Raw genomic sequence first — 57,671 nt, 5'->3', positions numbered from 1 at the left:
GAGTTCACACTTGCAGTCTCACGTGGAGCCTCTTCGCGCAGCTCGTAGCGGTGGCGCTCCGCACGACGCGAGTCGGCATAGGAGTCATCAAAACGCTCCTCGTCACGGCGGTCAAACTCGTCGTAGTGCTCGTCGTAAGCCGCGTCATCAGTCGGGGTAAGACCGAAGAAATTTGAAACCCCACGGAAGAAATCAGCCATCTTCTGCTACGTCCTTCTTAGTGTGCGAATTTAAGTCTGTGCTACCCACAACCTACCGGCTGGGTCAGCAATATCGCATAGACACGCGCAAATTTGGCGAGCCAAAATTACAACTTTGAAACTTAGCCCCGCTCAGGCAGGATCACGATGCCCGCCTGACGGCCAGTTTTCCCCTCCCGCCGGTAGGAAAAGTACTGCTCATTGTCAATAGTGCAGTTGGGCTCGACGTTGACATGCCGCACACCGAGGCTATAAAGCTGCCTCATCAAGCCGGCGCGCACGTCAACACCGGCAGTCCCCTGCTTCGTTCGCGTCTTCGCTCCGGGCAAGTGCTTATCGACGTCATCGGCCATCGACTCAGGCACCTCGTAATTGTGACCAGAAGCCGCTGCACCGAGAAGCGCATGGATATTCTCGGGCGTGGCACCGAGCTCAATCATCTTTTCGACAGATTTACGAACGATCCCGTTGCGGGCACCGGTCCGCCCCGCGTGTACCGCAGCGGCGACACCCGCATGATCGTCGGAAAGCAAGACCGGAACGCAATCGGCAACGAGCACTACCAGCGCGAGACCCGGCGTGGTCGTGACGATGGCGTCGGTAGCCGAGACAGGCTCAGTTTGTGGTTCGTTGACGACGGTGACCGTGTTGGTGTGAAGCTGCTCCATGTAGACGAAGCGGGCACGGTCGATTCCCAGAGAATCGGCCAAGCGCTGGCGGTTGCGTTCGACTGCGGACGGGTCATCGCCGACATGATCTCCAAGATTGAAGGAATCATATGGTGGCAGCGAAAACCCGCCGCGCCGATTCGTCAGAATTTTTCGGCTGCGGCGGGATTCAGTCATGATTTCTTAGAAGCCCCACTCCGGCAGGTCACTGGAAGCCTGGTAGCCGCCACGACGGTCGTCGCGGTCATCGCGGTGAGCACCACGGTAGTTGCGGTTTTCCTGCGTACGCGGTGTCGGGTTATCGGTGAACAGACCACCGCTGTTCGGGTTGGTGCGCGGGACAAAGCGGTCGCGATCCTCACGCTCGCGCGGCTGTGCGACCGGGCGCTCTTCCTCCACACGCGGGGCCGGAGCGCCGAGGTTGTCACCGCCCGGCAGTGCGCTGCCCTGTCGCGGTGCCTGCTCAGCGGCCGGACGCGCCTCGGCATCCTGTGTAGCCGGACGTGCAGCGGCACCTGCGGCTGGCTTGTCCAGCGGGTTTCCGTTACCCTGCTCAAAACCGGTAGCAATCACAGTGACGCGAACTTCGTCACCGAGGTTGTCGTCGATGATGGTACCGAAGATGATGTTGGCATCCGGGTCAGCCTTTTCCTCCACGATGGACGCGGCGGCATTGACCTCCATCAAGCCCAGGTCGGAGCCACCGGCGACGGAAATAAGCACACCCTGTGCACCATCCATGGTGGACTCCAGCAGCGGGGAGTTAATGGCCTGAGTAGCGGCGTTCATCACACGGTCGTCGCCGCGTGCGGAACCAACGCCCATCAGAGCCGAGCCAGCCTCAGCCATTACCGAGCGGACGTCGGCGAAGTCGACGTTAATCATGCCCGGAATGGTAATCAGGTCAGTAATACCCTGGACACCGTTGTAAAGAATCTCGTCGGCGAAGCGGAACGCGTCCATCATGGACAGATCCTGTTCACCAATCTGCAGCAGACGCTGGTTCGGAATGGTGATAAGGGTGTCACAGACCTCCTTGAGGGTTTCAATGCCCTCGGCGGCCTGGCGTGCACGGCGCTTGCCCTCGAAGTCGAACGGCTTGGTTACGACACCAACAGTCAGGGCACCGGACTTCTTGGCGATGCTCGCGACAACCGGAGCTGCACCGGTACCGGTTCCACCGCCCTCACCTGCGGTAACGAAGACCATGTCGGCGCCCTTGAGGGTCTCTTCAATCTCGTCCTTGTGGTCTTCCGCGGAAGTGCGGCCAACCTCGGGGTTAGCGCCAGCTCCCAGACCACGAGTTGCCTCACGCCCAATGTCGAGCTTGACATCAGCGTCGGAGAACATCAGGGCCTGCGAGTCGGTGTTGACTGCGATAAATTCGACACCCTTCAGCCCCTCCTCGATCATGCGGTTGACAGCATTGACGCCACCGCCGCCGACACCGACGACTTTGATAACGGCGAGGTAGTTATTCGGGGAGGTCATTGCGCGTTTCTCGCCCTTTCCTATAGGTCCTAAATAATTTCATCTAGCCACGTTGCACATGGGCCGCACGACAGCATTGGCACCGCCGGGCAGTACAGCTCTCCATGACACCGCACGGAAGAAGTGCATCATGGCCGAAAAGCTGTTGACCCCATTGTGGTCGAAAACTGCAAATAATTCAGCGACCTTTTAGCGCGTGTCGCTACCTTAAACCTGCACTTGAGGGATAGTGTTTAGCCACAGAAATCACTCCAGACACCACCATTCTCTACTCTCCCTTAGCAGCGGGTAGTCGAGGGTTGGAGACATTCCAAATCTTCTCGCCACGGTTCAGCACAATCTCCGTCGCGCGTGCCTTTTCTGCCGCATTATCCGAGGACCCGAAGTACACCTCGTATCCATCGGTCAGAAATAGCTTGATCTCTGCCTCGGAAGGAGCGCTAATCCGCTCCACACGGTGTGCAACGGGCTCTGGCAACGCCTTGACGACGTTCAAAACCGCCTTGATAACGCGCGGTTCGGGGTCAACTTTGCCGTCTGTTGGCTCATCCACACGAGGTGCATCAACAACCTCGATGACACCCGCCGGCGGGGCTGCCGTGACGAACTCCTGACCATTTGCGGAAAACAGATGCTCTCCGTCAGTGGCACGGACAAACACCACCGGGGTGAATTCCCGTACCGAAATAGTCACGCCCTGCGGCCACGAACGACTGACAGTCACGCTATCGACCCACGGCTGCCCCGCCACGGAGCGCGCTGAGGCATCCGTGTCCAAGCGAATGAGCTTTTGATTCTCGGAGATACCACTGGCCTCGACAATCGCGTCTTTATCCCCGTGGACGACGCCTTCAACATCGATGTTTTTCACAACCAGCCACGGCGAAAACCACACCACCGCTGCAACGATGGCGATAATCGCGACCAGGCCACCGCCGATGAGCCAGCCGCGTCGCGGGGCGCGCGCTGAACGCCGACGCCGCGACGCTGTTGTGCCCCGGTCTGCACCGTCGGTCTGCTGAGATTGCTTTCGGCTGGTTTTCACAGTGCTACGACTCCACCTGTTCGTCGTTGTCTCCGCTGAGCTCGCGCACGATTTCGTCGGCAAGCATCGTCACAGAGCCAGCGCCGATGGTCAGGATGACGTCGTGCGGTTCGGCGATTTCGCGAACGCGAGCCGGGACGCTGGTGAAATGCGGCTCATACGTCACAGGGATGGTCATTTTGTTGGCAATGAGCGCGCCGTCGACGCCCGGCAGTGGCTCCTCGCGGGCGCCGAAGACATCGAGCAATACGGCCTTGTCCGCCAGAGACAGGGCGGCAGCGAACTCGTCGGCAAAGTTGCGAGTACGCGAGTACAAGTGAGGCTGGAACACAGCGATGACCTTGCCACGACCGGCCTCGGTGACCAACTCCCGAGCTGCGCCGAGAACTGCGGAGACCTCGGTCGGGTGATGCGCGTAGTCGTCGTAGATACGAGCGCCAACAAATGGCCCCTCGCCGATACTGCCGTGGTAGTCAAAGCGGCGACGGACACCGGTGAATTCACCGAGACCGCGCGCCATACGCCCCAAATCTGCCCCGACGCAGTCGCCACCGACCATTGCAGCCAGCGCGTTGAGCGCCATGTGACGGCCGGGCTGATGAAGTTCAAACCTCACCGATGTCGAGCCAACAGTGGCCTCCACGCGGGCACCACCACCGACCGGAGTCCAGCCGTGCAAAACGGCACCGACCGGCAGCGTCGGGTGTTGAGCCAAGGCTTCTTCCCCACCATAAGCCAGCACGTTAATGCCGCGCTCCACCGCGCGCTCGCCCAATGCGGCCGCATGCGGATCCTCAGCACAGATGACCAGATGACCGCCATCCTTAATGCGCTCTGCAAAAGCGTCAAAGACGGCGTAGTAGGTCTCGTCGTCACCGAAAAAGTCAAGGTGATCGGGCTCGATGTTGGTAATTACGGCCACTTCCGGCTGGTAGGTCAACAACGAGGCATCCGACTCATCGGCCTCAGCAACAAAGACATCGCCACTGCCCTGGTGAGCATTGACACCGGCCTTGCTCATCAGACCGCCAACGGCAAAAGACGGATCCAAACCAGCTGCCTGCAAAGCGGCGACGGTCATCGATGTAGTCGAGGTTTTGCCGTGAGTACCGGCGATCAGGAGAGCCTTGGAGTCCTGCATCAACAGCGCTAACACATCGGAGCGTTTGAGCACCGGAATGTCCAGCTCATGTGCACCGGCCAGCTCCGGATTCGTCTTCGGGATAGCAGCGAAGGAAATGACCACTGCGTCCGGCAGCTCTCCCTCGCCAGCAAGCTCGAGATTCGCACGGTCATGCCCAATGGCGATGGTGGCTCCCATCGCACGTAGTCCCACCACCGCGCGGGACTCCTTGACATCGGAACCGGTAACACGAATGCCACGCGCCAACAGGATGCGAGCGATACCGGACATACCGGCACCGCCAATGCCAATCATGTGGACACTTGCGGGCAGCTCTCCCGTTACCGGCTGAAAGTCATCGAAATTAACGTTCATGTTTATGCTCGCTTTACTTCTTAGAGTTCACAGCCGCAGACAGCACCCGACGGGCGATGTTCTCCGCAGCGTTACCATGTCCAATGTTGGCCAGGGCGCGGCGCCCGTCGGCAAGCTTTTCTGGGGACGTGACCAGCGGAATCACGATATCCGAAACTGATGCCGCAGTCAGCGACTCGTCGGCGATGAGAATACCGCCACCAGCATCGATGACATCGGTGGCGTTGAGCGCCTGTTCCCCATTTCCGTGTGGCAGCGGAACGTACACCGCAGGCAAGCCGACAGCTGAGACTTCAGCCACCGTCATCGCACCGGAACGGCACAAAATCAGGTCGGCGGCGGAGTACGCCAGATCCATCCGGTCGATGTACGGCACAGCGACATAGGGGGCGTCCTCGCGGATAGCCTCGACCTCGACGTGATTCTTCTTGCCGTAGGCATGCAGTACAGATACACCGGCGTTGGCGAGCTCTGCGGCTGCACCGGTAACAGCTTCGTTGATGGAACGTGCCCCCTGCGAACCACCGGTGACAAAGAGCACCGGACCCTCCTGCGGTAAACCGAAGAACTCGCGGGCTTCGGCACGCTTGGCGTCGCGGTCCAACGCCGCGAGACTGGCACGCACGGGATTGCCAACAACCTCGGCCTTCAGGCCAGAGCCAGTCACGGCAGCCAAACCGACGCCCCCGAGTGCGACACCGAGCTTATTGGCCAGGCCCGCACGGGCGTTGGCCTCGTGAACCAGGAACGGAATCTTCTTCCCCGCACGGCACGCCATGTAGGCCGGTGCCGATACGTAGCCACCAAAGCCGATGACCGCATCAGCGTCAATGCGCTTGAAAACCTTGCGGGTCTCACGCACCGCACGAGCGACGTTGAGAGGCAGCTTGAACAAATCCGCAGTCGGCTTGCGCGGCACCGGCACTGGCGGAATCAGCTCTAGGTCATAGCCTCGCGCCGGTACGAGGGTTGACTCCAACCCCCGATTCGTACCGAGTGCAATGACGCGGGCATCCGGCTGCAGTTTCAAAATCGCATCCGCTACTGCCAGTGCAGGTTCGATATGGCCAGCCGTACCACCGCCGGCCACCACAATGGTCGGAGCAGAGCCATCTTCCTTGAGAAACTGCTCAGACTCCGAAGCGCCTTTCGCCCCAGCGGCTGCGCCCAGATTCTTGTCTGCCATGGTGTTATCGATTCCTCCTCCGCGGTGCTGAACCGCCGTTCCTATTGTTTCGGCCCGGGCGCTGGCGCGAACGCGACTGTCCACCACGACCTTCGCCCCGAATCCTACTGCCCCGGCCTGAGCTTGACGACGACCAGGAGCCCTGTGACCGTCCAGTCCGCGGCGACCTCGCTGTAAAACCCCGCGTCCGTCCGTCGTCACTACGAGGGGAATAATCCACTTCGCGGCCACGAACACTGCCCGAGTTTCCGGAGCTTCCGGACGCTCGGAAGCCACGCTGCGGGGTGGCACCTCGGCCACTGCGGCTGCCTCCACTACGGCCGGCCCGGTTGGGTCGGTCAGCTCGGCCACTGTAGGTTTCCCGCACCTGCGCCCCCTCGCCACGTGGAGTACGCGCTCCACTGGTCACCACGGGCGGACCAAAGCGTTGCGGATCGCGATGGGCACGCACCTTCGGCGCGTGGCGACGCGATTCGTCATACGGGATTGGTTCCGGAATACCCAGGAACCTGTCCAGCCCCGGACGTCCCGAAGTCTGCATTGCAGAGACTGCCTCCGATTCGTGGCGGGCACATGTGGCCAGCAGACCCATCGAGAACAACGTCACCATCGCCGATGTACCACCAGCGGAAATCAGCGGCAGCTGCAGACCAGTCACTGGCAACGCACCAACGACGTAGCCGATGTTGATGAAAGCCTGCACCACGGTTGCAGCAGTAATCGTGCCCGCGAGCAGACGGAGAAACGGATCGTTCTGACGACCGGCGATACGAAGTCCCACCCAGCCGAGCGCTGCGTAGAGCAAAATAACCATCAGCGCGCCGAGAAAACCAGTCTCCTCACCGATAATGGCGAAAATGAAGTCATTCTTCGCCTCCGGTAGGTATCCCCACTTCGCGCTCGACTGACCGAGACCGACACCGGTGAGAGATCCGTCGGCAAGCGAAAGAAAGCCCTGGTAGGACTGGTAGGCATCTCCCTGCACATCGTTGAAGTTACCGAGCAGCGAGTCCAAGTAGACCCTGATTCGCGCCGAACGGAAACCCGCGGTGACGGTAAAAATCACCAGGGCGAAAGCCGCAGCGGCAAGCAGCCCGGTGATGAATACTCGCGGCAGGCCAGCAAACCACGCCAACGCCACCACGACGAACGCCATGGAAGCAACCATGCCGAGGTCACGCTGCAGCATCACCAGTGCCAATACCACGAAGCTGACCGCACCGAACAGCCCGAACAAATCGGTATAGGACACAGCAGTGCGGACCTTTTCAGCCAGCAGCTTCGAACCCCACAGTGCCAGCGCGATCTTCGCGATTTCTGATGGCTGCATGGTGATACCACCAATACTCAGCCACGAACGCGCACCGGTTTCCTCCAGGCCGATGCCGATACCAGGGATAATCACCAAAACCAGCAGCACAAAGGACAAAATCAGCGCTGCTGTCGATAGCGAGCGAATCAATTCCACCCGCATTCGCAGCACGATCCACATGGAGATGAGACCCGCCACCACCATGACCAGCTGACGGATGAACACCGACCACACGCTGCCCGAGTCATTACCCGCGCTGGCCATGGATGCCGACAGCACCATCACCAGTCCGATTGACGTCAGCAGCGCGACGATAATCATCAGTAGGTGGTAGTCGAACAGCGGACGCGACTTCCAGTCGTTAAAACGCTCCACCCACGCCGGCCGCTCTCGAGCACTAGAGCTAGACGACGAGGGCCGCTGTGAACTGGTAGCCTTCGTCCCCTTTTGTGCCGTCGCGGCACTAGCGCTTAAATTACGAGCCTTGCGGGAGTTATCCATCAGTTGACGTCACCTTCTGCGCCCATTGCGCGAACAAGTCGCCACGTTCAGCCATTCCGGAGTACATGTCCAAGCTGGCGGCAGCTGGTGCCAACAGCACCACATCCCCAGGGTTGGCATATTCACTAGCTGCCATACAGGCCTTTGCCATGGCATCAACCTTGTCGGTGTCATCAATGACAACGACCGGCACAGCAGGTGCGATGCGGGAGAGCGCATCGCTGACTAGTTGCCTATCGACGCCCAGAACCACGGCGGCCTGCAGGCGATGAGCATGCTTCGCCACTAGCGGAGAGATTTCCGCGCCCTTGAGCTGACCACCGACGATCCAAACGACACGCTCATGACCGGACAGTGCAGCGTCGGCAGCGTGGGGGTTGGTGGCCTTGGAGTCATCAATCCACACGACATCATTTGCCTTATGGACAATCTGACCGCGGTGTGCGCGAACTTCGAAAGTCTCCAATGCCGCTGCAATTTGCTCCGGTGAGGTACCGATACTGCGCGCCATCGCAGTGGCGGCCACCGCGTCGAGAACACCTGCCCGGCCGGGAGGAGAAATTCCCGCTACCGGTGCGATGACAATGCCCGGACCAGAGTCGTCAGCTGCGGCATCGCCGCCGCCAAAAGCGCGGTCGACAATCATGCCGTCGCGAACTCCGACCTGGTGTGCCTCCGGGGGCCCATCGGTAAAGCCCACGACGGAGTTGCCGAGCTCGTCGTTTTTCAGCATCTTTTCCACGTGCTCGACGACATCTGCGTCATCCGCACCGTAGATTGCGACAGTACCGCGCAGCGCACGGGTCTTGTCCAGACCGTAGTTTTCGTAAGAACCGTGCCAGTCGATGTGGTCTTCCGCCAGGTTCAGCAGTACTCCCGCATCTGGGCGAATGTTTGGAGCCCAGTGCAGCTGGAAGCTGGACAGCTCTGCGGCCAAGACCTCGATACGAGGCTCAGCAGTCAGTGCGTCGTACAGAGCCACACCAATGTTGCCCACAGCTGCGCCCTGCTCCCCGAGCATGGCGGCCAGCATGGAGGTGGTTGTGGTCTTGCCGTTAGTGCCGGTGACTACCAGCCAGGTACGTTTCGGCCCCCACAGCTGGGCACAGTCGCCGGCGAAAGCCAGCGCCACATCGCCGAATACCGGGACACCGGCCTCAGCGGCGGCGTCGAACAGCGGACTGGTCGGACGCCACCCCGGGGAGGTCACGATCGCAACCGCGTCGGCAAGCTCGTCGCGAGCGTCTGCGGTTGTGACGTGCCGAACCGAAAAGTCGGCGGCAACCAGTGCGCCGAGCGCGGAGTCATCCACGACGACAATTTCCGGACAGCCGATGTCCTTGAGCATCGCAATGGCACCGCGACCGGAAACTCCGGCTCCTGCCACCAGAACTCGACCAGAGCGCACCGTAGCGACTAAGTCGAGATCTCGGATATCGGTGAGGTTGGTCGGGTCTGGTGAGTTAATCATTGAAATACGCCTACCTGAGAGAGCCAGTCACTGTAGAAGATGGCTGCGCCAATCATGTTGAAAATGCCTGCGAGTAGCCAGAAGCGAACGACAACAGTTGTCTCCGCCCAACCTCCGTTTTCGAAGTGGTGATGGAGAGGAGCCATGCGGAATACGCGCTTGCCAGTCGTTTGGAAAACCGCGATCTGGATTGCCACGGAAGCAACTTCCATCACGAAGATGAAGCCAATGATAACCATCAGCAGCTCAGTCTTGGTGACAAATGACAGACCCGCTACCAAACCGCCAAGAGCCAGCGAACCGGTATCTCCCATGAAGATCTTTGCCGGCGCTGCATTCCACCACAGGAAGCCCAAACAGGCGCCCAGACCCGCGACGGAAATAACGGCGATATCCAGCGGATCGCGGACGTTGTAGCAACCGCTGCCCAGCGAAGCCTCGCAAGAGTTACGGAACTGCCAGAAGGAAATCAGCGTGTAGGTGGCCAGTAGCAGCGCGGTGGCGCCAGCGGCCAGGCCGTCAAGGCCATCAGTGAGATTGACGGCATTCGTCCATGCGGCAATGACGATGAAGACAAATACCAGGAAGACAATCATGCCGAACCACACAGGCCCCGGTGCCAGATTCAGGAACGGAATATCTCGAATCAGCGACAAGCTCGTCGAACCGGGAGTCAAGCCAGACGCATCCGGGAACTGCAGCAGCAGCACGCCGAAAATCAGTGCTGCCGCCAGCTGCCCAACCAGCTTCGCTGTCTTGTTCAGCCCCAGGTTGCGTCCTTTGTAGAGTTTGATGAAGTCATCGGCAAAACCCAATGCGCCCATCGCCAGAACAAGGAACATCACCAACAGACCGGAGGCGGACGGCCCCACGCCAGTCTGGATATACGTAACGAGGTGTGAGAGGAAATAGCCAGCGACGATTGCGGCGATGATGGCGATGCCGCCCATAGTCGGAGTTCCCCGCTTGCGCAGGTGGCTCTTCGGCCCTTCTTCACGAATCTCCTGGCCAAGACCTTCAGCAGAGAATTTGCGAATAAGCACTGGTGTTAAAAAGACACTCACCAGGAATGCAATCGCACCACTGAGAATAAGTTGAATCACTTACTTTTCCTCTCCGCTTTCACCTTCGGGCGTAGTCCCAACCTTGGCAGCCAGCGAGTCCGCGACCCGCCACATACCGTCCGCATAGGAGGCCTTGACTAACACCACATCGTCCGGACGCACCTCGGCCGCCACCAAATCCGCGGCAGTGGATGTATCCGGCACCCTAGAAGTATTTAACCCCAACTCTTCCGCTTTGTCGGCCAGGGCATGCACATTAGAACTCTCTCCGACTGCAATTAGTCGATCGATGCCGCGGCCCACAAGGTACTCGCCAAGCGACGAGTGCTCATCTTCAGCGGAATCACCAAGCTCACCCATCTGTCCCAGCACGGCCCACGATGAGGCGTCCTGGTGCGTTGGGCTAGCTGCTGTACGTGCCAGAGCGTCAATCCCCGCACGCATCGAATCAGGGTTGGCATTATAGGAGTCGTTAATTACGACGATATTGCCAGTGAGCTGCTGGACATCCATGCGCCGCTCTGACGCTGCCACATGCGCGGCCATCGCCTTTGTGACCTGCTCAGCATCAATACCGGACTCCACTGCCACCGCAATCGCCGCCAGGGCATTGGCCACTTGGTGCGCACCATAGACCTGCAGTTGGATCGGGAATGTACGCCCATCCGGTACATGCAGGTCAAAAGATGCACGAGCAAAATCATCGAGCTGCACATTCGTGGCGCGGTAATCCGCGGTTGCGTGGCGTTCGGAGTTCTCATCGGCAGAGAAGAACACCACCTTCGCCTGGGTACGCGGAGCCATGCCAGTGACGTAGTCATCGTCGGCATTGAGTACGGCCACACCGCCCTGCTCCGCAGCCGGCAGCGCTTCCACGAGCTCGCCCTTAGCCTGCGCGATTGCCTCGCGCGAGCCAAACTCACCAAGGTGCGCCGTGCCAACATTGAGCACCGCACCGATCGTCGGTGGCGCGATGCGCGCCAGGTGGGCCACATGCCCAATTCCGCGTGCGCTCATCTCCGCAACCAGGTACTTCGTCTCCGGAGTGCACTGCAGCACCGTGTACGGATGCCCAATTTCGTTATTAAACGACCCCTTCGGCGCCACCGTCGGACCGTCGGTACGCAGCAGCGTCGCCATCATGTCCTTCGTCGACGTCTTTCCCGCCGAACCCGTGACACCGACAACATGCAGCTGATCCTTCTTCAGCTCGTCGACGACGTAACGCGCCAACTTACCAAGCGCTTCCAGCACCGCCGCCCCGGAACCATCCGGATCGTGTGCAAATGCGTCGGCATTGGAGTCCTGCTTACCAAGGGGCTTGACGACGACCGCAGGTTGCCCAACATCTCGTGCCGCCAGTGCCATCGTCGCTCCAGCGGCCACAGCCTGATCGATGAAGTCGTGGCCGTCGACACGCGCGCCCGGCAGGGCGAGGAAGAGCGAGCCTTCGCGAATTTTTCGGGAATCGAATTCTGCGGGCTGAGTCACTGTGGCGTCATCATCGACGTGGACGAGTTCACCTCCCACGATGTGAGCGATTTCCGCGGCGGTCAGGGCAATCATGATGTCTATAGTCCTTGTTGGTTAGAGTTCCAGGCGCCTAGTAAAGGATGATTTCTTGATTTTATTCGCCTACCGCGAATGGTTCGCGGTAGGCATGTCAGGTGGTGCGCTTCCTCAGCGATTTCAGCAATCTCAATCAGCGGATCCCTCCAGTCGCTGTGTGAGTGCTTCGGCCAGCTGTTCACGGTCATCGAACGGGTGAATTACGCCACCGATATTCTGGCCGGTTTCGTGTCCCTTGCCTGCCACCACGATGCTGTCGCCGCTGTGGGCGAGCTCGACGACACGGCGAATTGCCTGGCCGCGATCGCCGATTTCCTCAACAACCGTGTCAGAACTGGCCTTGCCGCTGGCAACCGCTTCCTTCGCACCGGCGACCACGGCCGCACGGATTTCAGAGGGCACCTCGGAGCGTGGATTGTCATCGGTGATGATGACGACATCGGCACCGTATGCAGCCTCAGCTCCCATAATTGGACGCTTGGCACTATCGCGGTCGCCACCGGCGCCGACGACAACCAGCACGCGACCTTCGGTCTGTGCACGCAAGGTGGCCAACACTTCAGCTACTGCGGCTGGCTTGTGGGCATAGTCCACCACAGCCAGGAAGTCCTGTCCGCGATCGATGCGCTCCATGCGGCCTGGCACACGCACCTGTGCCAGACCGCTCTTGGCCGCGTGATTGGCATGCCCAATCGCATCGAGCACAGCCCATGCGACTGCGGCATTGGCAACGTTGAAAGCACCCGGCAGAGGAACTTCCACCTCAACTGTGTCAGTGTTATTTCGCGTTAGCTCCACATGTTGGACACCGTTGGTGGCGACAGTGGCTGCAGCGGCGTGCCATTCTGCAAAGACCTCGGCAGCTGGCGTCTTGTCGGTTACGCGATGCTGAGTATGGACAGTGGTGACTTGGACATCCGGGTCGCCGGCAGCGATATCTGCCATGCGGACACCCCAGTCGTCGTCGATGCACACGACAGCCTTCGGTGCATGTGTCGGACCTGCGGGATCAAAGAGCTTGGCCTTGGCTTGGAAATACTCTTCCAAGGTCTTGTGGAAGTCCAGATGATCCTGCGAGAGGTTGAGGAAACACCCGACCTCGAAACTGACTCCGTCTACACGCCCCAACGACAGTGCGTGAGAAGAAACCTCCATGACAACGTGCGTCACCCCCTCGGAGAGCATCTGGTGGAACAGGCGCTGGAGGGCCGGAGCTTCTGGGGTAGTCAGGCTCGACGGAACGGCACGGCCATTGATGCGCGTGCCGGTAGTACCAATGATGCCTGTCGAGCATCCAGCTGCCAGGAGCGCGCCCTCCAGCATGTAGGTCGTGGTGGTCTTGCCAGAGGTGCCGGTAACCCCAATGATGGTCAGTGAATCCGAGGGGTGATCGTAGATTTCTGCAGCAACGTGCCCCATGACGGCCCGGACATCGTCGACAACCAGGACTGGTCGAGTCTCCCCTGCTTCCCGCAGGATTTTCAGACCTTCCTCATCAGTCAGGATCGCTGTAGCAGCCGACTGCTGCGCGTAGCGCGCACCATGCGTGCGAGTACCTGGGACGGCAGCAAACATTCCGCCTTCAGGCACTTCGGCAGCGTTGAGTTCGATTGCGGCGATATCCGCTCCTGCCGCCGCGGATTCGGTAATGCCGTCAAGTCGGCCATGCGCGAGGTTACACAATTTCGCAAGGGTGGCGGTCATTGGCTGTTCCCTCTTTCAAGTCAGTCGTTGGTGTACAACAGGTTGGAAAAATTCAAGAGATTCACTTTGCAGAAACCAAAGTAATAAAAGTCTGTGTATTAGTGCTGTCGCGGTAACTTCATTGTGGTGGTGACCTCGTTACGGCTGCAGCAACAACTTGCCCTCGCGGGGTGGCGACGGCGGTACGTTGTAGCGGTTAAGCGCCCAAGCGGCGATGTCCTTAAACAGTGGGGCTGCTGACTGACCGCCGTCACCATGGACACCACGCTGGGGTTCGTCAAGCATAATGCCAATGACAAAACGGGGATCGTCGGCAGGCGCGATGCCTGCAAACGTGATGTGGTACTTGGAATTCGAGTACGCGCCGGTGTCGGGGTCAAACTTCTGCGCCGTACCTGTCTTGCCTGTGAGCGAGTATCCCTCAATACTATTGCCGGCCGCGGTACCCGACTGCTGCCCCGTGGGATCAGACTGCATAACGCCTTCAAACATAGCGCGCACAGTTTGGGCGGTCTCCGGGCTAACCACACGCACTGTTTCCGGGCGCTCTGTTGCCGTCTTCGTGCCGTCCGGGGAAATTGTCGAACGAATCATACGCGGCGGGATGCGCTCGCCATCGTTGGCGATTGCCTGGAAAACTCCTGTCATCTGCAGCAGTGTCATGGCCATACCCTGACCAATGGGCAGGTTCGCAAATGTACCGCCGGACCACTGCGGACGCTGTGGCACAAAGCCGGACGATTCACTGGGCAACTCGATACCCGTGGACTGCCCCAGCCCGAAGAGATGCAGCATCTCAGCGAAGCGGTCCTGACCCAAACGCTCTGCCAGCATTAGGGTGCCGACATTGGAGGACTTGCCGAATACACCGGTCGTCGTGAAAGCTTCCGTGCCGTGCTCCCATGCATCGCGCACGGTGACACCCGCCATATCAATCGTGCCCGGGACCTGCAGAACCTCATCCGGTGTGGTCTTGCCATCTTCGATAGCGGCCGCGGCGGTAATGATCTTTGCTACAGAGCCCGGCTCAAATGGGTTCGATACAGCGGAGTTTCCGATAGTGCGCCCCTCTTCGAGCTCGGCCCCCATATCCTTATTCGGGTTAGCCGTGTCCGCCTGCGCCATTGCTAGCACTTCGCCGGTCTTCGCGTCGAGCACAACTGCCGACGCATCTTTCGCTCCCGAGTTGGCCTTCGCCTGGTTGACCTGCTGCTGGACAAAGTACTGCATGTCTAGGTCCAGGGTCAGCTCGTATGTCGTACCGTCCACAGCCGCGTGAACATCGCGCGTGGATCCCGGGATTGCCACGCCGTTGGAGGCGATATCAATGGTCTTGCCACCGTTAATACCCTGCAAAGTGGCATCACGAGAGGCTTCAAAGCCGAACTGGCCGACGCCATCCATGCCAATCTTGCCGATGACGTTAGCCGCCGTCGCCCCATTCGGGTACTGGCGAATATCCTGACGCTCCGCCACCAGTTCCGGATACTTTTCCACGATGGCGGCGGCCTTGTCCGGATCGACATTACGCACGAGCACCTCGTAGGTGCTGTCCTCATTGCGCAGCTTCTCTAGAATGTCCTTCGAGCTCACCCGGGACGGCGCGCTCATCACCGAGTTCTCCTCGGTTTCGGGTTCCGCTTGACGACGGCGACTGCTTCCCGACTTCTCCGCGTCGATGTCGGCCACGTCGAGTAGCTTCGGCAAATCCTTGGCGATCTGCTCGAGGCGTTCATCGTAGGCAGCGACATCATCCGGGCGCTGCTTATGTGCGTCCCCAATCCACTTGCGCAAAGTGTTCGGGTGCACGGTAATACTGCGTGCCTCCATCGTGAAGGCAAGCTGAGCTCCATTACGGTCGAGAATCGCACCGCGCCGAGCTGCATCAACAACTTCCACCGTGCGCTGATTCTGTGCCGCCGCCGACAGGTCAGGACCTGCGACGAGCTGCACCCAAGCCAAACGGGAGACCAGCACTACAACTGCGATAGCGCCTATAAACTGCAGCCAGTTGCGACGTCGGATGAAGTCCTTATTACTAATGCGCATTTTTTCGCGCGGGGGCACGCTTCGGTTGGTTTTAGCATCGAGCCCCCGGCTGCGCTGACCATCCCGAACGCGACTTTGGCCTCTGCGCTCACGGGATGTAATTCGGTAAGCACGTTCGCCGAAGTCATACCCCCCTCCACGGTTGGGGTAGTCGTCTTCAGATCGAATCATGCGCTAGTGCTTTCTACTAAGTCGATTCTCCCGCGCGCGATAACGTTAGGCGGTATTCCCTGCCATCGCGAGTACTGAATTAATTAGTCTACAGTCGACTGACCAGAAACAGTGGAACCGCCAGAATATCGGACAGTTGGCCAGTTTGGCCCAGTTTGTTTTCTAAGTTCCTACGGTGCTGGAGCTGGCTCGGGTGCCGGAGCTTCCGGTGCTTCCGGCGCCGCGACTGGCGCTTCTGGGGCTGGCGCTGGCGCTTCAGCCTCAGGCGCGGGTGCCGGAGCCGGCGCAGGTGCTGGTGCGGGCTCATGGTTCTGCGGCGCATACGGAGCGGTTGCCGGCAACCCGTTCGGACGTGGGTGCGCTTCCTCAATGGCCGGTGCCTGCATCCCCGGAACATTCTCGGTGTCCTTCGGGTTCGACGACGGCGCATGCGGAACATTCGGCGACTCACTGTTGAGGTCGATAATCTTCTGCTGCTTCTCATCGCCCGGTCGCACTTCCACGACCTTGCCTTCCGGATCAGTCGTCAAAACGGCAGGCTGCTCCGGATTGACCATGCCCTCTTCCACAGCACGCTGCGCGATAGCACCGGTTGACTTCATGTAAGCAACATCCCGCTCGAGCACCTCCAGCTGGTTACGCAGCTCCTTTTCCTTGGTCTGCGCAGCATCCAGCTGCAAGGATGTCGAGGTCGAAATACCCGACAGCCACATCGCCGCCACGATTCCGGCAACGACGAGAATAATCATCACGGCCGCACCGGCAAACTTGTGGTTATCCCTCGAGGACGTCGTAACGCGACGCCCACGCACCGAGATGACCTGCTGAGAACCTGTGCGCCCAAACCGCCTGCGCTGATAAAGATCCTGTTTCGTGCGGGCGCTGCGGCCGCGCTGACGAGTCTTCGTCTTGGCACCGGCGACGGTTGCAGATGCGCCGCGGGAGGTGCGCCGGGTGGGGGCGTGCTCCGTGATTGTCGTTGCCATGCTCGAAAGTTCTCCCAGTACTTAGATTGTGAAGGGTGCGTTTGGTGCGGTTGAAAGGTTTGGGTCAATCGGCTCGAATTCGCTCGATACAGCGAACTCTCACCGGTGCGGCTCGGGGGTTGTCTTCGATCTCGCTTGCCGACGCCTTTTCCGCACCTCTCGTGATGAGAGCAAAGTGCGGTTCATGCCCCGGAAGCTCCATCGGGAGCCCCGGTGGGGTTGTCGACTTCACGCGCTCCGCAAAGTCCTTCTTGACGATGCGGTCTTCCAGGCTCTGGTAGCTCATGAACACTGCACGCCCATCGACTGCGAGTGCATCGCAGACCTGTGGCAGTACATTTTCCAGAGCTTCAAGCTCACGATTTACCTCGATACGAAGAGCCTGAAACGTACGCTTGGCCGGGTGTCCGCCCTTGCGGCGAGATGCCGCCGGAATGGTTTCGTAGAGCAGCTCAACCAGACGGCCGGAGGTCGTAAACGGTTCCTTCTCCCGCTCACGCAGGATTGCCGAGGCGATCTTGCCGGCGAAGCGCTCGTCGCCGTAGGTCGATAGGATGCGCGCGATATCACCGTGCGAATAGGTATTGAGCACATCCGCTGCGGTAATCCCCTGGCTTGCATCCATGCGCATGTCCAGCGGGGCGTCGACTCGGTAGGCGAATCCACGATTGACCTGGTCAAGCTGCATCGAGGAAACACCGAGATCGAAAAGCGCACCTGCAATGCCCTTCTCAGCGGCGCGGGCGAGAATATCCTCCGCGCCACTTCCACCAGCGGCTGCAGGAATCTCACCACTGAGCACCTCGGCGAGCGAATCGAAACGCACACGGAAGGCTACAAAGCGATCACCGAAGCGCGCGAGACGCTCTTCTGCCCCTCGCAGTGCATTGTCATCGCGATCGAGTCCAATGACGCAGAGATTCGGGAACTGCTCCAGCAGATATTCCGTGTGCCCACCGGCACCAAGAGTGCCGTCGACAACTACTGCGTCGTCACCCAGTGCCTCGATGCCCGGGCGCAACAAATCAGTTACTCGATGAAGCAAAACGGGGACATGACCAAACTCGCCGGACTTGCGATCATCCGCAGGTGCCGATCCGTTCATTTCCCCCTCCTCACCGGGTATGTTTGCACTGGTCAGAGAATCTATCGAGTGTATTCCCGGTTTGCTTAACGACGAGTGCCGCGCCAGCAACCAGACCGCACCTCATGAGCACTACTGGGAATGCTGCTATCGGTGCTTAAAACAAAAAGCGGGGATGTTCACAGGGCCCCGCCTGACAGAACCTGGTATCGGGGAAGTACACCAGGGGCTATCAGGCAGAGTCCATGCGGACATTCCCTCTTTTCGGTTATTCCATGCGGTTTATAAAACGCCGAACAGCGAGTCATCCTCACCTTCGGAGAAATCAGCTTCATGCTCCGCCTGGTAGGCCTCCCAGGACTCTTTGTCCCAGATCTCCAGAAAGTCAATAGAGCCGATAACCACGCACTCCTTGGAGAGATTCGCGTACCGACGGTGATCCATCGATAACGTGATTCGCCCCGAACCATCGGGCCGCTGCTCATCGGTGCTCGCCGCAAGATTTCGGATGAAAGCTCGCGCCTTGGCATTCGTACGAGAGGCCTTAGTAGCCCGCTGAGCTAATTTGACGAACTCCTCTTTCGGATACACCGCCAGAGAATGATCCTGTCCCTTAGTGACCATCAGGCCACCTGCGAGATCCTCGCGGAACTTCGCCGGCAACGTCAGGCGCCCTTTGTCATCAAGCTTCGGCGTATAGGTGCCCAGAAACATGCGTCACTGGCCTCCTATCCCCGTGTCAACCTCAATGTCAACGCACAAACGCTTACCGAATTCAGGGATTTAGGCGTTGCCTTCAAGCAGAGCCAGAGGGCTGCGCTTTACCGCAGTGCCAAAATCTCGCCAAACCTTAAGCGCAAATCGGATATTCACTTCTGCAATGTTGACCAACCTCAATCAACATCACGCCCCACTTTACCCCACTATCTGCCACTATCAACACAAGAAGGAGAAAAATAGTCACAGCATCAGCGCAACCCCACCGCCAGGACATCCATTTTAACCCAGTTGACATGGGCTTTTAAAGAAAATCGTCGACAATTAAAGTGTGAACAAAAAGTGGGGCACCCACCCGCAACCCCACAGATAACGACGCCACACCAACCACATAGTTAACAACAGGCGGCCTGCACCCCAATACACACCACTTACCTACTAAAAACTATCCAGATTCAACCTGGTCGCCGGACTTAGCCCGCTGAACTGCAACTTTGTTTCGCCGGAGCCAAACTTTCAGGAATGCCGGCAACGACTGCAGATAAGAATTCCTCCATCCCAATGGCTAAGTGGGGGAAAGTGGGGACTCGTGGTGGGGCAAAGTGGGTGAGATCTTGTGGAGACGATTCGCGTCTAGAAAAACAAAAAAGTGAGGGCAAGCCACCGCTGGCTTGCCCTCACTTTTTATCTTTAAGGCCTGTCCCCTAACGCCCCTCGAAGCGGCCACGGAAACGCGATTCCAACGTGGAGTCACCAGAGGAACCACGACCACCCGAGGCTCCTCGACGACTCTTTGCCGCCCCGGACTTAGACTTTCCAAAGTTCAGCCCCGAAGCAGAACTAGACTTCTCCTGCCTACCGGCGCCAGTCAGAGCCCAAACGCCGGAACCGAACATAAGACCAAAGCCGGCTACCGACAACACAATGAACCAATTGCTCACAGAGAAAAGAGCGACGCCGCCAATCAGCATCAGCAGACCAAGGAGCATGAGCGCAAAAACCTGGATCGAAAACCCACGGGGGGCGCTGTTTTTCTCCGGAAAGCTGAACGCATTTCCGGCCATCGTCGAACTAAATTTAGGATCCTCAGCGTAGAGTGCAGACTCGATTTCGTCGAGCATCCGCTGTTCGTGCTCAGATAGTCCCACAATTCCTCCATCGCCTACTTGAGCATTGCCCACCGCGATACTGGCGAGCCTCGACCCTTCAACTAACAGTGCCGGTACAGCAAAGTTAATCACAGGCCACCTGCTGCTAACGCGGCGTCCGTTAGCTTCATTCTTACCCCTTCAACGGGTGACTCACCCCTATTGTTCCATGAATCCCAACAATCCCCCATTTATTTAGGAAAGCAACGCTCTAACACGCTCCCACCGGCTTACGCAGCCGCGGGCAGAACACCCAGCTCGGCCCGGACAGCCCCCAAGAATGCACAACTTAAATCCCACAACTCCTGTGCCCGCCGCGAGTCAATGCGACGCGAAATACCTAACCGGACTTCCTCACGCAGCGCGGTGAACTGCTCGAATTTGGTGACCCAGCTATCAAATTCGGGCTGCTCTTTCCTTAAACGCAACCAGGCACTCTGTGTTGCCGAACGACGACGCCTAACTGCTGAGCCCGAACGAGAGCCCGAGCCAGAACCCCCAGCCACCGATGCATCGTCGCGATTCAACAGCGCGCCTGCGCAGCGCAGTGCCGCACAGTAGGAAAGCTCCAGCATCTCATCAGAGCCAGCATTCCGAGCATTCACTAGCAGAGCCTCTGCCCGCCCCAGCAGCTCCAGCGATTGCTTTGAGACACCGACCGGGGCGACCGAACCCGACTGCGAAATCGCCCTAAACTCCACCACGTTCGACCTTGCCACCGCCCTGCTTCTCCTTTCACACAGCATTCACATGAGCACAGATTTTCCGCTTCTCCTTAGCGGGATTGACTGCAATTTATCCCCAACCCCGGACTGCGCCAGACACAGTTTCGAACACCTGTTCGACCCGATGTTATTGCAGTAATCTCACAACTAAGTTCGTCTAAGTCGCTAATCTGGTCACTGTGAAATACAGCGTGGTTCCGATGACAGCAGGAGACTTCAATCTCCGCCTGCAAGAAGCAGTGGCTCTCTACATCACCGCGATGCAGTACAACCCCGCAATCTTGCCCGGTCGTCTCCATGAATGGCAGAAGCAAACCACTCAACCCGGCTTCATGGCTGCTGCAGCCATAGCTCACCCCGAAGAGCTCTCCCCTGCCCAGGCTCTCCGCGACCCGCGCTGCAGGTTGGTTGGCATCGGCTACTGCCGCACAGGATTGGACACGCACTGGTGGTATCGCCAGGTAAGAGATGGACTGCTCATGGACGGGCGCTCGCTACCGGACGTCGTCAAGCTCTTGGGAAACTACGCCGAACTGTCTGAGATTCACATACATCCCAGCTTTCAGGGACGGGGACTCGGTAAACGGCTGCTCCGCGAGTTGGTCGATTCCCGCCCAGAGACGCGAGTTCTGTTGTCAACGCCGGAATACCCGAATGAGGCCAATAGGGCATGGCAGCTCTACCGCCAATTTGGTTTCAAGGATGTTTTAAGGAACTTTTATTTCACAGGGGACTCCCGTCCCTTTGCAGTTCTAGGAGTAGATCTTCCCCGTGACATCATCACCGAGTGAACCTTCCACACCACGTCGACGGCTTTCGCCTCTGCGCATTGCCACAGCAATGGCAGGGATTGCCGCCGTCCTGCCGCTCAGCGGCTGCTTTGACGCGCAGGCTGGCATTACCATTTCCGGCGATGACAGGGTCTCGGGCACAATTCACGTAACGCCCACGGAGGAAGTCCGTTCCCAATTTGAGCAGTGGCAAGTGCCGGAAGATCTCTCCGACCGCGTCTCACAGGGAGAAATCGACTCCTCCACGGGAAAGATGGAAGTCTCATTCAACGAGCTGCACTTCATTGAACTCACCGATACGCTCCGACAGCTTTCCGACGATCGCATAGACATCGACCTAGACCGTACCGGTGGCGGCAAGATTTCGATGAACGGTCACATGGATTTGACTCACCTGCCCGGCGCGAAGGTTGATTTCGTCGTCGCGTTCCCGGAGCAGGTTACTGACTCCAATGGCCGCCAGACCGAACCGAACAAGGTGGAGTGGCAGCTCGCCAGTGGCGAGAACCATAATGTATGGGCTTCGTCGCCGGCTGGATCCACCAAGCGGAATCAATTCCTCTTGTTTGCCGGTGTGACCACAGCCGCCGGTGTCCTGGCTTCAGTACTAGGCGTCCTGTGGGCGCGAAGAATCCGCGACATGCAGGACTTTTAGCAATTAAAAACCGCCGCGCAGCATATCCTGGCCGGTGCCCCATGCGGGTGCCATGCCGAGGTTGTGCAAAACCTCCTGGGAGGCGCGGGCGAAGTTCATAGTCATAAAGTGCAGCCCCGGCACGCCTTCGGCGATGAGACGCTCTGCCATGTTGGTCGAAAACTCGATACCAATCTTGCGAATCTCATCCTTATTGGCCTGCTCGTCACCATCTGCTGCCTTAATCAGGCGTTCCTCCAAATCGGATGGCAACTGAGCCCCTGAGAGCTCAACCTGCCTGCGCACTGAGCGCAGCGACGTAATCGGCATCAGCCCCGGAATGATGGGCTTGGCACCGTGCACTGGGTCGGCTTCCACCAGGCGGTCTCGAAGGCGCAAGTAGTGCTCAATATCGAAGAACATCTGAGTAATCGAGTATTCGGCTCCCGCGCGCAGCTTGGCCAGCGTGTACTGCGTGTCATGGTCCAAATCTGGCGAGCGGTAGTGTCCTTCCGGGAACGACGCAATGCCGATTTCAAATTTTTCGAACTCCGGCTCGGCCTTAATCAGCTCAATCAGCTCGCTGGCGTAGTGCAGACCACCCTCGGTCTCCATCCAAGGACCGAGGGGGTCTCCCGGCGGATCGCCACGCAGAACGAGCAGATTCGTCAGCCCCGCGCTGAGGTAAGAACGCAGGATTTCTCGCAGCTCGTCGACGGTGTGCTCTACCAATGTCAGGTGCACAAGCGTTGTAAGCGGCTGCTTCGAAACGCGCTGGGCGATTCGCAGGGTGCGGTCGCGGCTAGAACCACCGGCGCCGTAGGTCACGGATGCAAAGGAGGCACCAAGATCATGGAAAGCCTCAGCTGCTCGGAGAAGACGTTCCTCGGCCGCGTCGTCACGCGGGGGCATGAACTCGACCGAGAAGGGAATACTGCCCGCGCTCGGCATTGAAAGCGCCTGGCGGATTGTCACTTGGCGGCCTGGCGACAGTGGCATTGTTGAGGACATAGTCACTCATACTAAGCGGTGTCCTATTCTTGAGTCAGCATTACCCGTCATCGACGAGAGGCTCACATGAGCGAAGAACTGGATTTGGCCGCGCTACAGCCCCGCGAAGTACCAGCTACTGTTACCAAAACGCTGGAGAATTACCTCAAAAGCCGTGGCGACGATGTCGCGTCGGTCGATGCGGTGTACACCGAGGCCATAGATTCGCTCCACTCCTTCGTCCTCAATGGGGGCAAGCGCGTGCGTCCAGCCTTCGCCTGGCAGGGGTGGTTGGGGGCAGGCGGCCTCGAAGGCCGTTTCTCCCCAGCCGAGGATTCCCTGGCTGTGATGAACGCGGTGAGTGCCTTGGAACTCATTCAAGCCTGCGCACTCATTCATGACGACATCATCGATGACGCTGATACGCGCCGTGGCGCACCGACTATCCACAAGGTATTCGAGGCCAAGCACGAGGCCAATAGCTGGAATGGAGCCGCCGACCGCTTCGGTATTTCCGCCGCGATTCTCATTGGCGATGTCGCCCTGACCTGGGCTGATGACATGATGCACTCTTCAGGCCTCAGCTCGGAGGCGCTAACCCGCGCACTTGTCCCCTGGCGGGCGATGCGCACTGAAGTACTTGGCGGCCAACTGCTCGATATCACGGCCGAAGCCAGCCGGGACAGTCGCGTCGAGACCGCTGAGAAAATCAATCTGTTCAAGACCGCCGCCTACACCATCGAGCGGCCGCTCCACATTGGTGCTGCGATTGCCGGCGCCCCAGCGGAATTGGTTGAGGCCTACCGCAGCTTCGGCCGCGATATCGGTGTGGCATTCCAGCTCCGCGACGATCAGCTGGGTGTTTTCGGCGATCCCGAAGTCACGGGCAAGCCTGCCGGCGATGACCTCCGCGAGGGCAAGCGAACCGTACTGGTCGGCCAGGCTTTAAGCCTCTACCTCGATTCCGCACCTGAAAAGGCCCGCTTTATCGATGAACGCCTGGGAGCGGTCTCGTCTGCTGCAGATATTGATGAGCTACGAAATCTCATCGCTGATTCCGGCGCTGCCGATGCCGTCGAACGTGAAATTGACCGCCTGACCAGCCGCGCTTTCTCCACTATCGAGAATGCCGACCTGCCTGCAACGTCGCGCGAGAACCTCATTGCTATGGGCGTTCGCGCCACCGCTCGTCAGCATTAGACCAGGTGTTGCGTAGTCATGCCCGCTGCTTCCCCCACTCGTGCCCCCATTAATTCCCCGCGTCTGCGACGTGCGGTCACTCGTCCTCATAAGGGCTCCAAACCACGACTGACCATCATCGGCGCAGGCCTGTCCGGACTTACCGCCGCGCTCTACGCCATCGCCGATGGCTACGATGTCACCGTTGTCGAGCGGGGAAGTTTCGTCGGCGGACGCTGCGCCAGTGAACCCATCACAGTCGATATCGACGAGCAATCGCTCACCGCAGTCTTCGACACTGGCGCAACTGTATGGACCATGCCCTCGCTTGTCGACGATGCCCTCGCCGCCGTCGGCCTCTACGCGCGCGATATCGACCCGGGTTTTTCGGCCTCCCCAATCACGCCCACCTACCGTGCGGAATTTGCCACCCGCGGCGGACTCGACGTGTTTTCCAACGAAGACATGATGGCCGATGAACTCGCGCGCTTCGGTGCCTCTGACTCCACCGTCGCCGGTTACCGCAAACTTCGCACGTGGCTGCAAACTCTCTTCAATGCCTGCTTCGACAACTTCATGTCCCGCAGCTTTGACCGCGTTACGGACCTATTCACCGGGCCCGGCGCGCTTCGCGACCTCACTACGCTCCTCCGACTCGGTGCCTTCGGCGCCCTCGAACCTAAGATTCGTGCCTTCCTCGGAGATAATGATCTCGCTCGCGTTTTCAGCTTCCAGGCGCTTTACGCAGGTGTGCCTCCCGCTAAGGCCCGTGCGGTCTACGGCTGCATTTCCCACATGGATACCTCGATGGGGGTTTACTATCCGCACTCCCCCGCATTTGGTTCGGGTATAGGCGCCGTCAGCGAGTTGCTCGCCGAGGCCGTCCGTCGAGCTGGCGGAACCATCGACTTCGGCGTTGATGTCACTGGGCTGAAAGTTGACGAAGCAGGCTTTGTCTCCGCCATCACCACGGCAACTGGCGAGCGTCCCACCGATGCCGTCATCGCTACGACCGATTTACCTGTGGTGCAGAGCTGGCTTCACGACGCGGCTACCTCTGCCGCCGGTAGCTCATCGAAGCGGCGAGGCCTTCGGAGCGTCGTAAAGCGGACGGGAGCGCGACGGTTGTTCCCAGTTCGATTTTCTCCATCGGCGGTGGTGGCGCACGGGCTGATTCCGGTTTCGGAGACTGCGACGTGGCCGAAGCGGCATCACCTGATTTCGTTTGGCGAAAAGTGGAACGAAACCTTTGAGGAGATCTCGTCACCGCGTCATGGAAAGCTAATGTCGGACCCATCATTGCTGGTCACCCGGCCTGCGGTGAGCGCGCCGGAGCGTATTGTCACAGATGCGAACGGCGTGCAGTGGGAGCCCGTCAGTGTGCTCGCGCCGTGCCCCAACTTGCAGTCGGCCAATCTGATCTGGTCACGAATCGGTGGGGACTACGTTGCGAAAATAACCGCTGAGCTGGAGCGGCGCGGACTGACCGGGATTTCTACGAAGTGGCGAGTCGGTCGGATCGATACCCCTCAGCAGTGGCAAGAACGCGACATGGGCGTTGGCTCGCCGTTTGGGCTGGCGCATCTGTTCCGACAGACGGGGCCGTTCCGTCCCCGCAACTTCTCTCCGAAGATGCCAAAGAATCTGACGCTGGCGGGATCGACGACGGTGCCGGGGGTTGGCGTGCCGACGGTCATGATTTCGGGACGACTTGCGGCACAGCGGTTTGAAACGCCTTAGCTCATGAATGTCTCCCGGATGTCTGCCGGTGGTCACTGACCAACTAGGATTAATGCATCAGCAATGTATCGATTGTTTAGGTTGACATGAATTTATCGCGGAGTGCTCAGCTGGGTGTCTACGGTGGCATCCTCATTGCTCTGGGCTCCTACGGTTCCGGTGCGAATCGCTACCGTGGCGGCCTTGTCCACGCTCTGGGACTCGACTGGATCACCTACGGTCACGGTCAGATTTTCTGTGAGATTGTGATTTGGGTAGGTATCGCCCTGCTGCTTATCTCGTGGCTGCGCATCGGGCGGGAACTGCTGTTCTCGAAGGGGACCATCCGGGACATTGTGGCCGGTTCTGCCCATGATGGCGACGCAGCAGACGCTGCGGTTCCAGCGAACGCTGGCGGCGATGAGTCCACGTTGCGTCGGTTCAATTCAATCCTGATGGCCTGGGCAATTCCCCTCGCGCTGGCCGCACCGCTGTTCTCTCGCGATGTCTATTCGTATCTCATGCAGGGCGCGATGGTCCGCGATGGGTTTGATCCCTACACTGAGGGAGCTGCAGCCAATCCAGGGCCGATGCTGCTGGAGGTATCCGCAGATTGGCGGAATACCACCACCCCGTATGGCCCGCTGCATCTGGGAATTGGCGAGGTCATCACGCGGATTGTCGGCGACAACATCACCGTCGGCGTGATTCTCTACCGCATTGTGTGTCTGCTGGGCTTCGCCGCCATTGTCTGGTCGATCCCGCGAATCGCCCGGGAGCTTGGAGCAAATCCGGCTTTCGCACAGTGGCTCGGTGTGCTCAATCCACTGGTGCTACTGCATCTGATTGCGGGTATGCACAACGAGGCACTGATGGTCGGATTGGTCAGCCTGGCACTAGTCGCCGCACTGCACATGGAGCGCATGCGGGGTGGCCTGGTCGCTGCTGTCCTCATCGGAATTGGCGTCGCGCTGAAAGCCACCGCTGTCCTGGCGCTGCCCTTCGTCGTGTGGATTGTGTTGACCAGGCGCGAGCCCATCGCCACGGTTCAAGAGATGCTGCGCAAGATTCCGGCGATTGCCGGTGTGGGCATCGTGTTGGTCGCAGTTTGCGTCGGCACGCTTGCAGTGGTGACGTGGCTGACCGGCTCGAGCTGGGGCTGGATTTCCGAGATCAGTGGCAATACCAAGGTGATTAACCCCCTGGCAGCACCGTCAGCGGTCGCTGGTGTGATCTCGGGCGTCATGGCGTGGTTCAACGACGACATCGGTTTCAATGTCATCGTCAGCCACACACGCGTGGTCTCCTCTATCATCATGCTGGTGGGACTCGTGATCTCCTGGTTCTACTTCCGAGCCACCCCTCGTAACAATGTCGCTGGCATGATTGCCGCCTACGTGGTGGCCTGCGTATTTAATGCCGTGGCACTTCCCTGGTACTACGCCAGCTTATTGACTCCCATGGGAACGATTCGCCCGCCACGGTGGGTGGTTCAAGGCACCGTGTTGTTCACATTCATCCTGTCGCTGTCCTTCGCCGGCGGCGGCAATCACCGCTTCTACGACGTGCCCTGGATGGTTATCATCACCGTTCTCGGCTGGCTGGCCGTCGGCTGGCTGACCACTGGAAAATTCAGCTGGAAGTACTCGTGGCGCGACGAAAAAACCGCCGCAGACACGGATTCCACAGTGGCGCCCCTGTCGCGGTCAACCGAGGTCGCATAGTTGTCCATGCCCGCCCCACAGCCTCTCTCGACCATCGCGCTGCCACAGTCCTACGAGCTCTGCCGCGATATTATGGCCTCCCACGGTCGCACGTATTCCCTGGCCACGCGACTGTTGGCACCCTGCCAACAGCGTGCGGTGTGGTCTCTCTACGCCTGGGCACGCATCGTCGATGACTACGTCGACTGCCCCGCCGACGCCGACCGCTCCCCCACGCACATCGAAGCCACGGTCATACGTTTAAGCGAGCTTTTCCACTCAGCTGTCGTCATCGGTTCGCTTGACGACGTCCACCGCGACCGCGACCGTGCCGTCATCTCGGCGGCCGCACAGACTTTTCGCGACTACGACATCGATCCACAGCTCTCTGCGGACTTTGTTCACTCCATGTTGATGGACGTGCCCGACACATCGTGCCACATTGCGCATTTTGAAACATGGGAGCAACTCGACTCGTATATGTGGGGCTCCGCAGCAGTCATCGGCCTTGAGATGATGCCCATCCTAGGCACCCGCACAGGGGTCTCCCGTGAGGAAGCCACTCCCTACGCAGAGCTCCTGGGAAAAGCCTTTCAGGTGACGAATTTCCTCCGCGACATCGCCGAGGATTTTCGCCGTGGCCGTATTTACCTACCACTGAATGAGTGGGAGGCCTTCGGAGTGGGTACCGAGGAGATCGGCTACTGTGCCGCCACGGGACAGACGACCCCGGCGGTACGTCAGGCATTGGCCTTCTTCATCGCTCGCAACCGCGCCCTCTATGCCGAAGCCAGCAGCGGCGTGGACATGTTAGAGGTGCCAGGGCGTCAGGCTATCCGTGCCGCGGAGATTCTCTACTCAGACATTCTCGGCGAAATTGAGCGCATGAACTACAACGTCTTTGCGCAACGCGCTCAAGTGGGACGCGCTCGAAAAGCAAAAATCGCCCTCCCGCTGCTTTTCACAGCAGTGGCCGGGCGATTACGACAGGAGCTATCGCGGGCGTAGGACGGCGGGCGTAGGACGCCGTCCGGGTCTTTACAACGCCATAGCCTGTGCGCGGCGCATTACTTCGCGTGCAAGGTGACCGTGTAGGGCGTCCACCGGACGTCCAGGCAGAGATTCATCTTCGGTGAATAGCCACTCCAGCGTTTCTTCTCGCGTGTAGCCGCCGTCGGCAAGCAATGCGAGTGCGCCAGGTACAAAACGCGCGACCTCGTCATCTTCAAAGAAGCGGGCGGGAATTTGTGCAATGCCGTCGCGGTGGACTGCAATAAGGCGCCCCTCCTGCAGCAACGCGTGAATTCGGGTGACGGTGACGCCAATGAGGTCAGCGGCATCAGGCAGCGCAAGAGTGGGTTCGTCGGCGCTCAGGACATCGTGGCAAGTTGGAATCTTTCTCACACTGGTCACTTTAGCGCGTTGGCCTTGCAGTAGGTACGTCCCCATATACTTATTAGAAGCAACTGATTGGAACAGGGAAGGCTGGTTTATGTCGCAGCTTGTCGAGGGGCAGATTCTCGATGGTCGCTACCGTATCGGAGCCACCATCGCACACGGTGGCATGAGCACCGTGTACTGCGCCACCGATTTGCGGCTCGATCGCAGGGTGGCCGCAAAGGTCATGGATCCGCGTTTTGTCGACGACGAGTCTTTCCGCATCCGCTTCGAACGTGAGGCCCGCGCGGTCGCGCACCTCAATGACGAGTCGCTCGTCAACGTCTACGACCAGGGCACGGACCCGGCGGGGCATGTTTTCCTCATTATGGAATTCGTCGACGGTGGGACCCTCCGCGAGCTGCTCCGTCAGCGCGGTCCGATGCCTCCACATGCAGCTGCCGTCGTAATGCGCTCGGTTTTGCGCGCCCTATCGGTGGCGCATTCCCGCGGCATGGTGCACCGAGATATCAAGCCGGAAAATGTGCTGATTGCCTCGGACGGGCGAGTGAAGCTGGCGGACTTCGGTCTAGTGCGCGCGGCCGCTGATGCCAAGGTGACCTCTAACTCGGTCATCGTCGGCACCGTCGCTTATCTGGCTCCGGAGCAGGTCACGGGTGAATCCATCTCCCCTGCCTCCGATGTGTATGCGGCGGGTATTTTGCTCTTTGAGCTGCTTACCGGCACCACGCCATTCATCGCCGATTCTTCGCTCGGCGTTGCCATGAAGCGATTGAACGAAGATGTCCCGCCACCCTCGGAGCTCATCGACGGCGTTCCCGAGGAGTTCGACGAGTTGGTCGCCCGCGCTTGTTCCCGCAGGCCGGAGGATCGGTTTGAGACGGCCGAGGAATTCGGTGACGCACTCGAAGACATTGCGGACAAACTCGCGCTGCCACCATTCCGCGTGCCATCGCCCGTCAATTCAGCAGCCGCCAACGCTGCCGCCATGGAGGGGCTCACAGAGGACTTCCACCGACCGGGCAACGACCATTTCGATGACAGACACGGCACCGCAGAGACGGCACCCGAGCGCTTCGGTCACGACGGCTATGGCTTCTCGACGGACGCACCCGGTAGCCCCGTTTCTTCCCGACCACCGGGACCACCAAACGTTTTCGATGATTTCGACGACCCGGATGCGGGGCGGACACGCACTTTCGATCGCTATGACGAGTACAACCCCACTGGCTGGGAATCCCCGGAGCCGTCTGGTGGAGCTCTCGTACCAGCCGACGTTCCAGGCGCTCCGGAATATCCGCTGCCGCCGGACACTCAGGGCCCACAGCACCCACAGCATCCGCAGCCGCGATCTGCTCAGACTCAGACGCCTAAGAGCCGTCGAGCTACCCGACAGCGGACGCGCCGTGGATGTGCATTGTGGCTGATTATCGCCCTGGTTGCCACGTTGGGCATGGGGCTTGGCGCATGGTGGCTGGGCTCTGGCCGTTACGGCGAAGTGCCCTCTATCACTGGGCTGTCGCAACCACAGGCGATGACCGCAATCAGTGAGGCGGGCTTTGAACCGGTGGTTGATGAGCGCTACGACAACGATGTCGCAGTGTCCCAGATTATTGGCTCGGACCCCCTGGCTGGAGCGCGGGTTGTCCGCGGTGATGATGTTCGCGTGCTGGTCAGCCTCGGCCGCCCGACAGTGCCCGCATATCCCGCGAACCACTCAAAGGAAGTATTCAGCGCTGCCCTAGCTAAGCGGACGTTGAAAGAAGAGGTCGGAGACCCCGTCTTTTCCGATGATGTCTCCACCGGCGGCTTGGTCTTTGCGGTTCCTGCTCCAGGACAGACCGTCGAAGTTGGCTCGGTTGTGACTGTGCATTACTCCAAGGGGCCAGCACCGGTGAAGGTGCCAAAAATCGTGGGCCTTCAAGAGGATGAAGCTCGTGAGCTGTTGAGTAAGGCCGGACTGGAAGTCCGGGAGGTATCGGCGGAGTTCTCCTCCTCTGCTGAGCCGGAAGAGGTTCTTTCCGTGTCTCCTGAGGAAGGCACTGGCCTCGAACGCGGTAGTTCTGTGACGTTGACCATTAACAACGGCATCGAAGTGCCCAATGTAGTGGGCAAGTCGGAAGATACTGCTCGCCAAATACTGCAGCGCGAGGGCATTGAGGTAAGCGAAGTAAAGGACGCGTCCTCCTCCTCGCGCGACTACGGCCGTGTCGACGCAGTCTCACCGAGTGCAGGTCGTCTGGTTAACCCCAATGATGCGACTGTCACGCTGACCGTGTCCAGAGCAGTGAAGGTTCCGCAGCTGCTGGGTAAAACTGTTGCGCAGGCACGTCGTGAAGCGGAGAAACAGCATCTTCAGCTCGACATCGACGGCTCTGCGAACGATGACGATCGCATCGTATTGCAGTCACCCCGACCGGGCGCTAAGGCCACGGCGGGTGACAGCATTTCGGTCAGCACTCTGTAAAAAAGTGCGGCGCTCTACTGAGTGCGGTGCTGCACTAGCTGGGCTAGTTGTACCTAGCTGAGCTGGTTGCAACTAGTTGCGCAGCATCTCGGCAACCAGGAAGGCCAGCTCCAGCGACTGCTGAGTGTTCAAACGCGGGTCGCAGGCGGATGCGTAACGGCCTGGCAGATCGACATCGGAAATGTCCTGCGCGCCACCGAGGCACTCAGTGACATCTTCGCCGGTCAGCTCCACGTGGATACCACCCGGGTGCGAGCCGATCGAGCGGTGCACCTCGAAGAAGCCCTGAACTTCGTCGACAATGCGGTCGAAGTGGCGGGTCTTGTAACCATTGGAGGCCGAGTAAGTGTTGCCGTGCATCGGATCGCACTGCCAAATGACCTTATGACCAGAAGCTTCCACAGCCTCAACGATGGGAGGCAGCACGGAGCGAACCTTGTCATTGCCCAGACGCGAAGTCAGGGTCAGGCGACCAGGCTGGAAGAACGGGTCGAGCTTGTCGGCGTAAGCGACAGCCTCCTCCGGCGTGGTGGTCGGGCCAATCTTCACACCGACGGGGTTGCCAATCATGGCAGCCAGGTTGATGTGGAAGTCCTCAATACCACGGGTGCGCTCACCAATCCACAGCTGATGCGCGGAGAGGTTGAACAGCTCCTGATTGCCATCGTTTTCAGACAGGCGCAGCATAGCGCGCTCGTAGTCAACAACCAGTGCCTCATGCGAGCAGTAAATTTGCGCGGTCTGCAGGTTCGAGTCCGCAACACCACAGGCAGCCATGAACCGCAGTGCGTGATCAATCTCGCGTGCCAGGTCCTCGTAGCGGGCACCAGCCGGCGAGTTGCTGACGAACTCACGGTTCCACTCGTGCAGACGATGCAGGTCAGCGGTGCCCGAACCTGTCAGTGCACGTACCAGGTTCATCGCCGCAGACGCATTGGCGTAAGCACGCACCATTCGAGCTGGGTCGTGAACTCGAGCTTCTTCAGTCGGCTCAACGCCGTTGACCATGTCGCCGCGGTAGCTAAGCAAGCCGTCGCCGTCGATGTCCTTCGAGCGCGGCTTAGCGTACTGACCAGCGATACGAGCCATCTTTACAACCGGGGTGGATGCGCCGTAGGTCAGCACAACGGCCATCTGCAGCAAGGTCTTCACATTGGCGCGAATGTGCGGCTCAGTATTGGACTCAAAGGTCTCCGCACAATCACCGCCCTGCAGCAGGAAGGCCTTACCATTAGCGACGTCGGCAAGCTCCTGACGAAGCTTACGAACCTCAGGCGCGACCACAATTGGCGGCACCGATTCGAGAATGCGACGCACGTTAGCAGCGGCGCGGGCATCCCAGCTTGGCTGCTGTAGGGCTTGGCGGGATACGACATCAGCAAAGCGCTCAGCCATGTCGCCGGGAAGCGGTGGCAGATCGGGCAGGTCATCTACAGGGAGATCAATAGTCCAACTCACAGAAGTTCATTGTAGTGCCCCTGCCAGAAGGGTGTTAGTCAGGTCACCAAATATTCGCATTCCGCTGCTTAATCAAGCGGCAACTTCTGGGCAATCTTTTGAAACTTCAGCAGATTGTGCTGGGCATCTGCCAGCGCATCGTGCTTACCTGCAGTCTGTTTTGGTAACCGTGGCTTGCCCGCCATCTCCCAGTACTGCTTGAGTTCACGGGTATAGCGCGGCATGAACTGCGGCAGCTTGGTCATATCGCCCCAAAGCTGCACCAACGCAATATGGTCGTAGGCGCCTACCCAGGCCCACAGCTCTGGACTGCCCGTACCGGGTTCGGTGAAAAATGCCAGCAGTTCCTCGCGGATCGTGTCCCGGTTCTTCCACAGCGGAGATGAGGGATTGGGCAGCTGATTGAGCACATTGGCCCGCACCCACGGCCCAGCCTTGCTCTCGTTGAACTCGGTAGACACCGCGTAGTACTCGCGGCCGTCCTCAGCTACGACACCGATGGAGACAAGATCAATAGTCTTGCCGTCTTCAATAAACTCGGTGTCATAAAAATAACGCACGGTGTGGAATCCTCTCCAGCCTCGGCCTCGCGTCGGCTACCTCGCGACCAAAAGACCGCGGAGCCCTACCGAGCAAATCTTCCCCATGCACCGAATCGCCTTAGGAAGTGTGCAGCCCCACTGTCGCGAAAACTATCTGCGCCTTATTATTCTAGCGAGCGCGTCGGAACCAGCGACGAGGGGTCGGCTTCGGCCCCGGAGCCGGAAAAGTCAGCTCTCCCCCCGGCTCGGTTCCCGCTGGATAGCCGTTGCCGGCCTCCAAGGACTTCTTCACATCAGTCGCATAGGCATCGACATATTCCTGACCCGAAAGCTTCTGAATTTCCTTAATCAGGTCATCCGTCAGTGCCCTGGCCGCTTCATACTCATCGCTGTACTTGGCTTTGTACTCCGACGGATCAATCGGATCGCCGATAATCGTGCCCACCTTCACCGGACGAGGAATCCACGAGCCAATCGGGTTGGCCTTCTCCGTATCAATCATCGCCATTGGGAACACCGGCACACCGGCCTCCAGTGCTACACGTGCCGCACCGGTTTTCCCGCGGTACAGTCGACCATCCGGACTACGAGTGCCCTCCAAAGAAATGCCCAGCAGATCACCGCGTGACAGCACCTTCAAGCCTGCATTCAGCGCATCGCGGGCTGCATCACCAGAGGTACGGTCAATCGGCACCTGCCCCACCGAGGAGAAGAAGAACTTCTGAATACCGCCGACAAAGCCCGGCGTGGTGAAGTACTCTGCCTTCGCCAGGAACGTCAGCTGACGGCGGCAGACCAGTGGGAAGAAAAAGTGATCCATCACAGCAAGGTGGTTCGACGCCATCAGCGCTGGACCTTCCTGAGGAATCTTCTCACCACCGATGTAATACGGGCGATTATAAATCCGCAGCCAAGGGCCAATGAGGATGTACTTAAAGAACTTGTACCAGCGATTATTCACAGTTTAAAACTATACAGGTTCACGTGGCCCGGCGATCCATCTCCGCAGCCATTCCCCCACCTTTTCGCGGGCGAATTCCCCTGCAATCCCCCCAATTGACGCTTTACGACGATGCCGCACCCTCGGCAGCCACAACGCTGCGCGCAATATCCGCCGCACCGATCAACCCAGCATCCGCACCTAGTTCAGCGACCCGCACATCCGCTACCGGACGATAGCCAGTACCGGTGAGATTGCGGGCAAACTCGGCCTTGGCCTTGTCCAGGTATAGATCAGACGCCGAGGCAACACCGCCACCGATAACAATCAATTCCGGATCAAAGACATCGCCCACCATCGACAGGCCACGCCCCAGCCAGGTAGCAAAGTCATCAATCGCAGCTAGAGCCAATTCATCCCCCTGGCGAGCAGCCGAGACGACATCGGTACCAGTTACCGAGCCGGCCACGAGCCCGTCGGTAAGCCGCGAGAAGTAGCGACCGGATCCAGAGAGTTCCTGAGCGGTGGTAACCAACGCCGTACCCGAGCAGTAACGCTCCAAGCAACCACGCTTTCCGCAGGAGCAAGGACGACCATCCGGCACAACGGTGAGGTGGCCGAATTCCGGCGCCGTGCCGTACGCGCCACGGTAAATCTCACCACCCTGCATCATCGCGCCGCCGATTCCCGTACCCAGCGCAAACAGCACCCAATTATCCGCACCGCGAGCCGCACCAAAGCGATACTCACCCCAGGCGGCCGAGTTGGCATCGTGCTCAAGCTGCAGCGGACATGGGAGAAGCAAGGATAAACGCTTGACGACGTTCGCATCGCGCCACGGCAGATGCGGGGCAAAACGAACCGTCTGGCGGTCAGAATCCAAAAAACCAGCTACAGCTAAACCGATGGCGCTGACATCTGGAAAGCGTTCAACCAAGCGCTCGGATGTCTGGACAATGCCACGTTCAATGGCATCCACACTGCCGTCAGAACTAGTCTGAACTCGATACAGCACCTGCCCATCAGCGCTGACCACTGCAGCGCGCAGGTTTGTTCCACCAATATCAAAACCGATAGCCGGGCGATCAGCGGCGTCGGACTCGTCTGAGCTCGGATGAATCGGAATATCGGTGGACATAACAGTTGATTATAAAGGGATTGCGCAGGTTCGGAGAATTCGGCGAGCCCGAGCAGCCATGACCTCCCAGGTCCACGACTGCACAACATGCTCCCGACCACAGGCTCCCATCGCCGCCGCGCGCTCCGGATTATCCAAAATCTCAACCAGCCCGGTGGCGACGCTGCGCTTCGAGGCCCCGTCGACAACGATGCCAGTTTCGCCATCGATAACTGTCTCCGGGGCGCCACCAGACTTGCCAGCTATGACAGGGACACCGCAGGCCTGTGCTTCCAAGTAGACAATGCCGAGGCCTTCTACATCGAGGCCACGTCCGCGGGTTCGGGCGGGCATGGCAAAAATGCTGGCCGCATTGTAATAGGCGGGGAGGTCATCATAAGAGACCTTGCCGGCAAAAATGACCTGCTCGGAGACCCCGAGCTTTACTGCCAGCTTTTTCAATTCTCGGTTCAACGGACCAACACCCACGATCAGCAACCTGGCATCCGGGTGCTGCTCAAGAACCTTAGGCATGCTGCGAATCAGCATATCTTGGCCTTTTCGGCGCACTAGCCGAGAAATACAGACGATAAGCGGCTGAGACTCACCGATTCCGTGGTGCTGCCGGATCTTCTGTCCCGCCTCGGGGTCCGGAGAAAATCGCTCGATATCGACACCGGAAGGCAGGCGTTCAAATGCTGTTTGCGGACCAAAGGCTGCCGCAAATCGACCACGGGTGTAGCGGGAAATATAGGTCACAACATCGGAGCTCTTACCAATGCGCCTCAGCATCTGGCGGGCCAAAGGCAGCATCGACCAGCCCACTTCATGTCCGTGAGTGGTAGCAACGATGCGGGTGGCACCTGCGCGACGGCATGCGTCGGCAAGCAAACCAAGTGGCGCGGCGGCACCAAACCATACGGTGTCAATGCGTTCGGTGCGAATAATCTGAGCGGCGCGACGAGCTACGTGCGGCAGTGGCAGCAGCACGGAATCACGCATGCGGTAAACACGGTACGGTAGCGACTCGTCGTAGGCGCGGAGCTTTTCCTTCGGAGCTCGCGAGGACGCGAGGACTACGAGGTTCTCCGGATCCAAACGAGCACAGAAATCACGCAGGTAGGACTCGATTCCACCATCGCGAGGCGGGAAGTCATTCGTAATGAGCAGTACGCGCGCAGACATGGAGCCGAGTTTATCTACCTTGACTAAAAGGACGCGAGGTCACCTGCCGCTAGTTAGAAGCGGACAGCGCCTTGGTACGGGCCCCCCTGGTCGATGGAAACGACCTGGACTGGAATACCGTAGTCGGAAGCATGGACAATCTGACCATTGCCGATGTACATGCCCACGTGCGTGATTCCCGGGTAGTAACCGATGATGTCGCCCGGCTGCAGCTGGTCGCGGCTCACCGGAGTACCACCGGCGAGCTGCGCCTGCGAGGTCCGCGGGATGGACTTACCAATCTGCTGGTACGCCCAGTACATCAGACCCGAGCAATCGAACTCAGAGGGACCAGCAGCTCCCCACGAGTACGGGGAGCCCAGCTTCGACAGAGCGGCATCAACTGCGGCGGAAGATCCGAGCAGTTTGTCCAACCCTTCGGTAATTGGGTTGTTCTTGGAAATCCAAATTTCCCGCTGTTCGGGGCTCAGCGATTCAACCATGGACTTGACATGCTCGGCGCGCTCATCAAATTCGGCGCTGCGCTTGTCCAAATCATCGCGGCGCTTGGCCAGGTCATCGAGCTGCTTGCGGATATCGTCCTGCAGACGCAGCGCATTGGCCTTACCATCCTCGGCATCCTTGCGGGCTTGCACCGCACGGCTGACAACTTCATCGTTGTCGCGGAACATCTTGTTGATGTAACCGGCACGGTCGATAGCGTCCTGAGCACTGGCAGATCCCAGGGCGGCCGACAATGGGTCGACGATTTCACCACGCATCCGCTTCTTCGCGAAGTAAGAAATCTCACCAGAGAGCGCCTTGAGGTCATCCTGTGCTCGGAGAACCTGATCCTCAGAGTGCTTCAGCTCCCCCTCGGCGTGCCGGAGTTCCTCTTCCTTGGCCTGAACCTGGGAATCCAGCTCGGTAACTTCCTCAGAAACCGCTTCGGTATCCCGAGAAATCTTCTCCAGCTCTGCAATAATGCCGTCTGCAGTAGCCAGATCCGGGGCTGGCTGTTCATCCTGTGCAGAGGCAATCGGCGCCAAACCTACGGCGCCAAAGGTTAGCCCAGTCACGACCGTAAGCCCGACTACACCGCGACGAGAGTTGTGGCGACGACGAGAGACACGGTGACGCGACAAATCCAAACCCTTTTCAAGTTGTGTATTCAAATTTCTTCCCCGAAAAACAAAACATCAAACCACTTGACGCATTCGAGCAAATTGTAGCAGCCTTGCCGCGGAACAACACACCGACAAACCGCCAGCGCAAAGGGGTATCCAAAGGGAGTAACCAGGATAGCCCTTCGACTCCACGCATTGCGTAACCGCAGTAGAAAAACAAAAAATGAGGCGAGCGCCCCTATAGTGCTTTACGACGCGCATAGCGTCAGCACCCGGGCGCTCGCCTCAGTGCCCCCTCGGTAAAAAGAGAGCCAAGGCTCTGCGGGGTATCAAGGCCCCGCAGGTTGTCATCCGTTCAAACAGATTAGAAGCGGACGAAGTTGTGAACCGGCATGTAGTTCATCGGAGCTTCCTTGACGACATCGCCGGACTGCGGAGCGTGAATCACGTTGCCGTTGCCGGAGAAGATGCCGACGTGGGTAGCGCCAGAGTAGAAGGAAACGATGTCACCCAGTGCCGGGCTGGAGACCGCGGTACCCTGGGAAGCCTGCGCCTGGGAGGTACGCGGGATCGACTTACCGACCTGCTGGTATGCCCAGGAGGTCAGACCGGAGCAGTCGAAAGAGTTCGGACCGGTAGCGCCCCACACATACGGGGAACCGATCTTGGAACGTGCAGCGGAGACGATAGCCGAACCAGTGGACGGTGCTGCAACGTTTGCAACGCTGCCGGAGGTAACCTCACCTGCGATGTCGTTGAACTTGCCAACAACATCCTGCATACCTGCAACCTGCGGGGTATCGAAGCCGTTCAGTGCGCCCTGGATGTCGTTCAGCGGGTTAGCGTTAGCGGTCGGAACTGCGAGAGCGGTAACGCCGGCGACAGTTGCGCCAAATGCGACTGCGTTGCGTGCAAAGTTAGAACGGCGGTGGTGCTTGCCCATTGTTTTGAAACTCCAAAATCTTCCTGTTTAGCCGACCGGGTTAGCTGACGGGTTCGGAAGAATGGAAGACTTCCTACCCTCCGGGATTTCCCTTTGGGATTCACCCCATGGTTCGAGGTGGGTCCCCGGCTCGAATCCCCTGAGGCTCTCACTACTTAGACCCTCAGGACCTTCGATAAGGCTCTGTGTTTTCTTATCAATGACCGGCACCAACTCAGTGGCCCCGTTTCAATGTCTCGATAAGGTTACGAAATGGCATCAAGTTTTGTCTAGCCGTTTGCCCAGAAAACCGCTCGAGGCCCGGTTGTTACCATCGATAGAACTAAACCGTTACCAAGCTGTTACAACTAGACACTCCCCCTATAGCGGAATAGTAACAGTTTGATAAACACGTCACTACCTGGCATTTTGAAGTCCGCCGAGAACTTTACACTTAACGCCTTAAAGTCGACACATTTTTATCGCGGGCTCAAAACGTGTTTTATGTCACACTCCAGCTTGCAACAGCTCAATTTACTCAAGTTTCACAGTTTTAACACCACTAGGAGCGCTCAGAATAGGATTATTGACGTGGATTCAGGACAACAGCACTTCCCTCTCGAAGGCACCGTCGATGATTCTCTTTTCAACACCACCTTTGTCGTCGTAGACCTGGAAACGACCGGATTGAAGGCCAAAAACGACCACATCATTGAAATTGGGGCCATCAAAACCCGTGGCGGTAAGACAATTGGCACCTTTTCCAGCTTCATCGACCCCGGTATGGAGATCCCTGACCACATCACATCTCTGACCGGCATCACTACCGCCGATGTTGAAACCGCCCCACAGCTCGGCACAGTTATTACTCAGTTCCTCGAATTTGCCCGGGGAAGCGTCTGGGTTGCGCATAATGCCAAGTTCGATATTGGATTCCTCCGCCAGGCTTGCACAGATTTGGGCCTAGATTGGCCGAGCCCCAGTGTCGTAGACACTCTCACGTTGGCGCGTCGCGTCCTCGACCGCTCACAAGTTGGCAGTTTCAAGCTCTCACAGCTCGCACGGTACGTCGGTTCTCCGAATCGCCCCACCCACCGGGCGCTTGACGACGCAATCGCAACCGTCGACGTCCTTCACTACCTCATGGAGAGACTAGCTGGCGATGAAGTACAAACAGCGTCCGAGCTAGTACACTACTCGCCCACCGTCGCTCCAGAGATTCGTGCTAAACGGCACCTTGCCGATGGAGCTCCGCACACCCCTGGTGTCTATGTTTTTCGGTCAAGAAATGACGACCCCTTATATATAGGTACAGCTCTCGATTTGCGACGTAGACTTCTGCAGTATTTCAACGGCACTGATTCTCGTCGCAAGATTACGGAAATGGTCTCTCTAGCCGAACGCGTCGAGATCATCGAGTGCCCGCACGGCTTCGCTGCAGAAATCCGCGAGGCTCGTCTGATTTCTGCACTCCGTCCGCCCTACAACCGACAACGCACCGAACCAACCCGCGGCTGGTACATCGTCCCCACTAGCCCCGGTCGGCCTGCCAAAATTAGCCGGACAGTCACCGACGCCCGCAGCCTAGGTCCGTTCCGCACGCGCGACACCGCTACTGCCATCCGCGACAGGTTCTCCGCGCTTAACGACGACTTTGCGATGACAACCGCCCAGATCTCCACCACCGGCGCCGACGAGATCGCAGACATGATCGCAGAGATATCAGCACTTGCCGAAGCACACCGCTTCCAACGCGCGGCAGTGCAGCGTGACCGCACCGCGGAGTTCATTATCAGCTTGGACAAGCAGCAGCGTTTGAGCATGCTTGCCGCCATCCCATCTCTGCAAGCCGCTTTCCCCGATGGCAATGGCGGCTGGCATCTAGCGGAAATTCGCTACGGCAGGTTGGCCGGCGCCAGCACCGCACCACGTGGCGCGGATATGAACTACATCATCGACCTCATGGAGAGTTCGGCCCAAACAGTCACTCCAGATGACTCCTTATATAAAGGAGCATCAATTGATGAACTCAGTATTATCTGGAAATGGCTGCAGCGCCCGGAGGTACGAATAAAGCCCACCGGAGGCGAGTTTTCCTACCCTAGGCTGGGCGCAGGAAAATACCTTCAGTGGGCAATTGACGCGCAGCAAGCACGTCGTGAAGCGCGACGCGAACCTTAACCCTTCATCGCCGCGGTAAGGATGTCCAAGCACAGCCCCGACTGGAGCGTTTCCTTGACCTCTTCAATGGAGTCGGCCATAGCTTCCTTTAGTGGACGTCCACTCAGACCACGCGAAATGGCGATTGCGGCGGCGGAGTTAAGGATGACTGCATCGCGAATCGGGCCTTCGAGCTCGCCAGCCCAAATGCGACGTGCAACATCAGCGTTGTAAGCAGGGTCACCGCCACGCAGCGCGTCAATTTCGGAGTACTCCATGCCATAGTCATGTGGATCGATGACATCTTCGGCAACTCCACCGTTTTCCACAATAAAGACCTTGGTGGGGCCAGTAACGGTAATCTCGTCGAGGCCATCGCTTCCGCGAACCACCAGCGCGCGCTGACCACGGCGGGCGAAGGTGTCCGCCATCGTCTCCATCTGATCTTCGAAGGCACAGCCAATCAAGCTCGCCTGCGGGCGTGCTGGATTCGTCAGCGGCCCCAACAGGTTGAAGACTGTCGGAACCGCTAGCTCCTTACGCACCGGTCCAGCGAAGCGCATGGCCGGATGAAAGCGAGCGGCAAAGAGGAAGCGCACGTAGAAATCCGGATGTTCCGGAGAAGTAACGAGACCGTTCTCAATGTCGATGCCAAAGGCCTCCAGCATGTCAGCTCCGCCCGACTTCGAGGAAGCCGCGCGGTTACCGTGCTTGAGCACCGGCACACCGCTGGCCGCGATAACAATCATGGACATCGTGGAGATGTTGACGGTATTTGCGCCATCACCACCGGTGCCGACGATATCGACTGCACCGCGCTCAATAACACCGGCGAGCTGTGGATCATGAACTGGGCGGGCAAATGAAAGCATACCCTCAGCCGCAGCATCGAGCTCGGCAGCCGTAATCCCCTTGGCGAGGAGACCGAAAGCAAACGTTGCGGTCTGCACGTCCCCGGAAGCACCGGACATGATCTGATCCATGGCGAATCGAATGCCCTCACCGGAAACTTCGCGGCCAGCGCCAATCGTGGAGAGAACATGGCGCCAGTTTTCGACCGCCCTCTTATCGCCGATCTCGCTCATCGCCACTCCCTTCCACTAGATAGTCGAGTCTGTATTCGTACTTTATTAATACAACTGCACCTAGGTTCTGCTGGCTATCCCGCCCACCAGGCGCACCACATCACAGGGCTGTTGAAAAAATCCCACCGTGCTGTACGTAATAAGACAAGATACCTCCCCCATATATCCAGCGCATCACCAGGTCCACCTTTTGCGTTCACCGAAAATCTCACCCCCATTGGGGCAACTGGAAAAATACGATATTAAACAGAGCCGAACCTGCGATAAACTAACCGACAGCCGATGCCGCAGTATCGCTAACCCAGGTTCACCGGAGGCGAACTTGGCAGTCCAGGGGGATGGACACCACGCACCTCGGCACAACAAAACCCTCGAATTCACCCGCGTCGGATAAAGACACCGGAAAGTTCCCAACAGGGGGAAAAATTAGTGAAATTCTCAGAAACCTTTCCTCGCGACCTGGGATTTTAGGAATTTTTATACAAAAACGGGGGTTGCAACGTGACTACTCCTTAAGAACAGTACATACTGTTAGTTGTGACGAGCGCAGTTGAAAATCAAGGTATGACAGCACCACGTCGTGCTGCGACACTAAACCGACCGAATATGGTCAGTGTCGGCACGATTGTGTTCCTGTCTCAGGAATTAATGTTCTTCGCCGGTCTGTTCGCGATGTACTTCGTGTCACGCGCGAACGGCCAGGGCGATTCGTGGGATTGGGGTACCGGCCACCTCAATGTCCCGTACGCACTATTGATCACCGTGATCCTAGTGTCGTCTTCGTTCACTGCCCAGTGGGGCGTGTTCGCGGCCGAGCGTGGCGACGTTTTCGCACTCCGTAAGTGGTACGCACTGTCTACCGCCCTGGGTGCAATCTTCCTCGTCGGCCAGGCTTACGAGTACTTCACCCTGGTTAGCCACGGTCTGACCATTCAGAACTCCATTTACGGTTCGGTCTTCTTCATCACCACCGGATTCCACGCAGCCCACGTCCTCGCGGGTGTGCTGGCTTTCGTTGTGGTGCTTATCCGTACCTCCAAGGCGAAGTTCACCCCGGCACAGGCCACTGCTGCCATCGTGGTCTCGTACTACTGGCACTTCGTCGACGTCGTGTGGATTGGCCTGTTTATCACCATCTACTTCATCCAGTAGGCCGTATTGGCCGTCCTTTGTTTAGTACGGCCTACAGCCCATCCACTTTCCACGAACAGTATTAAAGGGAAAAAGATGGAAAACACTACCTCCGAAACCAAGGACACCACGTCCTTGGCTGCGGCCCCGAAGTCAAAGGGCCGCCGCAAGATGCGCCGTACTGCCTCCGGCATTATGGCTATGGCTCTCGCCCTCACCGGCGCGGGCTTCCTCGCTAATGCTCTGACCCCTGATGCACAGACGGCTACTGCTCAGCAGGATGAAGCCGCAATGATTCAGCAGGGCAAGGAGCTTTACGACGTTGCTTGTATTACTTGCCACGGCGCCAACCTTCAGGGCGTTAAGGACCGCGGCAAGTCGCTGATCGGCGTCGGCGAAGGCTCGGTTTACTTCCAGGTTCACTCCGGTCGTATGCCGATGCTCCGCAACGAGGCTCAGGCAGCACGTAAGACCCCGCGTTACTCCGAAGAGCAGACGCTGGCTATCGCAGCCTACGTCCAGGCTAATGGCGGCGGCGCCGGCATCGTCCGCGACGAGGACGGCTCCATCGCTATGGAGTCGCTACGCGGTAAGAACGCTGGCCCGAACGGTGAGCTTGACAAGGCTGACGTTGCTCGCGGTTCCGAGCTGTTCCGCCTGAACTGTGCATCCTGCCACAACTTCACCGGTCGTGGCGGCGCACTGTCCAGCGGTAAGTACGCACCGGTCCTGGATCCTGCAAATGAGCAGGAAATCTACCAGGCCATGCTGACCGGCCCGCAGAATATGCCGAAGTTCTCTGACCGCCAGCTGTCTGCTGACGAGAAGAAGGACATCATCGCCTACATCAAGAACGCCAAGGAAACTCCGACCCCGGGTGGTTGGGGCATTGGTGGCATCGGCCCAGTTGCTGAGGGCCTTGTCATGTGGATTGTAGGCATTGTCGCTCTCGTAGCGGCCGCTCTTTGGATTGGATCCCGCCGATGAGTAATAACGAAAACAAGAAGTACAGCTCCGAAGAGCTGTCGAAGATGAGCAATGCGGATCTCGCTCGTCTGGGTGCTGAACTCGATGACGTGACCATTGCTTACCGCAAGGAACGCTTCCCGATTGCCAACGACCCGGCTGAAAAGCGCGCGGCTCGTGGTGTCACCATCTGGCTGGCACTGTCGGTCATTCTTGGCCTGGCATTCATCGCCATCTACCTGTTCTACCCGTGGCACTACAAGGGGCACGGCGAAGAGGGTCTGTGGCTGTACACTATGTACACCCCGCTGCTGGGTATCACCATCGGTGGCTGCATCGTCACCCTGGGTATTGGTGCAGTTAAGTTCACCAAGCGCTTCATTCCGGAAGAGATTTCGGTTCAGCGCCGCCACGATGGTCCGTCCGAAGAGGTCGACCAGAAGACCATCGTTGCCCTGCTGAACGATTCTTGGCAGACCTCCACCCTGGGTCGTCGCTCCGCTATCAAGGGCCTCCTTGGTACCGGCGCCGTCCTGGCTGGTATCGGCATGATCCTTCCGCTTGGCGGCATGATTAAGAACCCGTGGAAGCCACGCCACGACGTTGACGTCACTGGTGACGGCACCCTGTGGACCACTGGCTGGACTCTCGTCGAGAAGGGCCACAAGGTTTACCTGGGTCGCGACACCGGCGCTATCGCTGAAGAGGGCGTACACGGCTACACCACTAAGGGCGTTTCCCGCCTGGTTCGCCTCCGCCCAGAGGACCTGTCCGCAGGTTCCATGGAGACCGTCTTCCCTCTTCCGGAGGAGGACGTCAACGACGGCGACAAGTACTCCAAGGATGCTGATGTCTACGAGGCACACATGCACTCGATTCACGGCTCCCGCAACTCGGTCATGCTGATCCGTCTGCGTTCCCAGGACGCTGAAAAGGCAATCCTGCGCAAGGGTCAGGAAGACTTCCACTACGGCGACTACTTCGCCTACTCGAAGATTTGTACACACATCGGTTGCCCGACTTCTCTGTACGAACAGCAGACGAACCGTATTCTCTGCCCATGCCACCAGTCGCAGTTCGATGCACTGCACTACGGCAAGCCGGTCTTCGGTCCAGCTGCTCGCGCTCTTCCAGAGCTGCCGATCAGCGTTGACGAAGAAGGCTACATGTACGCAGAGGGCAACTTCATTGAGCCCGTCGGTCCGGCATTCTGGGAGCGTCAGTCATGAGTAATCCAACGAAACTAGCAACCGCTGCTAAGAATATGGATGACCGCTACACCCTGTCTGGCGGCATGCGTAAGCAGCTCAATAAGGTATTCCCTACCCACTGGTCCTTCCTGCTGGGCGAGATTGCACTCTACTCCTTCGTAGTCCTGCTCTTCTCGGGTGTTTACCTGACTCTGTTCTTCGACCCGTCGATGTCGAAGGTCATTTACGACGGTGCCTACGCGCCGCTCAACGGTGTCGAGATGTCTCGCGCCTACGAGACCGCCCTGCAGATCTCCTTCGAGGTTCGCGGTGGCCTGTTCATTCGCCAGATTCACCACTGGGGTGCTCTGCTGTTCGCCGTGTCCATCATGGCGCACATGTTCCGCATCTTCTTCACCGGCGCATTCCGCAAGCCGCGTGAGGCTAACTGGGTCATCGGTTCCATCCTCCTGCTGCTGTCCGTGGCAGAGGGCTTCATGGGTTACTCCCTGCCGGACGACCTGCTTTCCGGTGTTGGTCTGCGTATTATGTCCGCAATCATCATCGGTCTGCCGATTATCGGCACCTGGCTGCACTGGATGATGTTCAACGGCGACTTCCCGGGTGACATGATTATCCCGCGCCTGTACATTGCACACGTGCTGATTCTCCCGGCCCTGCTGCTGGGTCTGATTGCCGCTCACCTGGCTCTGGTCTGGTACCAGAAGCACACCCAGTTCCCTGGCGCAGGTCGTACCGAGAACAACGTCGTCGGCGTTCGTATTCTCCCGATCTTCGCAGTCAAGTCCGTTTCCTTCGGCCTGATTACGTTCGGCTTCCTGGCGCTATTCGCTGGTATCTTCCAGATCAACGCAATTTGGAACCTTGGCCCGTACAACCCGGCGCAGGTTTCCGCTGGTTCCCAGCCGGATATCTACATGCTGTGGACTGACGGTGCTGCCCGTGTCATGCCGCCGTGGGAGCTTTACTTGGGCTCTTACACGATCCCGGCAGTCTTCTGGGTCGCCCTGCTCTGTGGTGTTCTGGTTGTCCTGCTCTTCGCTTACCCGTTCATCGAGGCGAAGATCACCGGCGACAACGCCCACCACAACCTGCTGCAGCGTCCGCGCGACGTGCCGGTTCGCTCCGGCCTGGGTGCCATGGCTTTGGTCTTCTACACCCTGCTGACTCTGTCCGGTGGTAACGACCTGATCGCATACCACTTCCAGATCTCGCTGAACGTGATGACCTGGGTTGGCCGTATCGGTCTGATCATCCTGCCTCCGATCGCTTACTTCGTCACTTACCGAATCTGCATCGGCCTGCAGCGCTCTGACCGCGCTGTCCTGGAGCACGGCATCGAGACGGGCATCATCAACCAGCTACCTGATGGTTCCTTCATCGAGGTCCACCAGCCACTGGGTCCGGTCGACGAGCACGGCCACGCCGTTCCGCTCGAGTACCAGGGTGCTTACGTCCCGAAGACCATGAACGAACTGGGCGCCGCTGGTAGCCCGGGTCGCGGTAGCTTCTTCAGCCCGGACTCCCCGGAGATCGCCGAAGAGGCAGCTCGTATCGAGCACGAGAACCACGAGCAGCAGGCTCAGATGTTCCGTGACCTCGAAGCTCAAAACGCTGAAGAGCGTCGCCAGCTCGAGCAGTAAAGTTCCGCGGTAGGTTTTCTACTGCGCTCAAATAAGACCACCCCGGTCCGCATCCACTTCGGATGTCGACCGGGGTGGTTTTTGTTACCCAGATTCTTCCGATTTCGCCTTGACCCCACATATGTCGGATACCAAATCTACTGTTTACCAGTACTAAAATGGACATATGTCTACCAGTCCCTCCCCCACCACCGATCTTTCGAGCAACGCCACACAGCTTGTCGCCAACGGTGTCAACTTCGACTACGAGGCCACGCCTGTTTTGCGCGATGTCTCGCTCACGCTTTCCGACGGCGATGTCCTCGGTCTGGTTGGAGACAACGGAGCCGGCAAGTCCACTCTTCTTTGGCTGCTGTCGGGTCGTCGTCGGCCCACGAGCGGTACGGTGACTCATATTGGCACGCGTGTACTCGGCTCTCAGGAACTGGAAGCTCCTTTCGACTCCACGGTGCAAATGCTTATCGATGAAGCCCTCGGCCCCTCGAAACGTCGTTTAGCGGAGTTAGAAGAGGCAGCTGAGGCGATGGCCTTAGCAGAGACCCCAGATGAGTCTAAGGCGGCAGAGAAGGCGTATTCGAAGGCCTTCTCGGACGTCATGGCTCACGATGACTGGAACGCCGAACATAATGCGGAGATTGTGCTCGACCATCTCGGCCTGACCGGTTCTGCTCCGGACGGCGCTCCCCTGACAGAGCAACTAACCACGGAGATTTCCGGCGGGCAGCGGGCGCGGTTGGGGCTCGCGATTACGCTCATTCGAAAGCCAGAGATTCTGCTTCTCGACGAGCCCACCAACCATCTCGATGAACGCGGTCGCCAGCTCGTGATTGACACCATCCAGAACCACCCTGGAGTGGTTGTGGTGGCAACACATGACCGCGACTTCCTGGATGCCGTTTGTACTGTAATTGGAGACTTGGTGCCGGGGCGCCCTGGTATTGGGCTGTTCCGTGGTAATTACTCCGACTACGCGAAGCACCGTCGCCACCAGCGTGAGCTATGGGAGCACCAGTGGCGCTCGGAGGAGCATGAACGCAATCGGTTGGAAGACACCATCGAGAATGGCGCTCGTGAGATCTCACCGGGTCGGGAAATGACGGACAATAACAAGATGGCTTATGACCGCCGTGGCGGTCGTGTAGAGCGGCAAATCGCCCGCCGCGTGCGTTCGGCTAAGCAGCGGCTGGAGGAACTCATTGAGGAAGGTGTGGAGCGTCCACCGGCACTACTGGGCTTTGATGCCCCGTTGACCGCACCCCTACCGACCAAGCGCGCTGCTTCGGGCAGCGATGAAGATTTTCACATCAAGATGCGCGGTGTGGTCGTCCCAGATCGAATTCGGGTTGGTTCACTGACTATTCGTCCCGGCGACAAGGTCGTGATCACCGGCCCTAATGGGGCCGGCAAATCTACTTTGTTTAAGACGATCATGGGGCAAGTTGAGACGCAGGCTGGCGAGGTGCGTATCGGCGAGAACTGTCGAGTAGCCATGCTGGCTCAGGAACAAGACTGGGAAAACCCAAAGAAGTCCGCCCGTGAGTTGTACGACCTTGCGCCCAATGCCCGCGTGCCTCTCGACGACTTTGGATTGCTTAGCCCTGAGGATGCCAATCGACCGGTAGGAAGCCTCTCCATCGGCCAGCAGCGCCGGGTGGCGTTAGCGTTGGTCGTAGCCAATCCGCCGGAGATCTTGCTGCTCGATGAGCCTACGAACCATCTGAGTGTGGATCTAATCGAGCAGGTCCAAGACGCGATCGCATCTGCAGAGGGCACAATTATTGTGATTACCCACGATCACCGCATGATCAACTCGCTCGAAGCGCGTCATCTGCAGGTGACTGACGGTGAGGTCATCGAACTACCTAAGGGGCAGAAACCCGTCGAATTCGCTTGATGCGGAATCATATATTGACTACAGATCCTAACCGACGAGGTAACACCAGTTAGGAATCCCCTCCCACTCGCCCAAACAAAAAAGTCTCTCCCACTAACGCCCTTGTTAGTGGGAGAGACTTTTCGGTTATCTACGACTGTGGTTCAGTCTGATTGCACTCGGACTAGTGCTTCTCCGGCGGAGTGATGTACTGAGTGTTGAGCTTGGTGCCGGAGACGATCAGAATTACCGCGCCAAGGACAATCAGCCAGTAGGCCATGAATGCGATGCCGTAGCCCATGAGGAGGATGCCCATGGTCATCACGAACGGCCAAATCGAGCTAGCGGAGAAGAAACCGAGGGTACCTGCACCGTCGGCAATCTCTGCCTCTTCGAAGTCGGCCGGGGTGATGTCGGAGCGGCGCTCAGTGAAGTGGAAGTATCCACCGAGCATCAGAGTCATCAGAGCTGCGAGGACCAGGCCGGTTGCGCCAGCCCACTCGAGGCGACCCTGGCTTTCGTTGATGACGTTACCGGTGTCCTGGAGGTACTGAGTGCCGAAGATGTAGACGACAGCCATGAACCCCAGGAACACGGTAAGTCCGTAGAAGAGCTTTGCTGCAGACTTCATTTGAGAACTTCCTTTAAGTAAGAATCTTGCTGGGTTTACTTGGCGGTCGCGTTCAGGTCAATGGTGTTAGCACCACGATCACCCATGTCGCGGGTGTCGACACGACCGGAGTTGAACGGCGAAGTGGAGACTGCGAATGCCGGCTCACCGATGTGCTTCAGAGCATCAGCGTTAGTAGCTTCTGGGTTCTCCTGGCGGAACTTGATGTACTCGGTGAATGCCTCACGGGAGACAGCACGAATCTCGAAGTTCATCATTGCGTGGTAGGTACCACACATCTCGGCACAACGGCCAACGAATGCGTTCTTGACCTTGTCGCTCGGGTTGTCCTCTGGTCGGTTGGCAATCTTGTCCGAGTCAATCTTTTCGATCTGGAAGACACGGTTGGACTTGTTAGCCTCCGGGTGCGGGAACACGTCGCGCTTGAAGAGGAACTCCGGAACCCAGAAGGAGTGAATCACGTCAGCGGACGCGAGGTCGAACTGGATTGCAGTGTCTTCCGGAACAACGAGGACCGGAACCTCTTCGGTGGTACCGAGGGTCTCAATCTCGTCGTAGTGCAGGTAGTCGAGGCTCTCCTTGGAGCGTCCGTGAACCGGGTGCTCCTTCTGCTTTGCGCGATCCTCAGCGGACGGAACCTCGTGGCCGCCCTCGGTGAAGAACTGCTCATCAGCCGGCTTCTCAATACGGCCGTTGTATTCCTCGCCGCCCATCAGGTCAGCGGAAATGTTGGCGTAACCGAACTTCCAGTTCCACTGGAAACCGGTGACGTCGACGGTAACTTCCGGATCCTTATACAGGGCAGTGACCTTGTCCTGAGTCTGAACCGTGAAGAAGAACAGAGTCATCACGATCAGAATCGGGAGAATGGTCAGAGACAACTCAACCGGAACGTTGTATGCAGTCTGGCGCGGGAACTCGCCCTTGCCCTTCTTTTCAGCCTTCTTAGCTGTGAAGTTTGCCATCGAGTAAAGGGTAACGCCCCAAACGATGATGCCGATAATCCAAGCTGCAACCCAGGTCCAAACCCAGAAGTTACCCATGGACTGTGCTTCCGGGGTCACACCTTCCGGCCAACCAAAGCGGAGCAGCTTGAAGAAGCCGTTCTCCGGAGGATTAACATCGCAGCCGGCAAGCAAGGCTGCGCTACCGGTGGCAACGCCGAGGACGCCGAGCTTACGGGCGACTCCGAACTTTCTACGCTGATTCACGTGTGTCTGCCTTCCTGATCCACACAATTTTCGATAACCGATTAAGGTTTCGTCCTACCCAAGCAGAGTAGTCGATTCTTAAGCTTTCTCCACAATAAATATGGCTGTGGGGTGCCTTTGAGTATATCTGCCCTAATAAAATACTGAGAAAGACCCGCCTATCGGGGGTGGCATTCTCACCAGTTACACCCTGTTGACGCTCCTAAGTCTATGAATTTTTTAGTGTTTGTGCCACGCGCTGACGCACACACCGTCCCGCGCAACCTTGCCCCGAGCCCTAGACACGGCAAACTCAGACATTCTCGCTTTTCCCCAAAAGGCATTAAAGTAGGTGCAGCATTTCTATGTGGCGCCAATCTGGGGTTCAACCCAGCTACTCAGCCACGCGGCGGTCCTTCACGGCCACCGGTTAAGGCGACAACCAGTCGCGCTGAGCCGCTAGCTACGGAGCCGTCGAAAATCCATTAAGTGACACTAAGCGAAAGGTGCGCGCACGAAGCATGTGTGGTCTTCTCGGAATCCTGGCTGCAAATTCTGACGCAGCGGAGCTCGTTCCCGTTGTCGAAAGGGCCCTGCCCTGCATGCGGCACCGCGGCCCTGACGATGCAGGCACGTGGCACGATGAGGACGCAGTTTTCGGCTTCAACCGCCTATCCATTATTGATATTGCCCACAGCCACCAACCGCTGCAGTGGGGACCAGAGAATCAGCCGAATCGTTACTCCATGACCTTCAACGGCGAAATCTACAATTTCGTCGAACTTCGCGAGCAGCTGGAGAAGAAAGGCTATGCCTTTAATACCTCCGGCGATGGTGAACCTATCGTCGTTGGGTTCCACCACTGGGGAGCGGACGTCGTAAAGCACTTGCGCGGCATGTTCGGCATTGCCATTTGGGACAGCGTCGAGCGCAAGCTTTTCCTGGCGCGCGATCCGTTCGGCATTAAGCCGCTCTACTACGCCACCACAGAGCGTGGCACAATTTTCGGTTCTGAGAAGAAGTCCCTGCTCGAAGCTGCGCCGGAGATGGGCATCGATGCGAAGAAGCTGAATAAGCGCGCACTGGAGCACTACGTCGATCTGCAGTACGTTCCGGAGCCGGAGTCGCTGCACACTGACATTGTTCGTCTGGAGTCGGGTTGCACTGCCATCGTTACGCCTGGTGGCGAAGTTAAGCAGACCCGCTACTTCAAGCCGAATTTCCCGATTCAGCCAGTGGCTAAGGGCGCTGAACAGGATGTTTTTGACCGCATTGCCCGTGCGCTGGAGGACAGCGTCGAGAAGCATATGCGTGCCGACGTCACGGTGGGCTCGTTCCTGTCGGGCGGTATCGACTCCACTGCGATTGCAACTTTGGCTAAGCGCCACAACCCGAACCTGCTGACGTTTACCACTGGCTTCGAGCGCGAGGGCTTCTCCGAGGTCGATGTGGCTGCCGAGTCCGCCGCCGCCATTGGCGTCGAGCACATTGTGAAGGTCGTCTCGCCGGAGGAGTTCGCCGGGGCGATTCCGAAGATTATGTGGTACCTCGATGACCCGGTAGCTGACCCTGCACTGGTGCCGCTGTACTTCGTGGCCGCAGAGGCTCGTAAGCACGTTAAGGTCGTACTGTCCGGTGAGGGCGCAGACGAGCTCTTTGGTGGTTACACCATTTATAAGGAGCCGCTGTCGCTGAAGCCGTTCGACAAGGTTCCATCTCCCCTGCTGCGCGGTCTGGCTAAGGTCGGCGAAGCTCTGCCAGAGGGCATGCGCGGCAAGTCGCTCCTGCAGCGAGGCACTACTCCGCTGGAACAGCGCTACTACGGCAATGCTCGTTCCTTTAACTTTGAGCAGCTGCAGGAAGTGCTGCCGTGGGCCAAGAAGGAATGGGACCACAGCGATGTCACTGCGCCGATTTACGCGCAGTCTGAAGGCTGGGACCCGGTGACTCGGATGCAGCACTTGGATCTGTTCACCTGGTTGCGTGGCGACATTCTGGTCAAGGCGGACAAGATCACCATGGCTAACTCCCTGGAGCTGCGCGTGCCGTTCCTCGACCGTGTGGTCTTCGACGTTGCACAGACGCTGCCGGTGGACATGCGTGTTTCTCACGGCACCACCAAGTACGCACTGCGTCGCGCCATGGAGCAGATTGTTCCGGAGCACGTGCTCAACCGCCGCAAACTGGGCTTCCCGGTGCCGATTCGCCACTGGCTGGCAGGCGACGAACTGCACGGCTGGGCCGAGGACATCATCCGCGAGTCCCAGACCGATGAGTTCATTAATAAGGACGCCGTGCTCAAGATGCTCGCCGAGCACCACCCAACCGAGCGCGACCACTCCCGCCGCCTCTGGACCATCCTTGCTTTCATGGTCTGGCACGGCATCTTCATCGAAGACCGCATTACTCCGGACATCGAGCAGCGCGACTACCCCGTCGAGCTCTAGCTCGCTTTACGACGGTCCCCGCGCCTCAACCCCATCCTGCCCCGGCAGGCTGCCACCATAGCTGGGGCAACCAATAGAAAAGGCTCGGACCTCACTCAGTTAACAAGAGTGAGGTCCGAGCCTTTTACTATCCGACGCTTTTCACAGCGTCTGCTGACAGCTCTGCTCAGCTAATGACTTAGTTGAAGGAGTCACCGCAAGCGCAGGAGCCAGTGGCATTCGGGTTATCGATGGTGAAGCCCTGCTGTTCAATGGTGTCAGCGAAGTCGATGGTGGCACCGGACAGGTACGGAACCGACTGGCGATCAACGACCAGCTTGACGCCACCGAAAACTTCGGCGACATCGCCGTCGAGGCTGCGGTCATCGAAGTAGAGCTGGTAGCGCAGGCCGGCACAGCCGCCCGGAGCCACGGAAATACGCAGTGCCAGGTCGGTGGCACCTTCTTGGTCCAGAAGTGCCTTTGCCTTGGCAGCCGCAGCTTCGGTCAGGGTAACGCCAGTGCTCTGAGCAGTAGTCATAGCGCGTGTCCTCCTTGTTGAAGTGTTTAAGTATGCGAGTCGACCCCAAGGTCGGCTACGTCATTATTTATCACAACCTTACCGACCAGTCTTTAATTCCCAATTCTGGGTTCTCTTTTTCTTTCTCTTTTTCGGAAGTCTCTTTTTGCCGCCACATCGCAACCACACCACGGCTTCCCACGCCACAAGCGCACTCTTCCCGCCTGCCCCTGCGGCGGTCATCCCCAAAACCTCGCCCTTGCCCCGTCCCTGCCCCTCAACCTGCAACCTAATTAGGGAAGCACCTTGAAGACCTTATAATCTGGGGTCGTGAATCTACCGTGGAAAAAGAATGACAAAAAGTCCAAGGCAGCTGAGGCAGCTAACGCTGACGCAACCAACGCCGGAGACGTAGCCACCGACGCGACCGCATCCAGCGGGGCCAAGGGCACCGCTTCGGAGTCTCAGCAGCCCGAGAAGAAGCACAGCGGTGCTTTTACTCCCAAGAAGGGGCGCCCCACTCCGAAGCGCAACGAGGTTGAGCGCGAACGCGGCATCCGCCGTGGCCCGGTCGAGGCGCCGCTGACCGCTAAGGAAGCTCGCCAGCGCCGCAAGGAGCTCAAGGCTTCCATGTCCAAGGAAGAGCTCAAGGCCGCCAAGGCACGCGAGCGAGCAGAGCGACGTGAGCAGCGTCGCATTGCCGACGAGCGCATGGCCGCCGGCGATCCGCGCTACATGCTGCCACGCGACCAGGGCGCTGAGCGCAAGTTTGTCCGCGACTGGGTTGATTCCCGTCGCTTCCTCGCTAACGTGTTCCTCCCGTTCGCGCTGATTCTGCTGCTGATTATGATGATTGGCACTTCCCTGCCGAAGCTGGCCAACATCGCATCTCTCATCGCGATGGTTCTCATCATCGCCCTGATTATCGAGGGCATTTACATCGGCCGCCGTGCCATCAAGTTGACGCGTGAGCGCTTCCCGAAGACCACCGAAGGGGCCTGGGGACTGGGCTTCTACGCTTACTCCCGCGCTTCTCAGCCGCGTCGTCTGCGTACTCCGCGTCCGCAGGTCAACATCGGCGACGAAATCAAGTAGCCTCATCTGCCATGCGCACTTTGGTTCTCGGTGGCGCCCGCTCAGGCAAGTCCTCATGGGCTGAGCACGAGCTGCTGGCCACCGCCGCAGCCTCAACCGGCGGTGCCTCAGATGCTGCAGCCTCAACGGTGTTGCATTACATCGCAACAGCACGGCCCTGGCCCGGTGATAGCGATTTTCACTCCAGGGTCGAGGAGCACCGCATTCGTCGTCAAGCACAGGCAAAAGAGCACGGAGTGGCCTGGCACACGGTTGATGACGTCGATGCGGTGGAAGCTCTCGCGTCGCCGGAGCGGCGCATGCTGCTGGACGATGTCGGCACCTGGCTGACGCACATCATCGACGCGCAGGGGCTGTGGGAGGCGCCGAGGGGCAGCGTCGCGCCGTGGACGCACTCGCTTGTCGACGCCGTGCGCAACTTCCCCGCAGATTCCGACCTGTTCATTGTGTCGCCCGAAGTGGGCTTCGGTGTCATTCCCGAACACCGCTCAGGGCGGCTTTTCCGTGATGAAATTGGCCTTCTCAACCAACAGCTCGCAGCTGTCTGTGATCGTGTTGTCCTAGTTGTGGCTGGCTGCCCCATGGAAGTCAAGGCGGCGAACTAGATTCACTCCACGCCGCTTCCCCTATGACGGTCTGCCTAGCAATGCGAATAGCTGTGCACCAATGGTCGGTAGACAAATCGTTTTCGGGTAGCGTTTGAGAGTATGAACGCGGATTATTTTGGACCGGTAGCACGCCCTGACGAAGAGACTGAACAGGCCGCCCGCGCGCGCCATGAGCAGTTGACTAAACCCGCAGGCTCACTTGGCCGGTTGGAAGAACTCGGCATTTGGATTTCGGCGTGTCAGGGAGAATGCCCTCCGCGTGACCTGGACGATTGTCGTGTTTATGTCTTCGCTGGTGACCACGGTGTTGCCCAGGGCGGGGTGTCCGCGTACCCGTCCGAGGTGTCTATTCAGATGCTTGCCAATATCGAGGCAAAGGGTGCCGGCGTGAACGCTATCGCTGACATCGCGGGAGCCACTGTTACCGGTGTGGACATTTCCCTCGACCACGATGCCGAAGGGCCATACCGTATCCGTCGCAGCTGTGGTTCTATCGACCGCGAGGATGCGATGAGCGAGGAGGAGGTCGATAAGGCCATCCGCACGGGCATCGCGATTGCCGACGCCGCCGTTGATGAAGGCGCTGACCTGCTCATTGCCGGCGACCTGGGCATCGGAAACACCACTCCAGCCGCGGCGCTGATTGGTGCCGTGACCAACTCCGAACCGGTGGTCGTCGTCGGCCGAGGCACTGGCATTGATGACGAGGGGTGGAAGCTCAAGGTCGCTGCCGTACGCGATGCCATGTTCCGCGTGCGTCGCCTGCGCAATGACCCGGTTGAGGTGCTCCGTCGTATTTCCTCGCCGGATATGACCGTGATGGCCGCGTTCTTGGCGCAAGCAGCGGTTCGTCGCACTCCTGTGATTTTGGACGGAGTGGTTGTCACATCCGCTGCTCTGCTGGCTGACCAGCTCGCTCCGGGCGCCCGCGATTGGTGGGTCGCCGGCCACAAGTCGGCAGAGCCCGCGCACGCGCTTGCCCTTCGACACCTGGATAAGGAACCACTTCTCGAATACGGGATGCGTCTTGGCGAAGGCTCCGGCGCCGTCGCTGCCCTACCGCTGGTCAAGTCCGGCGTATCGGTCCTGCGCAACATGGCTACTTTCGCCGACGCAGGCGTAAGCACCAAGGACTAATCGACTTGTCCGACAAAGCCGGCCCGTCTCGCCAGGACAACCTCGACGGCGATCCCTCTGCTCACGGCAATGCCGTCGCTGAGGCCATCACCACTGCCCTGTCCTGGCTCACCATCCTGCCCTTCAAAGGCGCGAGCGTGTTCGACCGCATCACCGGCCGTCGCGCCATCGCCGCACTGCCAGTAGCTGGGCTCGTTCCTGCCGCGGGTGCAGTTCTCATCACGGCGGCGCTGTTCGCAACGTCGTCGTCAGGCACGCCCACGCTTTACGACGTCACCCCGATCCTCGGCGGCACCCTGATTATGGTGGCGGCACAGATGTTGACCCGCGCGATGCACCTGGATGGGCTGGCGGATGTGGCGGATGCCCTCGGCTCGTATAAGCCGCCGGAGGGGGCGCGGGAGGTGCTGCGCGATCCGAGCACCGGCCCAATGGGCGTGGGCTCCATCGTGCTGACGATGTTGACGACGACGACTGCTTTTGCCGTGATTGTGGCTAGTGTGCTGTCGCAGTGGTCTGCTGGTCAGATGTGGCCTGGTGTGGTTGCGCTGTGCTTGCCTTTTGTAGCCTCTCGCGCGGCAGCAACGACTGCCTGCTGGCGCGGCTTTCCGCCTTTTTCGAACAGCGGCTTCGGCTCTCTGACTGCCGGTACTCAGTCCACAGTCACGGTGACCTGCTGGTGGATACTGCTGCTCGCTGTGTCGGGCTGGGTGGTTGGGCTCGTGGGCGTAGTCGCTTGTGCACTGAGCTTTGGCGTTACACTGCTGCTGACGCGGCATTGCGTGAAGAGGTTTGGCGGAGTCAACGGCGACGTGTTTGGTGCAGTCATTGAGATAGCGTGCGCTGTCTGTGCCGTGGCACTTGCCATAGGGTTCTAGCAGGGAAAATGCGCGCATTGCCCCCGTTGGGGTTTTCTTTAAAAAGAACTATTGACGGTCGCTTTGACGCGGACGTATTCTGAGGGCACACCGCCGGGAAGGCGGAGTACAGGAGGCTCGTTTCGGGGCTCGCCCAAATTATTTTGCGCCGACCGTTTGCCGGGGCGCCAAGAACGAGCACACCTTCTAGCCTCCCAGCTAATTAAAAAAGCGCGTCCCGCCGCAGCGATGCACGGGGCGCGCTTTTCTTTGTTGGGGTGGCACTCCCAGGTTTGGGTTCAGTGGGGTTTGGGTTCAGTAGGGGCTAGTGACTGCGATTATGGCTGGCGGCGGTGGGTCGATCCGAGTTACTGACTGCGTTTATGTCAAAAATGGCC

The 57,671-nt window shown here is 58.8% G+C and carries 48 protein-coding genes and 1 riboswitch (1 of these 49 running past the window's edge); of the genes, 18 read left to right on the top strand and 30 right to left on the bottom strand.

The window, feature by feature from the left end; translation table 11 throughout:
- The 17 genes from sepF to ADM64_RS01330 form a co-directional block, all read right to left on the bottom strand.
- Positions 1 to 200, bottom strand: the 5' end (the start) of a protein-coding gene (sepF, locus tag ADM64_RS01410; protein WP_049192953.1) for a cell division protein SepF. Its footprint begins 322 nt before the window's first position; 200 of the gene's 522 nt are visible here — the first part of the coding sequence; its start codon is at positions 198 to 200; its stop codon lies beyond the left edge, outside the window.
- A gap of 122 nt (positions 201 to 322) precedes the next feature.
- Complete coding sequence (pgeF, locus tag ADM64_RS01405; RefSeq protein ID WP_049192952.1) at positions 323 to 1,045, bottom strand: peptidoglycan editing factor PgeF; 723 nt, start codon at positions 1,043 to 1,045, stop codon at positions 323 to 325.
- A 6-nt stretch (positions 1,046 to 1,051) separates the two neighbouring features.
- On the bottom strand, positions 1,052 to 2,359 hold the full coding sequence (gene ftsZ, locus ADM64_RS01400; protein ID WP_049192951.1) for a cell division protein FtsZ: 1,308 nt from the start codon (positions 2,357 to 2,359) through the stop codon (positions 1,052 to 1,054).
- A gap of 268 nt (positions 2,360 to 2,627) precedes the next feature.
- Positions 2,628 to 3,404: a cell division protein FtsQ/DivIB gene (locus ADM64_RS01395; RefSeq protein ID WP_049192950.1), complete on the bottom strand. Its 777-nt coding sequence runs from the start codon at positions 3,402 to 3,404 to the stop codon at positions 2,628 to 2,630.
- A gap of 4 nt (positions 3,405 to 3,408) precedes the next feature.
- Entirely contained in the window at positions 3,409 to 4,902 is a 1,494-nt protein-coding gene (gene murC / locus ADM64_RS01390) for a UDP-N-acetylmuramate--L-alanine ligase (protein ID WP_016422998.1), read from the bottom strand.
- Positions 4,903 to 4,915: 13 nt separating this feature from the next.
- Positions 4,916 to 6,088 (bottom strand): undecaprenyldiphospho-muramoylpentapeptide beta-N-acetylglucosaminyltransferase, encoded by a 1,173-nt coding sequence (gene murG / locus ADM64_RS01385; RefSeq protein WP_016422999.1) that lies wholly within the window; start codon positions 6,086 to 6,088, stop codon positions 4,916 to 4,918.
- A gap of 4 nt (positions 6,089 to 6,092) precedes the next feature.
- On the bottom strand, positions 6,093 to 7,901 hold the full coding sequence (gene ftsW / locus ADM64_RS01380; RefSeq protein ID WP_049190464.1) for a putative lipid II flippase FtsW: 1,809 nt from the start codon (positions 7,899 to 7,901) through the stop codon (positions 6,093 to 6,095).
- A complete protein-coding gene (murD, locus tag ADM64_RS01375) occupies positions 7,894 to 9,372 on the bottom strand; it encodes a UDP-N-acetylmuramoyl-L-alanine--D-glutamate ligase (RefSeq protein ID WP_049192949.1) in 1,479 nt (492 codons plus the stop codon). Before murD ends, ftsW begins: the two co-directional genes overlap by 8 nt.
- Complete coding sequence (gene mraY, locus ADM64_RS01370; protein ID WP_016423002.1) at positions 9,369 to 10,475, bottom strand: phospho-N-acetylmuramoyl-pentapeptide-transferase; 1,107 nt, start codon at positions 10,473 to 10,475, stop codon at positions 9,369 to 9,371. The genes murD and mraY overlap by 4 nt, the downstream gene beginning before the upstream one ends.
- Positions 10,476 to 12,002, bottom strand: coding sequence for a UDP-N-acetylmuramoyl-tripeptide--D-alanyl-D-alanine ligase (locus ADM64_RS01365; protein WP_049192948.1), 1,527 nt, complete (start codon positions 12,000 to 12,002; stop codon positions 10,476 to 10,478).
- Between the two features lie 132 nt (positions 12,003 to 12,134).
- Complete coding sequence (locus ADM64_RS01360; RefSeq protein WP_049192947.1) at positions 12,135 to 13,709, bottom strand: UDP-N-acetylmuramoyl-L-alanyl-D-glutamate--2,6-diaminopimelate ligase; 1,575 nt, start codon at positions 13,707 to 13,709, stop codon at positions 12,135 to 12,137.
- A gap of 138 nt (positions 13,710 to 13,847) precedes the next feature.
- Positions 13,848 to 15,758 (bottom strand): peptidoglycan D,D-transpeptidase FtsI family protein, encoded by a 1,911-nt coding sequence (locus tag ADM64_RS01355; RefSeq protein ID WP_049192946.1) that lies wholly within the window; start codon positions 15,756 to 15,758, stop codon positions 13,848 to 13,850.
- Between the two features lie 341 nt (positions 15,759 to 16,099).
- Positions 16,100 to 16,915: a hypothetical protein gene (locus tag ADM64_RS01350; RefSeq protein WP_049190478.1), complete on the bottom strand. Its 816-nt coding sequence runs from the start codon at positions 16,913 to 16,915 to the stop codon at positions 16,100 to 16,102.
- A gap of 64 nt (positions 16,916 to 16,979) precedes the next feature.
- The gene (gene rsmH / locus ADM64_RS01345) at positions 16,980 to 18,020 is read right to left on the bottom strand and encodes a 16S rRNA (cytosine(1402)-N(4))-methyltransferase RsmH (protein ID WP_049170260.1); all 1,041 of its coding nucleotides are present in this window, start codon (positions 18,018 to 18,020) and stop codon (positions 16,980 to 16,982) included.
- A 261-nt stretch (positions 18,021 to 18,281) separates the two neighbouring features.
- Complete coding sequence (gene mraZ, locus ADM64_RS01340) at positions 18,282 to 18,713, bottom strand: division/cell wall cluster transcriptional repressor MraZ (RefSeq protein WP_005510286.1); 432 nt, start codon at positions 18,711 to 18,713, stop codon at positions 18,282 to 18,284.
- Positions 18,714 to 19,420: 707 nt separating this feature from the next.
- Positions 19,421 to 19,864: a DUF3040 domain-containing protein gene (locus ADM64_RS01335; RefSeq protein WP_049192945.1), complete on the bottom strand. Its 444-nt coding sequence runs from the start codon at positions 19,862 to 19,864 to the stop codon at positions 19,421 to 19,423.
- A 230-nt stretch (positions 19,865 to 20,094) separates the two neighbouring features.
- Positions 20,095 to 20,583, bottom strand: coding sequence for an SAV_6107 family HEPN domain-containing protein (locus ADM64_RS01330; RefSeq protein ID WP_049192944.1), 489 nt, complete (start codon positions 20,581 to 20,583; stop codon positions 20,095 to 20,097).
- Between the two features lie 206 nt (positions 20,584 to 20,789).
- Here ADM64_RS01330 and ADM64_RS01325 point away from each other — a divergent pair, with 206 nt between their 5' ends.
- Positions 20,790 to 21,380: a GNAT family N-acetyltransferase gene (locus tag ADM64_RS01325; protein WP_049182147.1), complete on the top strand. Its 591-nt coding sequence runs from the start codon at positions 20,790 to 20,792 to the stop codon at positions 21,378 to 21,380.
- Complete coding sequence (locus tag ADM64_RS01320) at positions 21,361 to 22,035, top strand: LppM family (lipo)protein (RefSeq protein WP_049192943.1); 675 nt, start codon at positions 21,361 to 21,363, stop codon at positions 22,033 to 22,035. The genes ADM64_RS01325 and ADM64_RS01320 overlap by 20 nt, the downstream gene beginning before the upstream one ends.
- A 3-nt stretch (positions 22,036 to 22,038) precedes the next feature.
- Here ADM64_RS01320 and metF read toward each other — a convergent pair whose 3' ends face one another.
- Positions 22,039 to 23,025 (bottom strand): methylenetetrahydrofolate reductase [NAD(P)H], encoded by a 987-nt coding sequence (metF, locus tag ADM64_RS01315; protein ID WP_049192942.1) that lies wholly within the window; start codon positions 23,023 to 23,025, stop codon positions 22,039 to 22,041.
- Between the two features lie 66 nt (positions 23,026 to 23,091).
- On the opposite strand from metF, the gene ADM64_RS01310 reads away from it, so the two are divergent.
- From ADM64_RS01310 to ADM64_RS01295, 4 genes are all read left to right on the top strand, one after another.
- Positions 23,092 to 24,204 (top strand): polyprenyl synthetase family protein, encoded by a 1,113-nt coding sequence (locus ADM64_RS01310; RefSeq protein WP_049170256.1) that lies wholly within the window; start codon positions 23,092 to 23,094, stop codon positions 24,202 to 24,204.
- An 18-nt stretch (positions 24,205 to 24,222) separates the two neighbouring features.
- Positions 24,223 to 25,923, top strand: a complete 1,701-nt coding sequence (gene crtI, locus ADM64_RS01305; protein WP_048731199.1) for a phytoene desaturase family protein — start codon at positions 24,223 to 24,225, stop codon at positions 25,921 to 25,923.
- Positions 25,924 to 26,009: 86 nt separating this feature from the next.
- Positions 26,010 to 27,626, top strand: a complete 1,617-nt coding sequence (locus ADM64_RS01300) for an alpha-(1->6)-mannopyranosyltransferase A (protein ID WP_049192941.1) — start codon at positions 26,010 to 26,012, stop codon at positions 27,624 to 27,626.
- Positions 27,627 to 27,632: 6 nt separating this feature from the next.
- Positions 27,633 to 28,613 carry a phytoene/squalene synthase family protein gene (locus ADM64_RS01295; RefSeq protein ID WP_049192940.1) on the top strand — a complete coding sequence of 327 codons (981 nt, stop codon included), beginning with the start codon at positions 27,633 to 27,635 and terminating at the stop codon, positions 28,611 to 28,613.
- A 30-nt stretch (positions 28,614 to 28,643) separates the two neighbouring features.
- On the opposite strand, the gene ADM64_RS01290 is transcribed toward ADM64_RS01295, so the two are convergent.
- Entirely contained in the window at positions 28,644 to 29,018 is a 375-nt protein-coding gene (locus ADM64_RS01290) for an Rv2175c family DNA-binding protein (RefSeq protein WP_005510311.1), read from the bottom strand.
- 79 nt (positions 29,019 to 29,097) lie between these two features.
- Here ADM64_RS01290 and ADM64_RS01285 point away from each other — a divergent pair, with 79 nt between their 5' ends.
- Entirely contained in the window at positions 29,098 to 31,470 is a 2,373-nt protein-coding gene (locus ADM64_RS01285; RefSeq protein WP_049192939.1) for a Stk1 family PASTA domain-containing Ser/Thr kinase, read from the top strand.
- Between the two features lie 72 nt (positions 31,471 to 31,542).
- Here the strand turns inward: ADM64_RS01285 and ADM64_RS01280 are convergent, their stop codons facing one another.
- From ADM64_RS01280 to ADM64_RS01250, 7 genes are all read right to left on the bottom strand, one after another.
- Positions 31,543 to 32,928, bottom strand: coding sequence for a class II 3-deoxy-7-phosphoheptulonate synthase (locus tag ADM64_RS01280; RefSeq protein WP_049182155.1), 1,386 nt, complete (start codon positions 32,926 to 32,928; stop codon positions 31,543 to 31,545).
- Positions 32,929 to 32,996: 68 nt separating this feature from the next.
- Positions 32,997 to 33,488: a polyadenylate-specific 3'-exoribonuclease AS gene (locus tag ADM64_RS01275; RefSeq protein ID WP_016423018.1), complete on the bottom strand. Its 492-nt coding sequence runs from the start codon at positions 33,486 to 33,488 to the stop codon at positions 32,997 to 32,999.
- Positions 33,489 to 33,639: 151 nt separating this feature from the next.
- Positions 33,640 to 34,431, bottom strand: a complete 792-nt coding sequence (locus ADM64_RS01270) for a lysophospholipid acyltransferase family protein (RefSeq protein WP_038625849.1) — start codon at positions 34,429 to 34,431, stop codon at positions 33,640 to 33,642.
- Between the two features lie 103 nt (positions 34,432 to 34,534).
- The gene (locus ADM64_RS01265; RefSeq protein WP_049192938.1) at positions 34,535 to 35,548 is read right to left on the bottom strand and encodes an ROK family glucokinase; all 1,014 of its coding nucleotides are present in this window, start codon (positions 35,546 to 35,548) and stop codon (positions 34,535 to 34,537) included.
- Positions 35,549 to 35,557: 9 nt separating this feature from the next.
- Positions 35,558 to 36,712 (bottom strand): glycosyltransferase family 4 protein, encoded by a 1,155-nt coding sequence (locus ADM64_RS01260; RefSeq protein WP_049192937.1) that lies wholly within the window; start codon positions 36,710 to 36,712, stop codon positions 35,558 to 35,560.
- 53 nt (positions 36,713 to 36,765) lie between these two features.
- The gene (locus ADM64_RS01255) at positions 36,766 to 37,836 is read right to left on the bottom strand and encodes an NlpC/P60 family protein (protein WP_350309571.1); all 1,071 of its coding nucleotides are present in this window, start codon (positions 37,834 to 37,836) and stop codon (positions 36,766 to 36,768) included.
- A gap of 346 nt (positions 37,837 to 38,182) precedes the next feature.
- Positions 38,183 to 38,761, bottom strand: a complete 579-nt coding sequence (locus ADM64_RS01250) for a C40 family peptidase (protein WP_048731217.1) — start codon at positions 38,759 to 38,761, stop codon at positions 38,183 to 38,185.
- Between the two features lie 14 nt (positions 38,762 to 38,775).
- Positions 38,776 to 38,918, bottom strand: a riboswitch (cyclic di-AMP (ydaO/yuaA leader).
- A 413-nt stretch (positions 38,919 to 39,331) separates the two neighbouring features.
- Between ADM64_RS01250 and ADM64_RS01245 the strand changes: the two genes are divergently transcribed.
- A complete protein-coding gene (locus ADM64_RS01245) occupies positions 39,332 to 40,921 on the top strand; it encodes a DEDD exonuclease domain-containing protein (RefSeq protein ID WP_049192935.1) in 1,590 nt (529 codons plus the stop codon).
- On the opposite strand, the gene trpD is transcribed toward ADM64_RS01245, so the two are convergent.
- A complete protein-coding gene (gene trpD, locus ADM64_RS01240) occupies positions 40,918 to 41,985 on the bottom strand; it encodes an anthranilate phosphoribosyltransferase (protein WP_049192934.1) in 1,068 nt (355 codons plus the stop codon). The two genes, ADM64_RS01245 and trpD, sit on opposite strands and share 4 nt — an antisense overlap.
- A 537-nt stretch (positions 41,986 to 42,522) precedes the next feature.
- Between trpD and ADM64_RS01235 the strand changes: the two genes are divergently transcribed.
- The 5 genes from ADM64_RS01235 to ADM64_RS01215 all read left to right on the top strand — a co-directional run bounded on the left by ADM64_RS01235 (position 42,523) and on the right by ADM64_RS01215 (position 48,830).
- Complete coding sequence (locus ADM64_RS01235; RefSeq protein ID WP_088611596.1) at positions 42,523 to 43,137, top strand: cytochrome c oxidase subunit 3; 615 nt, start codon at positions 42,523 to 42,525, stop codon at positions 43,135 to 43,137.
- Between the two features lie 75 nt (positions 43,138 to 43,212).
- Positions 43,213 to 44,103 carry a c-type cytochrome gene (locus tag ADM64_RS01230; protein WP_016423027.1) on the top strand — a complete coding sequence of 297 codons (891 nt, stop codon included), beginning with the start codon at positions 43,213 to 43,215 and terminating at the stop codon, positions 44,101 to 44,103.
- A complete protein-coding gene (locus ADM64_RS01225) occupies positions 44,100 to 45,311 on the top strand; it encodes a ubiquinol-cytochrome c reductase iron-sulfur subunit (RefSeq protein WP_049170241.1) in 1,212 nt (403 codons plus the stop codon). The genes ADM64_RS01230 and ADM64_RS01225 overlap by 4 nt, the downstream gene beginning before the upstream one ends.
- Complete coding sequence (locus tag ADM64_RS01220) at positions 45,308 to 46,936, top strand: cytochrome b (protein ID WP_016423029.1); 1,629 nt, start codon at positions 45,308 to 45,310, stop codon at positions 46,934 to 46,936. The genes ADM64_RS01225 and ADM64_RS01220 overlap by 4 nt, the downstream gene beginning before the upstream one ends.
- Positions 46,937 to 47,102: 166 nt before the next feature.
- Complete coding sequence (locus ADM64_RS01215; protein WP_049192933.1) at positions 47,103 to 48,830, top strand: ABC-F family ATP-binding cassette domain-containing protein; 1,728 nt, start codon at positions 47,103 to 47,105, stop codon at positions 48,828 to 48,830.
- Between the two features lie 163 nt (positions 48,831 to 48,993).
- Here ADM64_RS01215 and ADM64_RS01210 read toward each other — a convergent pair whose 3' ends face one another.
- Complete coding sequence (locus ADM64_RS01210) at positions 48,994 to 49,440, bottom strand: cytochrome c oxidase subunit 4 (protein WP_016423031.1); 447 nt, start codon at positions 49,438 to 49,440, stop codon at positions 48,994 to 48,996.
- 35 nt (positions 49,441 to 49,475) lie between these two features.
- Entirely contained in the window at positions 49,476 to 50,651 is a 1,176-nt protein-coding gene (locus ADM64_RS01205; protein ID WP_049192932.1) for a cytochrome c oxidase subunit II, read from the bottom strand.
- A 500-nt stretch (positions 50,652 to 51,151) separates the two neighbouring features.
- On the opposite strand from ADM64_RS01205, the gene asnB reads away from it, so the two are divergent.
- Positions 51,152 to 53,077 (top strand): asparagine synthase (glutamine-hydrolyzing), encoded by a 1,926-nt coding sequence (asnB, locus tag ADM64_RS01200; RefSeq protein WP_049192931.1) that lies wholly within the window; start codon positions 51,152 to 51,154, stop codon positions 53,075 to 53,077.
- Between the two features lie 178 nt (positions 53,078 to 53,255).
- Here the strand turns inward: asnB and ADM64_RS01195 are convergent, their stop codons facing one another.
- A complete protein-coding gene (locus ADM64_RS01195) occupies positions 53,256 to 53,597 on the bottom strand; it encodes a HesB/IscA family protein (RefSeq protein ID WP_005512007.1) in 342 nt (113 codons plus the stop codon).
- A 309-nt stretch (positions 53,598 to 53,906) separates the two neighbouring features.
- Here ADM64_RS01195 and ADM64_RS01190 point away from each other — a divergent pair, with 309 nt between their 5' ends.
- From ADM64_RS01190 to ADM64_RS01175, 4 genes are all read left to right on the top strand, one after another.
- Positions 53,907 to 54,671 (top strand): DUF3043 domain-containing protein, encoded by a 765-nt coding sequence (locus tag ADM64_RS01190; RefSeq protein WP_016423034.1) that lies wholly within the window; start codon positions 53,907 to 53,909, stop codon positions 54,669 to 54,671.
- Positions 54,672 to 54,682: 11 nt separating this feature from the next.
- Positions 54,683 to 55,276 carry a bifunctional adenosylcobinamide kinase/adenosylcobinamide-phosphate guanylyltransferase gene (locus ADM64_RS01185; protein ID WP_049190511.1) on the top strand — a complete coding sequence of 198 codons (594 nt, stop codon included), beginning with the start codon at positions 54,683 to 54,685 and terminating at the stop codon, positions 55,274 to 55,276.
- Positions 55,277 to 55,378: 102 nt separating this feature from the next.
- The gene (cobT, locus tag ADM64_RS01180) at positions 55,379 to 56,416 is read left to right on the top strand and encodes a nicotinate-nucleotide--dimethylbenzimidazole phosphoribosyltransferase (protein ID WP_049190512.1); all 1,038 of its coding nucleotides are present in this window, start codon (positions 55,379 to 55,381) and stop codon (positions 56,414 to 56,416) included.
- Positions 56,417 to 56,421: 5 nt separating this feature from the next.
- A complete protein-coding gene (locus tag ADM64_RS01175; RefSeq protein WP_049192930.1) occupies positions 56,422 to 57,294 on the top strand; it encodes an adenosylcobinamide-GDP ribazoletransferase in 873 nt (290 codons plus the stop codon).
- Positions 57,295 to 57,671 lie beyond the last annotated feature (377 nt).

The organism is Corynebacterium sp. 401_CJEI (assembly GCF_001076435.1).
Taxonomy (GTDB): Bacteria; Actinomycetota; Actinomycetes; order Mycobacteriales; family Mycobacteriaceae; genus Corynebacterium; species Corynebacterium jeikeium_D.
Note: the sequence above shows the minus strand (reverse complement) of the source record. Positions and strands in the feature narration are given on the sequence as shown.

Bases quoted from the DNA above. Each gene is read 5' to 3' on its own strand.
- pgeF (WP_049192952.1), bottom strand. From the start codon at position 1,045: ATGACTGAATCCCGCCGCAGCCGAAAAATTCTGACGAATCGGCGCGGC.
- ftsZ (WP_049192951.1), bottom strand. From the start codon at position 2,359: ATGACCTCCCCGAATAACTACCTCGCCGTTATCAAAGTCGTCGGTGTC.
- murC (WP_016422998.1), bottom strand. From the start codon at position 4,902: ATGAACGTTAATTTCGATGACTTTCAGCCGGTAACGGGAGAGCTGCCC.
- murG (WP_016422999.1), bottom strand. From the start codon at position 6,088: ATGGCAGACAAGAATCTGGGCGCAGCCGCTGGGGCGAAAGGCGCTTCG.
- ftsW (WP_049190464.1), bottom strand. From the start codon at position 7,901: ATGGATAACTCCCGCAAGGCTCGTAATTTAAGCGCTAGTGCCGCGACG.
- murD (WP_049192949.1), bottom strand. From the start codon at position 9,372: ATGATTAACTCACCAGACCCGACCAACCTCACCGATATCCGAGATCTC.
- ADM64_RS01365 (WP_049192948.1), bottom strand. From the start codon at position 12,002: ATGATTGCCCTGACCGCCGCGGAAATCGCTCACATCGTGGGAGGTGAA.
- ADM64_RS01360 (WP_049192947.1), bottom strand. From the start codon at position 13,709: ATGACCGCCACCCTTGCGAAATTGTGTAACCTCGCGCATGGCCGACTT.
- ADM64_RS01355 (WP_049192946.1), bottom strand. From the start codon at position 15,758: ATGCGCATTAGTAATAAGGACTTCATCCGACGTCGCAACTGGCTGCAG.
- ADM64_RS01350 (WP_049190478.1), bottom strand. From the start codon at position 16,915: ATGGCAACGACAATCACGGAGCACGCCCCCACCCGGCGCACCTCCCGC.
- rsmH (WP_049170260.1), bottom strand. From the start codon at position 18,020: ATGAACGGATCGGCACCTGCGGATGATCGCAAGTCCGGCGAGTTTGGT.
- mraZ (WP_005510286.1), bottom strand. From the start codon at position 18,713: ATGTTTCTGGGCACCTATACGCCGAAGCTTGATGACAAAGGGCGCCTG.
- ADM64_RS01325 (WP_049182147.1), top strand. From the start codon at position 20,790: ATGACAGCAGGAGACTTCAATCTCCGCCTGCAAGAAGCAGTGGCTCTC.
- metF (WP_049192942.1), bottom strand. From the start codon at position 23,025: ATGTCCTCAACAATGCCACTGTCGCCAGGCCGCCAAGTGACAATCCGC.
- ADM64_RS01310 (WP_049170256.1), top strand. From the start codon at position 23,092: ATGAGCGAAGAACTGGATTTGGCCGCGCTACAGCCCCGCGAAGTACCA.
- crtI (WP_048731199.1), top strand. From the start codon at position 24,223: ATGCCCGCTGCTTCCCCCACTCGTGCCCCCATTAATTCCCCGCGTCTG.
- ADM64_RS01300 (WP_049192941.1), top strand. From the start codon at position 26,010: ATGAATTTATCGCGGAGTGCTCAGCTGGGTGTCTACGGTGGCATCCTC.
- ADM64_RS01295 (WP_049192940.1), top strand. From the start codon at position 27,633: ATGCCCGCCCCACAGCCTCTCTCGACCATCGCGCTGCCACAGTCCTAC.
- ADM64_RS01285 (WP_049192939.1), top strand. From the start codon at position 29,098: ATGTCGCAGCTTGTCGAGGGGCAGATTCTCGATGGTCGCTACCGTATC.
- ADM64_RS01265 (WP_049192938.1), bottom strand. From the start codon at position 35,548: ATGTCCACCGATATTCCGATTCATCCGAGCTCAGACGAGTCCGACGCC.
- ADM64_RS01260 (WP_049192937.1), bottom strand. From the start codon at position 36,712: ATGTCTGCGCGCGTACTGCTCATTACGAATGACTTCCCGCCTCGCGAT.
- ADM64_RS01250 (WP_048731217.1), bottom strand. From the start codon at position 38,761: ATGGGCAAGCACCACCGCCGTTCTAACTTTGCACGCAACGCAGTCGCA.
- trpD (WP_049192934.1), bottom strand. From the start codon at position 41,985: ATGAGCGAGATCGGCGATAAGAGGGCGGTCGAAAACTGGCGCCATGTT.
- ADM64_RS01230 (WP_016423027.1), top strand. From the start codon at position 43,213: ATGGAAAACACTACCTCCGAAACCAAGGACACCACGTCCTTGGCTGCG.
- ADM64_RS01225 (WP_049170241.1), top strand. From the start codon at position 44,100: ATGAGTAATAACGAAAACAAGAAGTACAGCTCCGAAGAGCTGTCGAAG.
- ADM64_RS01220 (WP_016423029.1), top strand. From the start codon at position 45,308: ATGAGTAATCCAACGAAACTAGCAACCGCTGCTAAGAATATGGATGAC.
- ADM64_RS01215 (WP_049192933.1), top strand. From the start codon at position 47,103: ATGTCTACCAGTCCCTCCCCCACCACCGATCTTTCGAGCAACGCCACA.
- ADM64_RS01210 (WP_016423031.1), bottom strand. From the start codon at position 49,440: ATGAAGTCTGCAGCAAAGCTCTTCTACGGACTTACCGTGTTCCTGGGG.
- asnB (WP_049192931.1), top strand. From the start codon at position 51,152: ATGTGTGGTCTTCTCGGAATCCTGGCTGCAAATTCTGACGCAGCGGAG.
- ADM64_RS01195 (WP_005512007.1), bottom strand. From the start codon at position 53,597: ATGACTACTGCTCAGAGCACTGGCGTTACCCTGACCGAAGCTGCGGCT.
- ADM64_RS01185 (WP_049190511.1), top strand. From the start codon at position 54,683: ATGCGCACTTTGGTTCTCGGTGGCGCCCGCTCAGGCAAGTCCTCATGG.
- cobT (WP_049190512.1), top strand. From the start codon at position 55,379: ATGAACGCGGATTATTTTGGACCGGTAGCACGCCCTGACGAAGAGACT.